The sequence below is a fragment of the Phytoactinopolyspora mesophila genome, assembly GCF_010122465.1.
Lineage (GTDB): Bacteria > Actinomycetota > Actinomycetes > Jiangellales > Jiangellaceae > Phytoactinopolyspora > Phytoactinopolyspora mesophila.
In genome coordinates, this window is the sequence record NZ_WLZY01000011.1 from 114,074 (window position 1) to 171,744 (window position 57,671).

At 66.8% G+C, this 57,671-nt stretch carries 52 protein-coding genes and 1 pseudogene (2 of these 53 running past the window's edge); 31 read left to right on the forward strand and 22 right to left on the reverse strand.

Annotated elements, in window-relative coordinates:
- From F7O44_RS25135 to F7O44_RS25190, 12 genes are all read left to right on the forward strand, one after another.
- On the forward strand, positions 1–631 hold the 3' portion of the coding sequence (locus F7O44_RS25135) for a TRAP transporter substrate-binding protein (RefSeq protein ID WP_162453062.1). The gene continues 464 nt to the left of window position 1, outside the view; 631 of the gene's 1,095 nt are visible here — the last part of the coding sequence; its start codon lies beyond the left edge, outside the window; the stop codon is at positions 629–631.
- A 41-nt stretch (positions 632–672) separates the two neighbouring features.
- A complete protein-coding gene (locus tag F7O44_RS25140; RefSeq protein ID WP_162453063.1) occupies positions 673–1,167 on the forward strand; it encodes a TRAP transporter small permease in 495 nt (164 codons plus the stop codon).
- 28 nt (positions 1,168–1,195) lie between these two features.
- Positions 1,196–2,479, forward strand: a complete 1,284-nt coding sequence (locus F7O44_RS25145; protein WP_162453064.1) for a TRAP transporter large permease subunit — start codon at positions 1,196–1,198, stop codon at positions 2,477–2,479.
- 46 nt (positions 2,480–2,525) lie between these two features.
- A complete protein-coding gene (locus F7O44_RS25150; protein ID WP_162453065.1) occupies positions 2,526–2,972 on the forward strand; it encodes a carboxymuconolactone decarboxylase family protein in 447 nt (148 codons plus the stop codon).
- 111 nt (positions 2,973–3,083) lie between these two features.
- Complete coding sequence (locus F7O44_RS25155; RefSeq protein ID WP_162453066.1) at positions 3,084–3,617, forward strand: (2Fe-2S)-binding protein; 534 nt, start codon at positions 3,084–3,086, stop codon at positions 3,615–3,617.
- Between the two features lie 2 nt (positions 3,618–3,619).
- Positions 3,620–4,498 (forward strand): FAD binding domain-containing protein, encoded by an 879-nt coding sequence (locus tag F7O44_RS25160; RefSeq protein ID WP_162453067.1) that lies wholly within the window; start codon positions 3,620–3,622, stop codon positions 4,496–4,498.
- Positions 4,495–5,349: an enoyl-CoA hydratase/isomerase family protein gene (locus tag F7O44_RS25165; RefSeq protein WP_162453068.1), complete on the forward strand. Its 855-nt coding sequence runs from the start codon at positions 4,495–4,497 to the stop codon at positions 5,347–5,349. The genes F7O44_RS25160 and F7O44_RS25165 overlap by 4 nt, the downstream gene beginning before the upstream one ends.
- Positions 5,346–5,933, forward strand: coding sequence for an amino acid synthesis family protein (locus F7O44_RS25170; protein WP_162453069.1), 588 nt, complete (start codon positions 5,346–5,348; stop codon positions 5,931–5,933). The genes F7O44_RS25165 and F7O44_RS25170 overlap by 4 nt, the downstream gene beginning before the upstream one ends.
- Complete coding sequence (locus F7O44_RS25175) at positions 5,930–7,129, forward strand: amidohydrolase family protein (protein WP_162453070.1); 1,200 nt, start codon at positions 5,930–5,932, stop codon at positions 7,127–7,129. The genes F7O44_RS25170 and F7O44_RS25175 overlap by 4 nt, the downstream gene beginning before the upstream one ends.
- 71 nt (positions 7,130–7,200) lie before the next feature.
- Positions 7,201–7,404 (forward strand): ferredoxin, encoded by a 204-nt coding sequence (locus tag F7O44_RS25180; RefSeq protein ID WP_174255987.1) that lies wholly within the window; start codon positions 7,201–7,203, stop codon positions 7,402–7,404.
- Positions 7,405–7,423: 19 nt separating this feature from the next.
- Complete coding sequence (locus tag F7O44_RS25185; RefSeq protein ID WP_343073919.1) at positions 7,424–8,575, forward strand: NAD(P)/FAD-dependent oxidoreductase; 1,152 nt, start codon at positions 7,424–7,426, stop codon at positions 8,573–8,575.
- A gap of 11 nt (positions 8,576–8,586) precedes the next feature.
- Positions 8,587–11,712, forward strand: a complete 3,126-nt coding sequence (locus F7O44_RS25190; protein ID WP_162453072.1) for a BTAD domain-containing putative transcriptional regulator — start codon at positions 8,587–8,589, stop codon at positions 11,710–11,712.
- Positions 11,713–11,735: 23 nt separating this feature from the next.
- Here the strand turns inward: F7O44_RS25190 and F7O44_RS25195 are convergent, their stop codons facing one another.
- From F7O44_RS25195 to F7O44_RS25210, 4 genes are all read right to left on the reverse strand, one after another.
- Positions 11,736–13,496 carry an HNH endonuclease signature motif containing protein gene (locus F7O44_RS25195; RefSeq protein WP_162453073.1) on the reverse strand — a complete coding sequence of 587 codons (1,761 nt, stop codon included), beginning with the start codon at positions 13,494–13,496 and terminating at the stop codon, positions 11,736–11,738.
- Positions 13,497–13,694: 198 nt separating this feature from the next.
- Positions 13,695–17,108, reverse strand: a complete 3,414-nt coding sequence (locus F7O44_RS25200) for a TM0106 family RecB-like putative nuclease (protein ID WP_162453074.1) — start codon at positions 17,106–17,108, stop codon at positions 13,695–13,697.
- Positions 17,109–17,235: 127 nt separating this feature from the next.
- Positions 17,236–18,126: a DUF1028 domain-containing protein gene (locus tag F7O44_RS25205; protein WP_162453075.1), complete on the reverse strand. Its 891-nt coding sequence runs from the start codon at positions 18,124–18,126 to the stop codon at positions 17,236–17,238.
- Positions 18,127–18,177: 51 nt separating this feature from the next.
- Positions 18,178–19,548, reverse strand: coding sequence for a trypsin-like peptidase domain-containing protein (locus F7O44_RS25210; RefSeq protein ID WP_162453076.1), 1,371 nt, complete (start codon positions 19,546–19,548; stop codon positions 18,178–18,180).
- A 153-nt stretch (positions 19,549–19,701) separates the two neighbouring features.
- Between F7O44_RS25210 and F7O44_RS25215 the strand changes: the two genes are divergently transcribed.
- The 3 genes from F7O44_RS25215 to F7O44_RS25225 are packed head-to-tail and all read left to right on the forward strand — an operon-like array spanning position 19,702 to position 22,855.
- On the forward strand, positions 19,702–21,246 hold the full coding sequence (locus F7O44_RS25215; protein ID WP_162453077.1) for an Hsp70 family protein: 1,545 nt from the start codon (positions 19,702–19,704) through the stop codon (positions 21,244–21,246).
- Positions 21,246–22,400, forward strand: coding sequence for a tetratricopeptide repeat protein (locus F7O44_RS25220; protein ID WP_162453078.1), 1,155 nt, complete (start codon positions 21,246–21,248; stop codon positions 22,398–22,400). The genes F7O44_RS25215 and F7O44_RS25220 overlap by 1 nt, the downstream gene beginning before the upstream one ends.
- Positions 22,388–22,855, forward strand: coding sequence for a nucleotide exchange factor GrpE (locus F7O44_RS25225; RefSeq protein WP_162453079.1), 468 nt, complete (start codon positions 22,388–22,390; stop codon positions 22,853–22,855). The genes F7O44_RS25220 and F7O44_RS25225 overlap by 13 nt, the downstream gene beginning before the upstream one ends.
- On the opposite strand, the gene F7O44_RS25230 is transcribed toward F7O44_RS25225, so the two are convergent.
- Positions 22,801–23,637: a helix-turn-helix domain-containing protein gene (locus tag F7O44_RS25230; protein WP_162453080.1), complete on the reverse strand. Its 837-nt coding sequence runs from the start codon at positions 23,635–23,637 to the stop codon at positions 22,801–22,803. The two genes, F7O44_RS25225 and F7O44_RS25230, sit on opposite strands and share 55 nt — an antisense overlap.
- A 117-nt stretch (positions 23,638–23,754) precedes the next feature.
- On the opposite strand from F7O44_RS25230, the gene F7O44_RS25235 reads away from it, so the two are divergent.
- On the forward strand, positions 23,755–24,111 hold the full coding sequence (locus F7O44_RS25235; RefSeq protein WP_162453081.1) for a DUF1330 domain-containing protein: 357 nt from the start codon (positions 23,755–23,757) through the stop codon (positions 24,109–24,111).
- A gap of 16 nt (positions 24,112–24,127) precedes the next feature.
- On the opposite strand, the gene F7O44_RS25240 is transcribed toward F7O44_RS25235, so the two are convergent.
- The gene (locus F7O44_RS25240) at positions 24,128–24,553 is read right to left on the reverse strand and encodes a DUF6578 domain-containing protein (protein WP_162453082.1); all 426 of its coding nucleotides are present in this window, start codon (positions 24,551–24,553) and stop codon (positions 24,128–24,130) included.
- A 54-nt stretch (positions 24,554–24,607) separates the two neighbouring features.
- Entirely contained in the window at positions 24,608–25,552 is a 945-nt protein-coding gene (locus tag F7O44_RS25245; protein WP_162453083.1) for a beta-ketoacyl-ACP synthase 3, read from the reverse strand.
- Positions 25,553–25,648: 96 nt separating this feature from the next.
- On the opposite strand from F7O44_RS25245, the gene F7O44_RS25250 reads away from it, so the two are divergent.
- Positions 25,649–26,302, forward strand: coding sequence for a TetR family transcriptional regulator C-terminal domain-containing protein (locus F7O44_RS25250; protein WP_174255988.1), 654 nt, complete (start codon positions 25,649–25,651; stop codon positions 26,300–26,302).
- A 12-nt stretch (positions 26,303–26,314) separates the two neighbouring features.
- Entirely contained in the window at positions 26,315–26,746 is a 432-nt protein-coding gene (locus F7O44_RS25255) for a PPOX class F420-dependent oxidoreductase (RefSeq protein WP_162453084.1), read from the forward strand.
- Between the two features lie 31 nt (positions 26,747–26,777).
- On the opposite strand, the gene F7O44_RS25260 is transcribed toward F7O44_RS25255, so the two are convergent.
- Positions 26,778–27,218, reverse strand: a complete 441-nt coding sequence (locus F7O44_RS25260) for a hypothetical protein (RefSeq protein ID WP_162453085.1) — start codon at positions 27,216–27,218, stop codon at positions 26,778–26,780.
- Between the two features lie 65 nt (positions 27,219–27,283).
- On the opposite strand from F7O44_RS25260, the gene F7O44_RS25265 reads away from it, so the two are divergent.
- Entirely contained in the window at positions 27,284–27,496 is a 213-nt protein-coding gene (locus tag F7O44_RS25265) for a helix-turn-helix transcriptional regulator (protein ID WP_222851684.1), read from the forward strand.
- A 69-nt stretch (positions 27,497–27,565) separates the two neighbouring features.
- Here F7O44_RS25265 and F7O44_RS25270 read toward each other — a convergent pair whose 3' ends face one another.
- Positions 27,566–28,381 carry an aminoglycoside 3'-phosphotransferase gene (locus F7O44_RS25270; protein WP_222851685.1) on the reverse strand — a complete coding sequence of 272 codons (816 nt, stop codon included), beginning with the start codon at positions 28,379–28,381 and terminating at the stop codon, positions 27,566–27,568.
- A gap of 120 nt (positions 28,382–28,501) precedes the next feature.
- Between F7O44_RS25270 and F7O44_RS25275 the strand changes: the two genes are divergently transcribed.
- A complete protein-coding gene (locus tag F7O44_RS25275; protein WP_162453087.1) occupies positions 28,502–29,122 on the forward strand; it encodes a nucleotidyltransferase family protein in 621 nt (206 codons plus the stop codon).
- Positions 29,119–29,523 carry a hypothetical protein gene (locus F7O44_RS25280; protein ID WP_162453088.1) on the forward strand — a complete coding sequence of 135 codons (405 nt, stop codon included), beginning with the start codon at positions 29,119–29,121 and terminating at the stop codon, positions 29,521–29,523. The genes F7O44_RS25275 and F7O44_RS25280 overlap by 4 nt, the downstream gene beginning before the upstream one ends.
- Before the next feature lie 147 nt (positions 29,524–29,670).
- Here the strand turns inward: F7O44_RS25280 and F7O44_RS25285 are convergent, their stop codons facing one another.
- Positions 29,671–30,039, reverse strand: coding sequence for an ArsR/SmtB family transcription factor (locus F7O44_RS25285; protein ID WP_162453089.1), 369 nt, complete (start codon positions 30,037–30,039; stop codon positions 29,671–29,673).
- Positions 30,040–30,179: 140 nt separating this feature from the next.
- On the opposite strand from F7O44_RS25285, the gene F7O44_RS25290 reads away from it, so the two are divergent.
- Entirely contained in the window at positions 30,180–30,371 is a 192-nt protein-coding gene (locus F7O44_RS25290) for a hypothetical protein (RefSeq protein ID WP_162453090.1), read from the forward strand.
- Positions 30,372–30,581: 210 nt separating this feature from the next.
- Positions 30,582–30,836, forward strand: a complete 255-nt coding sequence (locus tag F7O44_RS25295) for a sensor histidine kinase (protein WP_222851686.1) — start codon at positions 30,582–30,584, stop codon at positions 30,834–30,836.
- A gap of 185 nt (positions 30,837–31,021) precedes the next feature.
- Here F7O44_RS25295 and F7O44_RS25300 read toward each other — a convergent pair whose 3' ends face one another.
- Complete coding sequence (locus F7O44_RS25300) at positions 31,022–31,777, reverse strand: AAA family ATPase (RefSeq protein WP_162453091.1); 756 nt, start codon at positions 31,775–31,777, stop codon at positions 31,022–31,024.
- Between the two features lie 320 nt (positions 31,778–32,097).
- On the opposite strand from F7O44_RS25300, the gene F7O44_RS29490 reads away from it, so the two are divergent.
- Positions 32,098–32,250, forward strand: coding sequence for a hypothetical protein (locus tag F7O44_RS29490; protein ID WP_187361622.1), 153 nt, complete (start codon positions 32,098–32,100; stop codon positions 32,248–32,250).
- A gap of 103 nt (positions 32,251–32,353) precedes the next feature.
- Positions 32,354–32,980: a DinB family protein gene (locus tag F7O44_RS25310; protein WP_162453092.1), complete on the forward strand. Its 627-nt coding sequence runs from the start codon at positions 32,354–32,356 to the stop codon at positions 32,978–32,980.
- A 23-nt stretch (positions 32,981–33,003) separates the two neighbouring features.
- On the opposite strand, the gene F7O44_RS25315 is transcribed toward F7O44_RS25310, so the two are convergent.
- Positions 33,004–34,332 (reverse strand): ATP-binding protein, encoded by a 1,329-nt coding sequence (locus F7O44_RS25315; protein ID WP_343073920.1) that lies wholly within the window; start codon positions 34,330–34,332, stop codon positions 33,004–33,006.
- Here F7O44_RS25315 and F7O44_RS32105 point away from each other — a divergent pair.
- Together F7O44_RS32105 and F7O44_RS25320 are read left to right on the forward strand one after the other, a co-directional pair.
- The gene (locus tag F7O44_RS32105; RefSeq protein ID WP_343073921.1) at positions 34,216–34,494 is read left to right on the forward strand and encodes a hypothetical protein; all 279 of its coding nucleotides are present in this window, start codon (positions 34,216–34,218) and stop codon (positions 34,492–34,494) included. The genes F7O44_RS25315 and F7O44_RS32105 overlap by 117 nt on opposite strands.
- 218 nt (positions 34,495–34,712) lie before the next feature.
- Positions 34,713–35,453, forward strand: a complete 741-nt coding sequence (locus F7O44_RS25320; protein WP_162453094.1) for an Rnase Y domain-containing protein — start codon at positions 34,713–34,715, stop codon at positions 35,451–35,453.
- 63 nt (positions 35,454–35,516) lie between these two features.
- Here the strand turns inward: F7O44_RS25320 and F7O44_RS25325 are convergent, their stop codons facing one another.
- Entirely contained in the window at positions 35,517–36,446 is a 930-nt protein-coding gene (locus tag F7O44_RS25325) for a cupin domain-containing protein (RefSeq protein ID WP_162453095.1), read from the reverse strand.
- A gap of 109 nt (positions 36,447–36,555) precedes the next feature.
- Between F7O44_RS25325 and F7O44_RS25330 the strand changes: the two genes are divergently transcribed.
- The gene (locus tag F7O44_RS25330) at positions 36,556–38,076 is read left to right on the forward strand and encodes a carboxylesterase/lipase family protein (protein WP_162453096.1); all 1,521 of its coding nucleotides are present in this window, start codon (positions 36,556–36,558) and stop codon (positions 38,074–38,076) included.
- 50 nt (positions 38,077–38,126) lie between these two features.
- Here the strand turns inward: F7O44_RS25330 and F7O44_RS25335 are convergent, their stop codons facing one another.
- Together F7O44_RS25335 and F7O44_RS25340 are read right to left on the reverse strand one after the other, a co-directional pair.
- A complete protein-coding gene (locus F7O44_RS25335) occupies positions 38,127–38,816 on the reverse strand; it encodes a GPP34 family phosphoprotein (RefSeq protein WP_162453097.1) in 690 nt (229 codons plus the stop codon).
- Between the two features lie 231 nt (positions 38,817–39,047).
- On the reverse strand, positions 39,048–42,545 hold the full coding sequence (locus F7O44_RS25340; protein WP_162453098.1) for a BTAD domain-containing putative transcriptional regulator: 3,498 nt from the start codon (positions 42,543–42,545) through the stop codon (positions 39,048–39,050).
- A gap of 74 nt (positions 42,546–42,619) precedes the next feature.
- On the opposite strand from F7O44_RS25340, the gene F7O44_RS25345 reads away from it, so the two are divergent.
- From F7O44_RS25345 to F7O44_RS25355, 3 genes are all read left to right on the forward strand, one after another.
- Positions 42,620–43,009, forward strand: a complete 390-nt coding sequence (locus F7O44_RS25345) for a cupin domain-containing protein (RefSeq protein WP_162453099.1) — start codon at positions 42,620–42,622, stop codon at positions 43,007–43,009.
- Between the two features lie 17 nt (positions 43,010–43,026).
- Positions 43,027–43,449 carry an ester cyclase gene (locus F7O44_RS25350; protein ID WP_162453100.1) on the forward strand — a complete coding sequence of 141 codons (423 nt, stop codon included), beginning with the start codon at positions 43,027–43,029 and terminating at the stop codon, positions 43,447–43,449.
- Between the two features lie 226 nt (positions 43,450–43,675).
- Positions 43,676–44,365: a hypothetical protein gene (locus F7O44_RS25355; RefSeq protein ID WP_162452977.1), complete on the forward strand. Its 690-nt coding sequence runs from the start codon at positions 43,676–43,678 to the stop codon at positions 44,363–44,365.
- On the opposite strand, the gene F7O44_RS25360 is transcribed toward F7O44_RS25355, so the two are convergent.
- The 7 genes and pseudogenes from F7O44_RS25360 to pglX all read right to left on the reverse strand — a co-directional run.
- Positions 44,343–45,539, reverse strand: coding sequence for a hypothetical protein (locus tag F7O44_RS25360; RefSeq protein WP_162453101.1), 1,197 nt, complete (start codon positions 45,537–45,539; stop codon positions 44,343–44,345). The genes F7O44_RS25355 and F7O44_RS25360 overlap by 23 nt on opposite strands.
- A 40-nt stretch (positions 45,540–45,579) precedes the next feature.
- Positions 45,580–45,717 (reverse strand): annotated as a pseudogene (locus F7O44_RS25365) (HNH endonuclease); the annotation flags it as partial.
- 225 nt (positions 45,718–45,942) lie between these two features.
- On the reverse strand, positions 45,943–48,033 hold the full coding sequence (locus tag F7O44_RS25370) for a DEAD/DEAH box helicase (protein WP_162453103.1): 2,091 nt from the start codon (positions 48,031–48,033) through the stop codon (positions 45,943–45,945).
- Positions 48,033–49,331 carry a BREX system ATP-binding protein BrxD gene (gene brxD / locus F7O44_RS25375; RefSeq protein ID WP_162453104.1) on the reverse strand — a complete coding sequence of 433 codons (1,299 nt, stop codon included), beginning with the start codon at positions 49,329–49,331 and terminating at the stop codon, positions 48,033–48,035. The genes F7O44_RS25370 and brxD overlap by 1 nt, the downstream gene beginning before the upstream one ends.
- Positions 49,328–52,177, reverse strand: coding sequence for a BREX-2 system phosphatase PglZ (gene pglZ, locus F7O44_RS25380; protein ID WP_162453105.1), 2,850 nt, complete (start codon positions 52,175–52,177; stop codon positions 49,328–49,330). The genes brxD and pglZ overlap by 4 nt, the downstream gene beginning before the upstream one ends.
- Positions 52,174–55,932, reverse strand: coding sequence for a DUF6079 family protein (locus F7O44_RS25385; protein WP_162453106.1), 3,759 nt, complete (start codon positions 55,930–55,932; stop codon positions 52,174–52,176). Before F7O44_RS25385 ends, pglZ begins: the two co-directional genes overlap by 4 nt.
- Positions 55,933–57,671, reverse strand: partial view of a BREX-2 system adenine-specific DNA-methyltransferase PglX gene (gene pglX, locus F7O44_RS25390; protein WP_222851687.1) — the 3' end only. 1,840 nt of this gene lie beyond the right edge of the window; the window shows 1,739 of its 3,579 coding nt (coding positions 1,841–3,579); its start codon lies beyond the right edge, outside the window; its stop codon occupies positions 55,933–55,935. It abuts the gene before it with no gap.

Below are 57,671 nucleotides of genomic sequence, written 5' to 3' on the forward strand. Positions count from 1 at the left end.
GTTCGCCGGATACGAGATCATCACAGCCTTCACGACGGAGCCGGCCCGGCTGCAGTCGGACCGGCCGGTGTCGAGCCGGGACGACCTCGCGGGGCTGGAAGTGCGCGGATCCGGCGCCGGTGTGCCGGCTTTGCAGGCGCTGGGCGCCTCACCGGTGGGTATGCCGATGCCCGAGGTCGCCGAAGGGCTGCAGACCGGCGTCATCAACGGCTACGTGTCCTCGCGCGAGGTGCTGCAGGACTTCGGCCTGGCCGAGCAGGTCGGCTACGTGAGCGACTACGCCTTCGGCGTGTCCAACACCTTCGTCGCGGTGATGGACGAAGACAAATTCGCCGCCCTGCCCGACGACGTGAAAGCCGAGATCCAGGGCTTACGTCAGGAGATGATGGAGTTCGCCTCCGGCTATCACGACGACGAGAACGTCGGCGGGGCGCTGGAATGGGCCGAAGCCGAGCACGATCTGGAGGTCGTCCAGCTCGATGAAGGTGAGGAAGAGGCCTGGGACGAGATCCTCAGCGAACTCATCACCGCCTGGGCCGACGATGTCGAAGGTAACGGCTTCGACCCGCAAGAGGTCTTCAACCGGATGACCGAGCTGCAGGAGCAGTACACGGCCGAGTTCGGCGACTGAGGCTGCCGCTCGTGACCGGCAACGGGCTCGAAGGAGGGACCATGTCCGGCGGTGTTGACCTGGTGACGAAGTCTCTGGCCAGCGTCGCCGGCGTGGTTCTGCTCGTGATGCTGTCCATCACGGTGGGCAACATCGGGTTGCGCTTGTTCGCCACGCCCTACCACGGCACCTTCGAAGTAGTGGGGCTGCTCGCGGTGCTGGTGAACGGGCTGGCGCTGGCGGAGGCGCAGCGCAGCAGGTCGCATATCGCGATCGACCTGGTGATGCGCCGGACCTCCGTACGCACCCAACTCTACGTCGGCGCGATGGTGACGGTGATCTCGGTTGTCCTGTTCAGCCTGCTGGCCCAGCAGCTCACGGCCTACGGGCTGAACCTGCGTGATCAAGGGGCGGTGACCGATTCGCTGCGGTTGCCGTTCTGGCCAGTCTCGCTGGTGCTGGCCGTGGGGGTGGCCGGACTGGTGCTCGCGTTGTTGGCCGACCTGGCTGCCGTCCGCCGCAATCTGCGCTCGGCCAACCCGGAGACGATCTGGTGAGCCGCTCGGACGTTCCTGGGAGTGCATCGTGAGCTTCACCGTCGTAGCGGTCATCGGGATCGCCATCATGCTCATGATCATGATGTTGCGGATGCCGGTGGCGTTCGCGCTCATGCTGGCCGGCGTCGTCGGCTCCGCCTACATGATCGGCACACCGGCCGCGATCCAGCTGCTGGCGGCGGACACATACCGGCAGTTCACGTCGTATGGGTTGTCGGTTATTCCGCTGTTCGTCTTGATGGGGCAGATCGCGTTCCGGGCCGGGATCAGCGAACGCCTCTACGCGACCGCGTACAAATGGATCGGCTCGCTGCCGGGTGGTGTGGCGGCGACGACGATTCTGGCCAGCATCGGGTTCTCGACGTTCTCCGGGTCCAACTCGGCGACGACGGCCACCATGGGCGCGGTCTCCTTGCCCGAGATGAAGAAGTACCGGTATCAGCCCGCCCTCAGCGGTGGAAGCGTCGCCATCGGTGGCACGCTGGGTGTCTTGATCCCGCCGTCGACGGCTTTGATCATCATCGCGATCCAGTCCGAGCAGTCCATCGCGCGGCTGTTCGTGGCGGCCTTGGTGCCAGGGCTGGTCGTGGGCGCCTTGCTGGTCGCGACGGTGCTGGTGCTGTGCTGGCGCCGTCCCGAGCTTGGGCCGCCTGGTCCCAAGGTGAGCTGGCCGGAGCGGTTCAAGTCGCTCACCGGGGTGCTGGAGGCACTGGCGCTGTTCGCGCTTGTCATCGGCGGGCTGTACCTAGGGTGGTTTACCCCGACCGAGGCCGGTGCCGTAGGGGCGTTCGGGGCGATCGTCATCGCGTTGCTCCGCCGCAGCCTCACCCCCAAGGCGTTGTGGGCCGCGGTGATGGACAGCCTGCGGATCTCGGCCATGGTGGTGCTGCTGGTGACCGGCGCGGTGGTCTTCGGGCGTTTCCTGAGCCTGACGCGGCTCCCGTTCGAGCTGGCGGCATGGGTCGGATCACTGGCTGTGCCCTCGATGGTGGTCCTGCTCATCCTGGTGCTGATCTACCTGGTGGGCGGTGCGTTCATGGACGCGCTGGGCTTTCTGGTCATCAGCATTCCGATCTTCTTCCCGCTGGCGGTGTCGCTCGGGTTCGACCCGGTCTGGTTCACCATCATCGTCACGCTGGTGACCACCATCGGCGCGGTGACGCCGCCCGTGGGTGTGAACCTCTACATCGTGAGTGCGCTGGACAAGGACCTCGACGTGGTGTCGGTGTCCAAAGGGACCGTCGTCTTCTTCATCCCGTACGCCTTGGCCATCGCCTTGTTCATCGCCGTCCCCGGATTGATCATCACCTGATGTGGCCATCACCAAGAAGGACGACGAGTAAGGGAGGACCAGCGGGATGGTTGACGACGATGCCAGGCACGACGACGGGGATCGGGACGAGCAGCAGCGGTATGTGGACGAGATGGTCCGCCGCCGCGGTTACGTCCTCGACTACCACCGGGTGATGGCGGCGCACGACCTACCGGTGCTCAAAGCAGCCAATGAGCTGGTGTCCGCCGCGTACCTGGAGGAACGTTCGCTCGACCGGCGGACCAAGGAGCTGCTGTTCGTCCTCAGTCTGACGGTGGTGCGGGCGGAACGGCACCACATCGCCAGCCACATCAGGGTCGCGCTGCAGCACGGCGCCACTCCGCAGGAGATCTTGGAGGCGATCGAGATCGCACTCCCGCAGGCCGGTGTCGTGGCATTCCAGCACGGCTTCGACGTATGGCGGGAGGTGGTCGGCGCCGAGGGGATCGAGCCCAGTCCGGACGTCCTGCCGCACCCGGAGACCCGGAATTGACCCGTCGGGGGGACGTGGCTGACCTGCCGCGTTCCGTAGCGTGACGAACCACTGGACAGGAACTCTCCGCACCAAGACGCACCACCGGACAACACGAGCATCGGAGCCGCGATGGATCCCGCCGCGAGGAGCACGGACGTTGTTGTTGACCTCGAGGTCAACGGGCGACGCGAGGTGCATACCGTGCCGGCGCGTACCCTGCTGGTCCATTTCCTGCGGGAGAACCTCGGCCTCACCGGCACCCATGTCGGCTGCGACACCACGCAGTGCGGGGCGTGCACCGTGGAGCTGGACGGGGTGGCGGTGAAGTCGTGCACGGTGCTGGCGGCGCAGGCCGCGGGGAGCTCGGTGCGCACCATCGAGGACGTCTCGCTGGGCACCGAAAACGGGCTCGACCCGGTCCAACAGGCGTTCTGGGACGAGCACGGCCTGCAGTGCGGGTTCTGTACGCCCGGCATGGTGCTCGCGGTCCGGCAGTTGCTGCGTGACAACCCCAAGCCGACCGACGACGAGGTACGCCATGGCATCGACGGCAACCTGTGCCGTTGCACCGGCTATCAGAACATCGTTGCCGCGGCGCTCAAGGCGGCGAGTACGCAGGAGCCGGCGACCACGAAGGCGACGTCGACGGCGAAGGCGGACTGACGATGTACCCAGCGGAGTTCGCCTACCAGCGCCCAGCCGATCTCGACGGCGTGTTCACCGCGCTGGAGCAGCATGCCGGTGAAGCCAAGCTGATCGCCGGCGGCCAGAGCCTCCTGCCGATGATGAAGCTGCGCCTCGTCAGCCCGGCCATGCTGATCGACCTGGCCGGCACTGCAGAGCTGCGCGGTCAGTGGCGTACCGAGAACGGCGTCCGGATCGGCGCGCTGACCACGTACCGCGAACTACAGCACAGCTCCAGCACCCTCGGGTTGCTGCCCGGTCTGGCGGACACGCTGGAGGTCATCGCCGACCAGCAAGTCCGTGCCCGCGGCACCGTCGGCGGCGCGCTGGCCCACGGCGACCCTACGGCCGACCTGCCCGCGCTGATGCTGGCCTTGGACGCGGAGGTGCGGATCGGTTCCCGTCGCGGAGAACGGGTGATGGCCCTCAGCGACTTCGTGACCGGCATCTTCTCGACGGATCTCGCCGACGACGATGTGCTGACCGCGGTTGACGTGCCCTTGCCGCCGCCCGGGACCGGAGCGGCCTACGAGAAGTTCGAGCAGCCGGCCAGCCATCTCGCGTTGTGTGGGGTGGCTGCGGCGCTGACCGTCGTCGACGGTGTGGTCCACCGCGCGCGGGTAGCCATGACCGGCGTATCCGGGACACCCCGGCGGCTCCCCGTGGTGGAGGACGCGCTGCTCGGCGCCGCGGCGGATCCAGCGGTGCTGGATGACGTCGCGGCGCTCGCCTCCCAGGGTGTCGAACCGCTCAGTGACCTGCACGCCCCGGCCGAATACCGGCTGCACCTGCTCGAAGTGGCCACCCGGAGAGCCCTGCAGGTCGCGGCGTCACGAGCTGGAATGAGGTGGGCCGCATGAGCGAGCCGAACGAGACGGACGAGATCAACGATGACGCCGTGCTGGTCAGGCGCACGGGCACGGTCACCACGTGCACGCTGAACCGGCCCGGGACCGGCAACAAGCTCGACGCGACGCTGCTGGACCTGCTGGCCGAGCGCGTCCGTGAGGCCAGGGACGCCGGCACCCGGGTGCTGGTGCTCCGTGGTGCCGGAGACGACTTCTGCCTCGGCCGGCAGGGCCCTAGGCTGGACGGCCCGCCGACACCGAGCATCCTCAACGCAGAATTTGCCCGCGTCCAAGGCGTGAACGAACTGGTCGAAGATTTCCCCGGGCTCACCGTCTCGGTGGTGCACGGCCGGGCCTTGGGCGCCGGGGCCAGCCTGGCCGGCCGGTGCGACCTGGTCGTGGCCGCCAGCACCGCGCGGCTCGCCTTTCCCGAAGTCCCGCACGGCATCGCACCCACCGTCGTCGCTTCGTACTTCGTTCACCGGCTGAACCGCACCGCCCTCCTGGACCTTTTACTGACCGGGCGGGTCGTGGACGCGGTGGAGGCGCAGCGACTCGGCCTCGTGTCCCGGATCGTCGACGAGGAGACTCTCGACGGCTCGGTCGACGCGCTGGCCGAGGAGCTCGCGCGGCTGGACCCGGACATCGTGCGGACCATCAAGTCGTTCATCGGCGTCGCGTCGACGGTGCCTCCACGGACCGCCGTCCGGCTCGGCGTCGCCGAATTGGTCAATCAGATGGTTGACCAAGCCGCCACCGACCAAGCCACCACCGACCAAGCCACCACCGACCAAGCCACCACCGACCAAGCCACCACCGACCAAGCCACCACCCCCGACCCGTCCATCGGAGGATCGAGATGAGCAGCACCGAACTCACTGTGCGTAAGACCTTCGCCCAGGTAGAGGAGATCCGGCTGGCAGCCGGCGTATCCGACGACGACGGCCCGCTGCGCAAGGTCGCCGTCTGCGTGGTGTGCACGAACCCGTTCGCCGGCCAAGGGTACGTTGCCGACCTGGCACCCCTGGTGGACGCGTCGGGCGAGATCGGGACCTATCTCGGCACCGAGGCCGCACGGCTGCTGGGTGCGCCGGTCGAGAGCTACGGCAAGGCCGGGCTGGTGGGCACCTCGGGTGAACAGGAGCACGTCAACGCCGCGCTGACGTCGGTGTTCGGCAACGCGTTCCGGGCCGCGATCGGGGGCGGGAAGGCGTGGATCACGTCGGCGACGAAGGTCTCCGCACCCGGTGCCGTCATCGACGTGCCACTGGCCTTCAAGGACGAGATCTGGGTGCGCAGCCACTACGACGCCTTGGAGATGCGTATTCCTGACGCGCCGCTGCCGGACGAACTGGTGATCATCGCCGCAGTGTCTAACCGGGGCCGGATCAACGCCCGGGTGGGCGGGCTCACCGTCGACGAGGCCCGGGCCGGCGGTGCGTCGTGACGGCGCGGCTCGCCGTCGTCGGCGCCGGGACGGTGCTCTCCGGCGACCGGACCGCCCCGGTGATCGGCGACGCGGACACCGTGTACTGCGAAGACGGCGTGATCACCGCTATCGGCACGGAGAGTCAGCTCGGTGCGCAGATCGACGCCGCGGACACGGTGATCGACGCGCGCGGCAGCACCCTGGCGCCGGGTCTGATCGACTCGCACTGCCACGTGGTCCTGGGGGACTACACCCCGCGGCAGAAGACCGTCGACTTCCTGGCCAGCTATGTACACGGCGGCATCACCAGCGTGGTCTCTCCGGGCGAGATCCACGCACCCGGCCGTCCGCACGACGCCACCGGAGTGAAGGCGCTGGCCATCGCCGCCCGGTCCTGCTTCGAGAACTTCCGGCCGGGCGGCATGCGGGTGCACGCGGGGGCCGTCGTCCTGGAACCGACGCTGCGGCGGGAGGACTTCGCCGAGCTGCAGCGCGCCGGTGTGCACCTGGCCAAGTTCGGCTTCGGCCGCTACGAGGACCCCTCCGACGGCGTCGACCAGGTCAGATGGGCCCAGGAGCACGGCATCACGGTGATGTGCCACTCCGGTGGTGCCAGCATCCCCGGCAGCAAACCCATCACGCCGGAGCATCTGCTGGAACTCGCGCCGGACGTCTGTGGGCACATCAACGGCGGTCCGACCTCGCTCAGCGAGCAGGGGGTCGACCTCATCATCGAGCAGACCACGATGGCGCTGCAACTGGTCCAGGCCGGCAACGTGCGCTCCGCGGTGCGGATCCTGCGCAAAGCCCTGGACGACGGTCAGTTCCACCGGGTGGTCATCGGCTCGGACACTCCGACCGGCACCGGCGTGATGCCGCTGGGTGTGCTCAAGACGGTGGCCGAGCTGTCGTCATTGGCCGGTGTCGACCCCGCGTTGATGTGGGCGGCCGCGACCGGCAACAACGCCGCGACGTGGGACCTGCCGTCAGGCTATATCCGCCCCGGAGCGGCCGCGGACCTGGTGGTGATGGACGCGCCCTGGGGGTCGACGGCCGACGACGCACTCGGTGCGCTGCGGATCGGCGACCTACCGGGGATCAGCGCCGTCGTCACCGCCGGGCAGGCCCGGGGACTGCTGAGCCGGAACACACCGCGGGCGGCCCGGCTGGCCACGATCGCCCCGGCGCAGCCGCACCTGGAGCCGGCCCATTGACCCGCACCGTTCACCTGACCACTGAAAACACCGAGGCCGGCACAGGCCGATCGGATAGAGGAGGACACGACATGTCCATGAAGGTGATCGTCGACCTGCAGGCATGTCAGGGATACGCCTGCTGCATGATGGAGGCACCGGCGGTGTTCGACCTGGACGAGTCCGCAGGCAAGGCGATCGTCCTCGAGGAGACGCCGTCGGACGAGCTCCGCACGCAGGTGGAAGCCGCAGCCAGAGTCTGTCCAGCGCGCGCCATCACCGTCGAGAACGGCTGATCCGGTGCGCCGCGTCGTGGTGGTAGGGGCTTCGCTGGCTGCGGTGCACGCAATCGAAGGGCTACGCGAGCACGGCTATGCGGGCGAGATCCTGTTGATCGGGGCCGAGCCGCACCTACCCTACGATCGCCCGCCGCTGTCGAAGGAAGCACTTCATCACGGTCCTGAACTGGACAAGGTCCACTTGCGGGCGCCCGAGTGGTACGTCGAGGCCGGCGTCGAGCTGCGGCTCGGCCGCCGCGCGAAGCACCTGAACCCGGCCCGGCGCGTTGTCGTCCTCGATGACGGTACACAGGAGGAGTACGACGGCCTCGTGCTCGCCACCGGATCCACCCCGAAGACGCTGGGCGGAGTCGGCCCTGTGCACACCCTGCGGACCGTGGACGACGCCATCGCCCTGCACGGGCAGCTGACACCGGGGAGACACCTAGTGGTGTTGGGCGCCGGGTTCATCGGGCTCGAAGTGGCCGCGACGGCCCGCGAGATGGGCCTGGACGTGTCCGTAGTCGAGCTTGCCCCGGTGCCTCTGACACGGGTTCTGGGCGACGAAGTGGGGCAGTGGTTCCGGACGCACCAGGAGGCACACGGCGTTCAGTTGCACTGCGGCAGCGTCCTGGACGGCATCGAAGCGGGCGCCCGTGGCAGCAAGATCCGGCTCCAGAATGGCACGGTGCTCTCCGCCGACCTGGTGGTGGCCGGGGTCGGCGTCACCCCAGCGACCGGATGGCTGGAGGGCAGCGGCGTGCGGCTGGCCGACGGTGTGGTGTGCGACAAAAGCCTGCACACCTCGGTGCCCGGCGTTGTCGCCGCCGGAGACGTCACCCGCTGGTACAACGCGTTGTTCGACGAGGAGATGCGGGTCGAGCAGTGGACGAACGCCGTTGAACAGGGCCGACACGCCGCCGCGTCGCTACTGGGCGCGGTCGAGGCATACACTCCAGTTCCATACTTCTGGTCCGATCAATTCAACGCGAAGATGCGTTTTGTGGGTCGGGCGAACGCAGCCGAGCAGATCCACGTCGAGCGGATGGACGACACGTCGATGGTGGCCCTGTTCGGCAGGGACGGGGTCCTGCGCGGGGCTCTGTGCGTGAATGCCGCTCGTCGATTGGCGCTGTACAGCCGGGCCATTCGCGACCAGGTGCCCTGGGGCGACGTCGTCGAGTCCTGAGGAGGTCGCTGGTGTCGCACCCGGAGCCGGCCGGTGCCGCAGCGGGACTCCGTGTTGCGGTGGACATCAGGGTGCTCGGTGAATTCAGCGTGTCGATCGGAGGCGATGCGGTCCGGCTGACCGGGCGCCGGGGGCGTGGGCTGTTTGCGTTGCTGGCGTCGCGGCCCGGACAACCGGTGAGTACGGCCGAAGTGCTGCGTCAGGTGTGGGACGCCGATGCGCCGGAATCACCCGGCGAGTCGGCACGCAACACGGTGCAGGCCCGGGTGTCCGCGTTGCGCCGGGCCGTGGGACCGGACCTGCTGCGCGCCGTGGAGACCGGCTACGTGCTGGACCTTCCGCCAGATGCGGTCGACGCGGTCCGTTTCGAGCGTGCTGTGCGACGCGCCAGGGAGTTCCGGGCAGCGATGTCGATGGACGATTCCAGCGTCGCCTATGCCGATGCGCTTGGCCAGTGGCGAGGGGAGCGTGCCTACGCCGGCCTTCGGTACGTGCCTGCTCTGGCGAAAGAGGCAGATCGCCTCGCTGAGCTGCGACTTCAGGTGCTGCAGGAGAGCCTGGCGCTGGAAATCGAGCGTGGACGTTATGACGAGGTCGCCGCGACGCTGGTCGACGCCACCAGCCGGCACCCCGGTGTCGAGGAGTTGTGGGCCCTGCGGATGCTCGGCCTTTACGGACAGGGGCGGCAGGCCGAGGCAAGCGAGATCTACGTCGAGGCCCGCCGTCAGTTGCGTGAACAGTTCGGCCTCGACCCAAGCCCGCGGCTGCGGGAGCTCGAATCGATGATCCTGCACCAGAAGGACCCGCGCAGCGCTGGGCTGCGCATCCTCGGACCGGCTCGGATCGCGCGGCCGGCGACCTCGTTCGTGGGCCGGCAGGAGGATCTCGACCAGGTCGCGGCACTCGTGTCGGGCGCTCGGCTGGTCTCCCTCACCGGACCCGGCGGAGTGGGTAAGACCCGGCTGGCCATGGAGGCCGCGCAGGCATTGGTGGACACGTGTGCAGCCGTCGCGGCGCACGGGGTGACCGTCGTCGACCTGATCGAATACCGACGTAGTGATGATCTTGCTGGAGCGGTGCTCGAGGCGCTCGGCCCGGTGGTGCCGTCGTCGAGATCGGTGGCGACCAGTACGCAGGCTCGTCGTTCGCTCGACATGTTGTGTGACGTCCTCGCCGACCGGCGGCTGCTGCTGATCCTGGACAACTGCGAGCACCTGATCGACGACATCGCGGCCTTGACGTCCGCGTTGCTCGCCCGCACCACCGCCACGCATGTGCTGACCACCAGCAGGGAAGCGCTTAATGTGCCGGGCGAGAGTGTCTACGTCGTGGATCCGCTGGACGACGATCCCGCGGTACGGCTGTTCCTGGACCGGGTGCGTGCGACCCAGCCCGATCTCCACGTCGACGACGTCCGGATGCGGACCGTGACCACGATGTGCCGCCAACTGGACCGGCTCCCCCTGGCCATGGAACTGGCCGCGGTACGCATCCGGGCGCTCGGAATCGACGAGGTCGCCCGCCTGCTAGACGACCGGGTCGGCCTGCTCAATCACGGTGCGCGAACCGCTGCCGCCAGGCATCGCACTCTCGAGGCGGTCATCGACTGGAGCTACGACCTGCTCGACGAACGCGACCGGCGGGTGTTCGAGGTGTTGTCGGTGTTCCGCGGCTCGTTCGCCGTACGCCATGCCAGGCAGGTGTGTGTACGGGTGGGTAGCACCGAGGCGCAGGTCATGGACAGTATCGAGCGGCTCGTGTCGCGATCGATGGTGCAGGCCGAAACCGGGCCGGACGGTGGCCCCCGGTTCCGGCTGCTGGAGACGATGCGTGCCTATGCCGCCGAGCGGTTGCGTGCCTCAGGGCGGGAGCAGGGGGCCGTCCTCGCTCACGCGCAGGTATATGTCGAGCTCGTACGGAAGCAGATGCAGGTCTTGAAGACCGAGCGGCAGGCGAGCGCGGTCGCGGCCTTGATGAGTGAGGACCCGAACATCCGCGCCGCCCATAACAACGCGGTCCAGCGGCGGTTCGGCGCGCTGGCGCAGGAGTTCGTCGGCGCCCTCGGCTACGTCGCCTGGATGCGCGAGGGCCGGGCGCCGGACTGGGGCATGGTGGTGCGCTCGTTGGACCTGCCTGCCCGCGACGTCGAGATCCGGCTGCGGGCCCTGGCCTGGGCCACCCACCTGGGCTCGGTGTTCGGGCACGCCGAGGAAGCCGTCCACTACGGCGAGATGGCCGCACGGCTGGCGGCGGCCCACCCGGAGTGTCCCCTGCCGGAAGTCGGCTTCGCGTTGCTGGCCAGGGCACATGCACTGCACCGGCTGGGGCGCTGGGACGAGGGCGACGCGGTGTTGCGAGAGGCCCGGGAGGTCTCGGCCGTGGACGGCGACCAATGGACCCGCGCGGGCTGTGCCATGGTCCGCGGCCTGGGGGCGCTGGTACGTGGCTGGCTGGCCGAGGCCGACGAGCAGTTCATCGAGGCCGCGAACCGTTACCGCGCGTGCCCCGACCGGTGGGGGCAGCAGCGCGCGGCGTTGCGCCGGGCGATCGTCGGAGGTGCCCAGGGTGATCACGCGGGTGCGGCGCAGCTGCTGACAGAGGCGCTGGCCTTTCTCGACGAGCTGGAGCTGCCGGAAGCGGCCGTTCCGGCGCGAGTGGCGCTGGCGCGGGCGACTTTGTTCGCAGGTGACGTCGAGACCGCGCGCGGCATGGTGGAAACGCTGGAGCGTGGTGGGATCATCGGGCGGTTCAGCGAGGTGGGCGGGAGGGTGCTCCAATGTCGGGCTGTTCTCGCCGAACACGACGGAGCGGTCGACGACGCGGTGGAGCTGCACCTGGGGGCCGCGCGGCGGCTGCTGGACGCGGGGCTTTCGGCCGAGGCCATCGAATCTCTGGCGAGGGTCGTCCTGCTGGCCGGGCCTACGAGCTCTGCCGGGAGTTCCGCCGTGCAGGAAGCTGCGGCGGTGGCAGAAGGCAGTGCTGATCCGCGGGTACAGGCCACCGCGTGTGATGTGCGGGGGTTGGTCGACGACGACGCGGACGCGGCCCTGCAGCAGGCGGAGGCTAGGGCCATCCGCGCCCAGCATGGGCTGGCCATGCCGGCTCTGCTGGTTGCTCGCCCATGGGTGCCGGGTTGATGGGGGTAGACTCCGGCGCCGAGTCAGAAGGGTGGCGGATCGTCCCGGCCGGGCTCGGACTGCCCCGATTGTTCAGGTGGGCTGTGCCCACGGGCGGTGGCCGCGGCGCCGGCAGGTGGTGTGTCCGGCGCGATACGCGGGAACTCCACAACGCTGGAGTGGCCAGTAGGGCTGGTCCAACGCTGCCGGCCGCCGCCGAGATGCTCGACCTTCCAACCAGCGCGGTGCTTGTGCACATGGCAGGCTTTGCAGAGTGCCGAGCAGTTACATGCCGAGGTAGGACCGTACGGCCACGGGGCGCGGTGGTCGATCTCGCACCGGTACGCCGGACGATGGCAACCGGGCATGACGCATTCGCGGTCTCGAAGGAGCACGAAGTCCACCAGGTCCTGCGGCGGAACGTAGCGCGTAGTGCCGTAGTCGATCGCCTGCCCACCGGCGGGCGCGGTGCCGACCCATCTCCAGACTCCTGCCGCGGCGAGGCTACGGGCGACGTCGGCGTCGATCGGGCCGTACCCGTCCAGGTAACCAGGGTGTTCGTCCAAGCCCAACAGAGTGGACATCGGTACCGTCACGTTCACCGTGACCGGCCTCCCATGGGCTTGAGCCAACTTCGTGCCTGCCGGCGTGCCGCAGGCAGAACACCCGCGCTGCCCACCCAACCTGCCGGTGGCCAGAGATGACCACCCGAAGGAAGCCAGAGCATCAGCACGCCGCTGCGCTTTAGTGCGAGCCCCACACCGACCGCCAGAACCTGCTCCGGCTCGGCTTTCACGACTCGGGTCGGCGCTGGCATTCTCAGGGTCAGGGTCAGGGTCGTGGTCGCGGCACGTGCAGGTCCGCGAGTCCCGGCATGGGTCGCCTTTGTCGGCATCAGCCGCGGCGTTCAAAGCGGTCATGACCGCGGCGGCCTCCTCAGCCGGTAGGTAGGCGACCAGCCATGCCATGCCGTCCTCATCGGGTTCGGTCCACACATCTCGACGTTGCCGGGCCTCCCGCCGGCGCCGCTTGGCGCCAGCGGCGTCGAGTTCGTGGAGTAGTTCGTTCACGACCCGGGACAACTTCACGTCTGTCCATGTGTGCACGAACGGCAGTACTGCCTTCTTGATCAGGTCCGCGGTGCTCGCGTCGCACTTGCCCAATGCGGTGCTGAGGATCTGGGCCTGTCTCGCGTTCAGGCGCCCCTCGGCCAGTGCCTGGTGTACCGCGGGGTGATCTTCGACCAGGCTCACCGCCTGCGCGACGAGTTTCTCCGCCTGGGGTTTGGTCCACGGCCACACCGCACACAAGGCGCTTGCTGTCACCGCAACGGGATGCAACGACGCGAATCGGCCCGCGTCGTCATCCGGGCGCAACTCCGGGCGGCGGGTCAGCTCGGCGGCAGCCTCGGCTTGTTTGGCTGCAGCCCAGGCGATGATCTTCTCCCATGCGGCGACCGCGTCGGCGAGTTCGTGAACACCGAGCTGGCTCGGCGGAAACGCTTCTAGCGCTTCCGCAAGGGCAGCGCCGGGGAGCATGTCGGCGAACCCTGAATGGTCGACGCCCGGAACATGGCCCCACGGCCCGTTGAGCTCGTCCCTGTCGATCAGTTCTTCCGGATCGATAAGCCCTTCTGTGTCGGCGGTGAGCAATTCCTGCACGTCCGCCCACGGACGGGAGTGGTCCGGCGCGTCGAGCCCACCCAGGTCTTCTTCCACTAGTTGAGCCCAACTCGCATCCGCCGTCATGGCTCTATCGCCGGGAGGCGTATGCCCCGGCGACTGATGACGGCTGCGTTGACTCATAACGACAACGATAATCGAACACAGTTCTTATTTCAATCAGTTAACCAGGAAAAATAGTCGAATCAAACTGGTGAAGCGGGGCGGCAGTAGGCGGTCCATCGGCAGGAGAGCTGCGGATGTTGCCAGACGCTGTCTTATCGGCAGGTGCCGGCTACCGGGTCGTTCCGCCGGCCGCACGTGCTGCCGAACTCTTCGTAGTCACTGCCAATCTCCGCACTGAAGTACATGGCCCGCCACGGGATGGGACTGTGACTGCGCGTGCTCGACGAGCCGGCAGAGCGCGTTGATGCCTTGAAGCTGAACGAGGTTGGTAGCCGGAGCACTGAGCAGAGTGGGACTCCCGACGACGACGGCGAGCGACCGCGCGCGAGATATCGCGACGTTGAGCCGGTTGCGATTGGCCACGAAATCAACACCGCGGGGGGCGTCCTCGGCTGATGACGTGGTCAGCGACACGATGACGACGGGTGCTTCCTGTCCCTGGAACCTGTCCACCGTGCCGACTCGTGCTCGCCCGTTCAGCCTGCTGTGCAACAGGTTGACCTGGGCGTTGTACGGGGCGACGACCAGCAGATGGTCCGGCCCCAGCGGCGTCCGGGTGCCGTCGGCATCGGTCCACAGCCGCCCCGTCAGCTGGTCGATGAGCGAGGCGACGACGTCGGCTTCGGCGTCACTGCGGACGGCACAGCTGACGTGTGGCACCGGGACCCACCTGATGCCCGCGCCGCTCAGGACGTCGTCGCCGGCGACGATCTGCTGTTCAAGGCCTTCGCGTGGCAGGAGCAGGCCGTCGTAGGAGAGTTCGGACACCGGTGCGCACACGGCCGGGTGCATTCGCCACGTGACGTCGAGGAACAGCCCGTGCTCGGGTGGCACGGTGTCGTGATCACCGAGGACGTGCTCGAGAGCGGACACACCCGCGCCTTCCGGATGCATCCCCTGGCCGGGCTGAGGGAGCTGCTGGGGATCGCCGAGCAGAATGAGGGCGCCTGCCCCCGCACCGGCGGCCACGGTGTTGGCCAGCGACAGCTGTCCGGCCTCGTCGACCACCAGCACGTCGACGTGGATCTCCTCGCGGGCGAAGAGCCACGCCGTACCGGCTACGAGGTTCGCCTGGCCGTCGCGCAGCGCGGTCTCCGCGTTGCTGTTGGTGCCGACGACCGTGACGCGGGGATGGGTGCTGCCGCTGCTCTCCCCGGCCTTCTGGACGGCACGCACGACGGGTTCCAAATCGTCGTCGGCCTCCATCACGGCGTCGAGCAGGTTGGTGATGGCGCGGTGGCTCAACGCGGTGATACCGACCGTCTTACCGGCGCGCAGTAGTTCGATGACGGCCCGCGAGCCCGAGTACGTCTTGCCCGCCCCCGGAGGTCCTTGCACAGGCAGGACACCGGTGAGCGACGGTGCCACCCGGCACAACGCCTGAGCACCCGTCTCGGTGCTGAGGCGCAGCGGGACGTCGGCGGCAAACCGCGGCGGGTGACCGAGCAGGAGGTCGCGCACCCCGCGGTACGGGCCGTCGGCCTCAACGCCGTGCTGGGCGACCCAGGATCCGACCCGCCGCAGGGCGGTTTCGAGGGGACCGGAACGGATGGGTCCACCGGGCAGCAAACCCGCCGGGTGGAGATCGCCACGCTGGAGTGAGCGTTTGAGTTCGACCTGGCCCAAGTCGAGATCCAGTGCGACGACGATGCTGGTCTCCGCCTCGGACCCGGCGTGCTGGGCCTGCTCGCCGACGCGGAGCCGGCACTCTTGCGGCGGGGTGGTGTAGCGCCAGACGCCGGAGCGTTTCTCGGTGCGGACCAGGACAGGGCTGTGCAGCTCGCCGAGCGCCGCGGGATCGTCGACGAGTTCGTCGAGGCCGAGCGCCTGGGCGCGGAAGAACTCCCACCAGTCGGCCCGGGCTTCACGCCGGTGCCATTCGAGTAGGCCGTTGAGGAGAGCGTGGGCCTGCTGCGCGGGGGTGCGCTCGTCACGATCCTCCGGCACGTCCGCGAGCAGAGCCGCCTCGATGGCCTCGAGTTCGGGGTCGCGTTCGGCATGGTGTGCGAGCGGCCCTTCGAGAGACGCATCGGGCCGCGGGAGCGGGCCAGTGGTGATGGTGAGCTCGGCCCGGCGCTCTTCGAGCCAGTCGCGCAGGCGGCGGGTGCTGATGCAGTCATCCCGGTTGTACGCCTCGATGTCGTCCAGGATCGATTGGTCGGGCTGCTCCAGCCAACGCTCGTATTCGACGATGCTGGTGCCGGCGTCTTTGACGGACGCGCCGCTGCGGGCTTCGGCGTCGTAGAACTGCTCGAGCGCCTTGATCGAGTAGGACTCGGTGCCGATGCGCAGGCCCTGCCGGACCACCGCGTAGAGATCAACCAGCCGGCCACCACGCAACAGGGCGTCAACGTCGTCGACCCTGGTGGCGTAGCGCTGCGACAGTGACTTGAGCCGGCTGGGCTCGTAAGGAGCGTAGTGATACACGTGCATGCCCGGATGGGCGTGCCAGGTCCGCAGGATGTGGTCGACGACGTCCTCGAACGCGCGTCGTTCTGCCTCGGCGTCGTGCGCCCACCAGGCGGTGAAGTGGTCGCGAGCGTCAGAAATGCCCCACAGGTACTCGAGACCGTGATCTCCCCAGAACGGGTCGCCTTCGAGGTCGAGAAACAGATCACCCGGATCCGGTTCGGGGAGCAGCGCCAAGCCATGGTTCGCCTGGACCGGGGTGATCAGCTGGTACGGCGGCAGATCTTGGGAACGGGCCGCCACCTGCAGGCGGGCCTGCTGCGCCAGTTTGGTCCGGGTGGACGGGGCGACGGAGCGGACCGTGGCCAGTGTCTGCTCGGGCGCGGCGGCGAGCGCCTCGACCGTCGTGATTCCGGCATCGTGGAAGGCCTCGCGCTGGTCGCGGCGCAGGGACGGAACGAGGACGAGGTCGTCCTCGGCGTGCCATTGGCCCGCGCAGCTCTGAGCCCACCGGCACACCGCACAATGCCCGACCCGGACCGGGCTCGTGGTGGGTGGATCGGCCAGCCAGGACTGGTACTGGTGCATGGCCCGGCGGGTGTACGCGGCGACGTCGACGTACGGGACACTCACGCTCTCGCGATTGCCGAGAATGACGGTGAGTGTCTCGGGGGGTGTGCCTTGTAGCTGTTCAAGACGCTGGGCGTAGACAGCCATCTGCAGCAGGGCCGAGGCCTTGACCTGCCGGGCGAGTTTGGTGTCGGCGATGTTGTACGACCAGCTCCCCAAAGCACTGGCTCGGTGGTCATTGCGGATCAGGAAGTCGGCGTGCCCGCGCCAGCGTCCGTCGTAGAACGTGGCTTGAAAGATTCGCGCCGCGCCGGCTTTCATCGCGTGCAGCGTGAGTTGCTCGGCCTCTACAGGGTCGGACGTGGGAGGGATCTCCGCGACGTGGTGTTCACGCGACATGTCGGCGAGCACGGCGACCTCGTGGGCATCACCTCGGGCGCGGATGAGGTCGGCGCTGGCGTCGTCATCCATGGGCTTGGGACGACGGCCCTCGGCAACCTCGCGATTCAGCGTGGTGAGGTGCGGGCAGGCCAGGTGGGCGACGAGGTCGGTGGGGCTCACCACAAGGCCACCGGATCCGTTGAGATACATCCGCGGCCCCCTTCGGCCTGCCTTGCCGGGTCAAGCGCCTGCTTGCTAGGTCAAGCCTGCACCATGCCACCGACACAACCGGTCACCTCAGCGGCACCCGCCCCCACTGTTCTCGATCACCGAATGTTCAGTCGCCGAAAATGTGGCCGAGCAACTCGGGGCCGACGAGATCGACGTCGCTGAAGCGCCGCGCCACCGCGGCGAAGTCGGGGGCCCGCTGGGACAGTTCGTCACCGAGCCTGCGCGCTTCTTCTGTCTGACCGGCGGAGGCGAGCACAATGGCCCGCCAGAGGAGCAGATCGGAATCGAGTTCGGCGACTTCGGAGTACTCCGGCAGCTGGTCGACCGCCGCGTCCGGTTGGCCGTCGAGGGCCAGCTCGAAGGCCATCACCGTGCGGTGATAACGCCAGTTGTGCTCCACCATCCGGCTGAGCTCGCCCAGTGGGTCGGGATGGTCGTCGATCCGAAGATCGGTGATGGTGTCCCGCCACGGCCGCCCGCTTCGTTCCGCGCGGACGACGAGTATCGCCGCCGAGCGCTGGCCACGCTCGTCACCGCCCGCGGCCTGTGCCGCCTTGAGCGCGTTCATCAACCGGCGCGGGAGCCAGCCCGAGGAGTCCTCGTACGCCTCGACCATGCTTTCCCATACCCGCGGACCGCGCACGATGTTGGCGAGCGACGCGCAGGTGTCTCCCTTGAGGTGCCCGGCCGAACCTACGCATGCCTCACCCGTGTACACCTCGATGGTGCCGTAGGTGTCGACCATGCCGACCTGGCGCCGCTCCGGATGGGGGTCGACGCTGCGCAGCGCTGTCAACGCCTCAGCTGCCGTGAGTCCGGCCCGCAGACCGTCGAGGCCCAGTTCGCCGTACATCGGCTCACCCATCGACTGAGTGGCGACGAGGCCGTAGCCGGGGGTGGCCCACGGGACACTGGACCCCACCGCGAAAGCCTGTGACTGGGTGGCCACACCCATGAAGCCGGTCTCGGGGTCGCGGGCGATGATGGAGTACGTCATTCACTCGACCCTAGAGGTTCAGCTCACGCGACGGCAGCACCGGCGCGATGCTCAGCGACAAGGGGTGTGGCCGGACGTGCCGTCGTGCCCGGTCACCCGGTCGATCAGCAGCCAGCCGTCATCCCAGACGAGCTCGTAGATGAGGGACCAGTTGGTGCAGGACTCACCTTCCGGGCCGTGCTCCGGCGCCTGGATGCTGACGAATTCGAGCCAGACCTCGGCGCCGTCGGTCGTCTCCTCGATCGTGTGGATCTCGAAGCCGAAGTCGTAGCTCGTCTCGAGTGCCGCCGCGAACTCGTCCATGGTCATCGAGTCCTGCAGCCTGGGCGAGAGCTGGTCGAACGCGAGCTCGTAGTCGCCGGTGTTAATGCCCGAGAAGTAGGCCGCCAGGGTGGTGACGACCGTCATGTGCAGGTCGGCGGACTCCTCGACGCCGGGCAACTCGACGTCCGGTAACTCGGTGTGGTCCGGACCGAGCGGCAGTTCACATTCGGCCGGTTCCGGGATCTCGAGCCTGTCGGGTTCGGTCAGCCGCTCGGCGATGAGTTCGGCTCGCAGCGCGTAGCTGAGGCCTTCGGTTTCGAGGTCTAGCGCGAGCAGCATGCCGACGACGTTCCCGTCCGCGCGCAGGACGGGGGCGCCCGAACTGCCGGGGCTCACATCCATGTTCAGCTGGATGTGTGGCCAGCGTGCCTCGCCGGCGCGCGCCGCGGTGCCGGTCGTCATGGTCAGGGGGCCGCCCCGGGGATGGCCGAGCACGGCGAGTGACTCGCCGGCTTCGACGTCGCGTTCAGCGAGGTCGAAGTGGTGGCCGCCGATTTCCGCGTGAGTGTCGATGACGGCGATGTCCATCTCCTCGTCCATCCCGACCAAGCTCGCCTGGTGGGCCTGGCCGTCGTTCAAGACGGCCACGGAGGCCGCCCCATCGACGACGTGCGCGGCGGTGACGATCCGGTTCCCGGAGACGAGGAACGCCGACCCGAGCCCGGTGCCGTCACACGTGGTTGCGTGCACCATGACAACTCCGGAGTGCACGTCGTCGTAGAGAGCGGTGAAGTCGGCGTCCGGACCGGTGGGTTCGGTCGCGGGCGAACCGGGATCCGGGCTGGCATGTTGTCCGCTCGGGGACGTCGGTTCCTCCGGCGTCCCCGGCGGCGAAGGGGCTGGGGTGGTCTGCGCGGGAGCGGTGGCCTCGTGCGGGTCGCCGTCGTGGTTGATGAGGTACGTACCCAGCGCGCCGCCACCGAGGACGGCCGCCAGCACCACGGACACAGCGACGACGGACGCCCGGGAACGCCACTTGGGCCGCGGAATCCGCGCACCGGCGCGCGGCGTCGCCGCCCCGCATCCGGGGCAATTTTTCTCGGCGCTGGAGAACTTCGCGCCACACCGCGTGCAGAACATCGCGGACCCCGCTTCCACCTTTCCTCATGGTGGCACAAGGAGCCGACCCTGGCGCCAGAGTTGCCCCGCGCGAACTCGCGGCGCTACCACCCAACAGCGAGGTCTACCGGTGGAAATGATCTGTGGTTAAGATCACCAGCACTGAGGGTCACGTCGAATGCGGGTGAGCCTATGGCTGTACATCCTGTCGGTATCGATCTAGGAACCACGTACTCGGCCATTGCCTATATCAATGACCTGGGCAAACCTGAGATCCTTCCGAACCGCGAGGGGGAGGCGATCACGCCGTCCGTGGTGCTCTTTCAGGGTGGTATGCCTCTGGTGGGTTCCATGGCCAAGCGGTCCGCGGCCGTCGCGCCGGACGACGTCGTCCAGTTCGTCAAACGTCAGATGGGCAACCGAAGCTGGAGTTTCGAGGCTAGTGACGGCTCGGCGTATTCCCCGGAGGAGGTCTCGGCGCTGATCATCAAGCGGCTCAAGGAGGACGCCGAGCTCATTCTCGGCGAGGGGACAGTGAGCGATGCCGTCATCACGGTTCCCGCGTACTTCGACGACGCCCGGCGTCGCGCCACGATGGACGCGGGCCGGATCGCCGGCGTGAATGTGCTCCGGGTAATCAACGAGCCCACGGCGGCGGCGCTCGCATACGGCATCGAGAACGATGAGGACGGAACCATCCTCGTCTTCGATCTCGGCGGCGGCACGTTCGATGTCACAGTGCTCCGGGTCTCGGGCGGTGAGTTCGACATTCTCGGTACCGAAGGCGACCGCAACCTGGGCGGCTTCGACTGGGACAACAAGCTCATCGAGCACGTGAATCAGCGCTTCCAGGCGGTCGGCCGGACGAGTCTGGTCGACGACGACACCGCGCTTGCCGACCTGCGGGACAAGGCCGAGCTGGCGAAACGGAGTCTTACGAGCGTTCCGAAGACACAGATCGCGGTCACCCACGGTGGAGTCAGCCAGGCAGTGCCCGTCACTCGAGAAGGATTCGAGGAGCTGACGGCGGGTCTACTGAGTCGGACCAGGCACATCCTCGAGAATGTGTTGCACGACGCGCGCTTGTCCTGGCCGGACATCGACCGGATCTTGCTGGTCGGCGGCTCCACCAGGATGCCGATGGTCCGCTCGATGGTGGAGGAGCTCGCGGGGAAACCGGCTGAGCGCTCGATCAATCCGGACGAGGTCGTGGCGCTGGGAGCGGCCGTCCAGGCGCGTCTGAGTGTCGTCGACGCTGGTAGTGGTGACACCAACCTCCCCGCCTTGGCCACCGGCGATCCGGTCGTCATCAGAGACGTTACGTCCCAGACTCTGGGTCTGATCTTGCTGGATGGCGACGACCCGCAGCGCGACGACCTTCGCAACTTCCCGATCATCGAACGGAACACGAGAGTCCCGGCCCAGGAGAAACGCCAGGTCGGCACCGTCTACGAGGATCAGCGTGCCTTGCTCATAGAAATCACCGAGGGTGAAGACGCGGATCCGGAGTACGTGACGAAGATAGGTGAGCAGTCGGTACCGATACCCAGTTACCCGCGGGGCGCACCGTTCACCATTGTCTACTCGTACGACATCGACCAGATCATCCACGTACAGGTCATCGACGAGACGACGAAGGAGACCGTCGCCGATTTCGAAGTGGATAACAGCGCCAATCTCGGTCGCGGGGCGGTCGGTGTCGCTGCCGCCCGTATGAGCGGGATCGAGGTCGCCTGATGACCGATGTCGACTTCTACGCGATGCTCGAAGTCGAGCCGACGGCTGCGCCGACCGCGATCCGTGACGCGATCCGGCGGGAAAGAAGAGTGTGGATCAAGCGGCAGAACGCGCCTGATCCTCAGCGGCGAGCCGAGGCCGAACTGCGGGTCACCCAGCTGGACCAGGCGGAGCAGGTTTTGCTCGATCCGGCCAAGCGCCGTACCTACGACACCCAACGGGCCAGGCGGGAGCGCGAGGCGCAGAAATCCGACGGCGCCAAAGGCCGTCGCGATCAGCGCCGGCAGGCTGTCGATGAGGTCGATGAACTCATCGCGCGAGCCGCTGAATACCTCAGGTCCGGTAATCCTCGGCTGGCCCACGAAGCCGCCAGCGACGCGACCCGGGCAGCACCCCACAACGCACGGGCCTGGGCATTACGCGGCTCTGCCGCTATGGACCTCAACGACTATGCGCAAGCCGAGTCGGAATTGCGTGAAGCGCTGCGGTTGGATCCCGAAGCCAACGACTATGCGGTCGCGCTGGCCTATTGTCAGCTCAATCTCGGCTTCTATCCGCAAGCCAACGCCACGCTCATACAAGCCGAGCGGATCGATCCGAGCGACCGGGACACAAAATACGCCCGCGCTCAGTACTACCTGGCCCTCGAACGGCCGGACGATGCGCTCAGAACCGTGAATGTCCTGTGGGCCGCTTACCCTGGTGATCGCGACGCCAATGCGCTGGCTGCTGAAGCTCTGCGCGATATGACGCTCGCCCGGATGTCCATGCCGCGTGCGGACCGTTTCGTGTTCACCAGCTCGGCTCAGATCGCATTTGCCCGCGAACATCTGCAGCGGGCGGCCGCCATGACGTTCGACGACGACGAACTTCGTCGTGACATTGCCAGGTGGCTGAAGATAGCCGACGAGGCGGATCGAAGGGTATGGGTCCGCGGTTCGGGGTCGGACGACGAGGACCGCCTCAGCTCAGCCGTGGTCGTCATCGCCGTGGTCTCCACCGCCGTGTTTTTCGGGGTTGTACTTCACTTCTGGATCGCGCTGGTCTTCCTCGTGGCCATGCTGGGTGTATGGCTGAACGGGCGGTGGAAACCCCGATGGCGGGTGAATCGCGACATCTTGCAGAGAGAGGGCGGGCTACGGTGGGGGATCTGAGCCCGGAGCCGGACGAGGATCCACTCGCTGAGCTGACGCGTGAAGTCGCGGCGCTGCGGGATTTGTTCCAGCGCCGCTTGCTGGAAGACCGGGAGCGCCGACGCCTGTACGACGAGTTGCATGAACAGTTGCAGTGGGCCCGCGACGGATTGTCCCGCCAGGTACTGGCGCCGTTGCTGCAGGAGTTGTGCCTGATCGTGGACCGGCTCGATTCAGCCCCGGAAGATGAGTTCACGGATTCGATCCGGGCCGAACTGGTGGAGGTCCTGGAACGTCGCGGCGTGACAGCCATCCTCCCGCATGGCAAGCCGTTCGACCCAGCGCACCATGAGGCCACCGGCACCGAGCCGACCGGTGATGGCCAGCTTCCGGGTGTGGTGGTGGCCGTGCAGCGGCCCGGCTATCTGCTGGGTGACACCCTCCTTCGGCCGGCCCGCGTGGTCGTCTCGGCCTGAACCTGGCGCCGGAAGTAGTCGGCGGAGAATTCGTCGTCGGGGTAGAACGTCTCGATCGCCAGCTCGGCGACGGTGATGTCGGCGGGGGTCCCGAACACCGTTGTCATGCTGAACATGGAGATGACGCCGTCGTCGGTGCGCAGCCGGCAGGGAACCACCAGGGAGGGCGTCGCGGCACCCCCGCTTGGCCGTGGCGCCGGGTAGGCGCGAAGCACCCGGAGGAGCTCGCCCAGCTGAGGATCAGCCGTCTTCTCGTGATCGAGTTCGAGCCGGGCGAAGATGTGGTTCCGCCATTCCGGCAGGTTCACGATTCGCGGTGCCAGCCCGTCCGGGTGGAAGGTCAGGTGCATCACGTTGACCGGTGGCTCGAGGAGGAAAGGCGCGGCACCGGCGATCAGTATGTCGATGGCATCGTTGGCAGCGACGAGGTTCCAGCCGCGGTCCACCACCAGGGCGGGGAACGGCGTGTGAGCATCGAGAACACGGTTGATGGCGTCGTTGACCATCGACAGCGGTGGGTCACTGAGCCGGCGTTGCGAATAGGCGGGTGCGTAGCCGCTGCTGAGCAGCATCGCGTTGCGGTCGCGCAGAGGCACGTCGAGGCATTCCGCCAACCTCAGGATCATCGCCGCCGTGGGGGTCGACCGGCCGTTCTCGATGAAGCTGATGTGCCGGGAGGAGACCTCGGCCTGCAGCGACAACTCCAGCTGAGTGAGGCGTCGTCGCTCGCGCCACCAGCGCAGCGACTCACCGACGGAAGACACGGTCTCGGTCAGGGTCATGGCTTCAATGTAGGCGGTCTCCGGCGCTGTCCCATTACCTCTGACGTAATCGACCAGCGTGCTTCCCGGCCGAATGATTGATCTCATCCACACCGGAGCTGATGAGAGGGACCAGACATGACTGAGTACGTGAACCCGGGCAGCGAGAAGAAGACGCCTGCCTACGGGATAGCGCATCTGCACGACGTACAACTCGGCGACGGCATTGTCGAGTACTTGCGCGGGATAGACGCCACGCTGCAGCCGTTCGGCGGACGTTTCGTGATTCACGGCGGCGTCCCGACCGTGCTGGAAGGAGACTGGACCGGCGACCTCATCGTCATCGAGTTCCCGGATCGGGAGAATGCGCTGGCCTGGTACCGGTCCGAGGCGTATCAGAAGATCCTGCCGCTACGCCTCGCGAACTCCACGGGTACGGCGGTGATCATCGACGGTGTTGACGCGGATCACGTTGCCACCGACGTCCTCGGCTGAACCAAGGGTGCTGCCGTCAGTATTGAGGGTCTCGGAGGGTGTGCGGCGGACGCTCATCGACCTCCAAGTCGACGACATAGCCCATGAACTCGCGATCGCCAGCGCCGTCCGCCCATCCGTCGGCATAGCGGACCTCAGTCACCTCGGCTGAACCCGGCACGGGCACGAGCATCGTCCCGGTGCCATCGGGCTGTTCGGTGTACGCGCAGCGGACGTGGAAGATCCCGGTAACGTCGCCGCGGGTGATGGGGGCGTCGTCCGGTAGACCGCCATGGTGCTCTTCGTGGTAATCGATCGAGTTCGCGAGTTTTTCACCTGCGACGCTGGTCAACCAGCCGATGTCGGGCTCGGCCTCGAGTGTCCACGCCACGGTGTCGCCGCTGCGGATCGGGTCGCCGCAGCACTGCATCTGCCACGAGTCCACCCACACCCTGATCCGCATCCGGCTAGTTTGCCAGCCGTCGTCGGGCGAGTTCACCAGGTTTTGCCGTGCAGGTCAGGGGCTGGTGACTACCTGGCCGGCCCAGGAGAGACCACCACCGAAGCCGAACAGCAGCGTGGGTGTTCCACTGGTGATCTCGCCGCGCTCGACCAGCTTGGCCAGCGCGAGCGGAATGGAGGCCGCCGATGTGTTGCCGGAGTCGATGACGTCGCGGGCGATGACCGCATTCTCCGCATCCAACTGACGGACGAGCGCGTCGATGATCCGGAGGTTGGCCTGATGGGTGACGATGGCGCCGAGCTGGTCAGGGGTGATGCCGGCGCGCTCGCAGGCGGCGCGAGCCAGCGGAGCGACCTCGGTGGTGGCCCACCTGAAGACCGACTGGCCGTCCTGGCGGAACTGTGGCTTCCACCCGCCCTCGATGCGGACGGTGTGCCCGCGGCTGGGGTCGGTGCCCCAGACGACCGGACCGATGTGCCGGCTGGCGTCTGAGGTGGCTGACAGAACCGCCGCGCCTGCGCCGTCGCCGAGGAGGATGCAGGTGGAGCGGTCTGTCCAGTCGGTGACGTCGCTCATCTTCTCGGCGCCGATGACGAGCGCGTGCTGGGCGGCGGCGGCCCGGATGGCGTGATCAGCCGTGGCGAGGGCTGCCGAGAAGCCCGCGCAACCGTTGTTGATCTCGAACGCGGCGGCATCCGGGATGCCCAGCCGGCCGGCGACCTGGGCGGCGGTGTTCGGGCAGCGCTGCATCGCCGTACAGGTCGCCACGGTGACCAGACCGATGTCTTCGGGCTGCAGGCCGGCGGTGGCCACAGCTGCCCGGGCTGCGGCCGTCGCCAGGTCGGCCGCCGTCTCGTCTTTGGCGATATGCCTGGTGGCGATGCCGGTGCGACGGCGGATCCACTCATCACTGGTGTCGACCATGGCGGCGAGGTCGGCATTGGTGAGGACGTGTTCAGGCTGGTAATGGCCGAGGGCGACGATGTGAGAGTGGGGCACGGGGCCCTCCTTGTCCGTGGTCGCACTGTGGTGCAGGCAATCTTAGCGTCCGACCGATCGGACGTTAAGCGGCCTCGAACCGGCTATAGTGGCGATGTGAGCCCACGCAGGTCGGTAGCCGATGCCCGGCAGACCCGGGCGGTGATTCTCGATCGGGCGATGGAGAAGGCGTCGATCGAGGGACTTGATGGGCTGACCATCGGCCGGCTCGCCGCCGACCTGGGCATGAGCAAGTCGGGACTGTTGGGGCATTTCGGCTCGAAGGAAAGCCTGCAGCTCGCCGTGCTGGACGCCGCTTCTGCCGTGTTCGCGCGAGAGGTGGTCGCGCGGGCTGGGGGAACGCCCGCGGGAATGTCGCGTTTGGTCGCACTGTGCGACGCGTGGGTGTCATTTCTGGAACGTGGCGTGTTCCCTGGCGGCTGCCTTTTCACAGCGGCGGCGGCGGAGTTCGACGACCGTCCGGGGCCGGTGCGTGACGCCGTCGCCGGGATCCATGCCCGATGGCAGGAGCATCTGCGCCGCCACGTTCGACAGGCTGTGACGGATGGGGACCTGCCTGCGGATACGGATTCCGAACAAGTGGTGTTCGAATTGGTGGGCATTGTCCTCGCGCTCAATCACGCCTTGCAGCTGAACAACGACCGGAGGGCGCCGGAGCGCGCCCGCGACGCGATCGCCCGGCTCCTCTGCGGGCGGCTGCTGAGCGAGTACTCCGGTCTGCCGCCAGGAATACCGGGCATCCGGGCATGAGTTGGCCACGACATGACTGACACGCCTTTCAATCCGCGCGCCCTACTCGCGCAGAGCCGGCTCGGTGTCCTCGCGACGATCAAGGCCGACGGCCGTCCGCAACTGTCTCCGGTCACGCCCTATTACGACCAAGAGGCCGACGTCATCTACGTCTCTATCACCGAAGGGCGGGCCAAGACGGCGAATCTGCGCCGGGACCCGCGAGCCGCACTAGAGGTCACCAGCCCCGACGGGTGGGAATGGGCCACCGCCGAGGGCACAGTCTCTTTGACCGGTCCGGGCACCGATCCGCATGGCCCCGAGGTGGAGGCGCTGGTGGACTACTACCGCCGTGCGGCCGGCGAGCACCCGGATTGGGACGAGTACCGGGAGGTCATGGTGTCCGACCGGCGGGTGCTGATGGCGATGACGGTCGAGCACGTCTACGGCGAGAAGATTCGCTGACGGCGCACCGGACGCTGCGACCAGGAGCGCGTTATGCCCGCCGGGCGGAGTCGTCGTCGGCGGTATCGGCTTCTTCGTTGAGCGCGTCCGCCAGGTCACGCGCCATCTCGGTGTCGAGCTCGGCGACCTCCGAGCCGAGCAGCACCGAAACGCCGCCGCTGAGCGGATTCGCCGCGACGCCGACAGCGTCGACGAAGACGGGCTGCCACAGCGGTTGCACACGGACGACGGTGCCGTCGCTTGCTTGCTGCCAGGGGCCAATCGGTCGCGCGCCGATCCGTGCCAGGGCTTCGCGCGCGTCCTCGTCATTATTCATGCCGGCGTGGGTCACCTGCTGTCCGCGCACGTCGCGAATGATGATGTCGCCCGCGTTGGGCCGGACCGTCGCGGTCCACCCCTCCGGGATGACGGCCGGGGGCTCGTGAGCGTGGTCAGGGAAGGGGTTTGCCGTGCGGGCGGGAGGCTTTACCATGCCAGGCAACGTTACGCTGCCTCATCCCACCAGGCAACTTCGACGCTGCCTGCCATGCTCGTCCTGTGCCTATCGTGATCGACGGCGAGGAGTACATGGACCGGGCTGAGCTCGCTCGGTACCTCGACGTTGCTCCGAGCACCATCAGCGCCTGGGTGAGCCGGGAGAAAATGCCGCAGCCGGCCAGGCACGTCGGCCGTTCTCCGCTCTGGCGGGTGCGCGAGATCGACGCATGGGAAGCCAGCAGGCCGGGCAAGGGCTGGCGCAGTCAGCTCTGAGGATTGGCCCTCGGTTAGTCGATGACTCGGCGAGCACGCGGCTTGCGTCGTCGTAACCGCGATGCTGGGTCAGGTCATGTCCCAGAGCAGGCGGTAGTAGGCGATGCGCTCCGGGTCCGGGTCGATGCCGTAGGCCTCGTATACGACGGTGTCGTAGCCCGGGCCGTAGTTCCACTCCGTGCTCCACGCCGCGATGGCGAGATCTGCCCACCGGTCGGCGACGCCGAGTGCGCCGAGATCGACGTGGGCGGCGAAGGCGCCGTCGTCGTGGAGCAACGTGTTCGGTGCGCAGGCGTCGCCGTGGCAGACAACGAGGCGGTCGATGGGTGGTGGTTGGTCGATCCGGGTCTCGGCGTCGGTGATGCCGCCCGGGTGGCGATGCGGCTGAAGCCGGTCGGACAGTCGTGCACCGGGGTGCAGGCGTTGCCTGGCGGCATCGAGACGATGCTGGACGCTCCAGTCGAACGGGCAGCGGTGCACGGGCAGCGTGTCGTGAAGTAGGCGTAGACCCTGGCCGATAGCGGTCGCGGCGGTCTTGGGGTCGGCGACCCATCGGGGGTCGACGGCCGAGCGGCCCGGGACGCCGGTGGTGACCAGCCAGGAGCCGTCGGTGTCCGCGCCCTGTTCGATGATGTGTGGGACGCGGACCCACTGCTGGGCCCAGGCCAAGCGCTCGGCTTCGGCGGCGAGGTCGATCTCCGGGGTGCCCGCGGCGATCCATTTGATGTAGCGGATGCCGCCCCGGCCGTCGTCAAGACGGAACGTCAGGCCGCCGAGCTCGTTCTGCCAGACCGGGGTGATGGCGTCGTCGGCGGCGAAGGATCTGACGACGTCGGGGACGGTCACGGGCTCGGTTGGGCGCCCGGAGAACGGGAGGCGGCTCACGGGCACTGATTTTCCCAGACCCCGCCGTCACTTCGCGAATGGTTTAATTGGAACTTAAAAGGTGCCACATGGAACTTATTGTGTTACGTTCGGACCTTATTAGGTTCCTGAGGAGTGAATATGGATGTGTCCCGCCCGGAACTGCTGGCCCTGCAGCCCGGGACGGCCGGCGTGCTGCGGGTACTCAGCGGAGCGGACGCCGCGTTCACGATGCGTAGCATCGCCCGACTCGCGGGTGTGTCGCACACGCACGTCGGGAGGATCATCGGCTCGCTCGTTGAACAAGGTGTTGTGTACGACGAGGTTCAAGGTGCCTCGCGATTGTGCAGGCTCAACTGGAGTCACCTCGCAACCGGCCCGCTGGTCGAGTTGATTCGCCTCCATAGCCGAATGATCGACCTCCTGAGGGCCGAGCTGACGAGTTGGGAGCTACGGCCCGAGCATGCTTCGCTGTTCGGCTCGGCCGCCAGGGGGGACGGTGACACGTCGAGCGATCTGGACATCTTGCTCGTTCGCACTGATGGCGTGGAAGGAGATCATCCAACCTGGCGTACTCAGTTGTACGAGGCAGCTGAACGTATCCGCACCGCAACTGGAAACCATGTTGCATGGTTCGACATCTCCCGCCCGGAGCTTCAACTAGCGGTCGATCAAGGTGAGGCGGTAATCGAAGAGTGGCGTCGCGACGCCGTCCCCTTGGCGGGTGTGGAACTCGATGAAGTCCTTGGGAGTCTGGAATGACTCGGCAGTCGATCTGTGGCAAGTCGGAGGCGCAGAATCGCGTTCGGACGGCCCGGATGTACCTCGATGTCGCCAGTGTCGCTGGGACAGAAGAGAAGGTCGAGGCCCGAGGGGTGGCGGCAGGAAATGCAGTCCTGGCGGCGATTGCTGCGGCGGATTCGATCTGCTGTGCGCGGCTCGGCAAACGGCATCGCGGCCAAGATCACTCGGGCGCGATTGGCCTGCTGAAGACTGTGCAGCCGGAGGGCGCGGCGCTGGCCAGGGACCTCCAGGTGGCTCTCAGTGTCAAAGACCCGGCTCACTATGGCGAGACGTTTCTGGCCGAGAACAAGCTCAAGATCACCATGAGGGCTGCGAGTCGACTAGTACATGCAGCAGAGGTGATCGTTCCACGTGCGTAGGAAGGTTTAGTGAGGTGTTGACCGGTCGCTTGGGATGCTTCGCAGGGACCGGTTCAGGGACCCTCGACCGACGATGCGGGAGGGACCGAGCAGGGCCTCTCTTGCGGCGTTGGTACGCGCCGATGCTGAACGGGTGCTCGAATACCTCTAGCTGGGGCCCAGGGTAAGGGCGTCGCGGATGGCCGCGAGACGTTGCGGCACGACGCGGTAATGGATCCAGGTGCCGCGGCGCTCGCCGGTGATCAAGCCGGCCTCTTTGAGCAGCTTCAGATGGTGGCTGGTGGTGGCGGCGGTCTTGCCGATTGCTTCGGCCATGTCGCACGCGCAGACTTCGTCGGCGTTGAGCAGCAACGACAGGATCTTCACCCGCGCGGGATCGGCCAGCGCCTTGAACATCCGCGCCAGTGAGACGGCGTCGTCGTCGCCGACGGTGGACGCGGGCACGCAGCAGGTGTCGATCACGGGCAGCTCGTGGGTGTCCGGCGACGCTTCGGGGGCGATCGTTGCGGTGCTCATCGCTCCTATCATACCTGGCCAAGTGTCTGTTTCGAGGCCGGTCGAAATTTTACTTTGAAATTCTTCGAATCAATGATTAGATAGGCATCGAAACAAGCGCCAGGGAAGCCCTGGTTGACCTAGCTCATGGAGGAGACGGCATGCACCCGTTCACATCTGAGGTCTGGGCGGCGGAGCGCCGGCGAGAGCTGACTGCCGAAGCGGCAGAGCACCGGCTGGCGGCGTCTGGCACCCGCCGCACTGGTGTCTTGGCACGCGCGGCTGAACGGCTGCGCAGCGCCTGGGCCGCGCCCACGCCGAGCCGCGACACGATCTGCTGCTCGCCGGCCTGAGCTGGTGCCGTCGTCTGGCCTTGCCGATAACGGCCGACGAGAGGAGGTGGCGACGATGGACTGCTGCGACGAGCTGACCACGGAGTGCTGCGGCACCGGCTGCTGCTGAGTGTTGCGCCCGGGTGGTGGTGCTGACGGCTCCACCACCCGACAGCCACTATTGGCGCCCGGTCTCGGACACCATCGAGACAAGCCCCGCGGCCGGTTGGCGTGGTTGAGATCGACGTCGAGGTCACCGAGGTGGCGGTGAGTGTGATGGTGACCGACCACGGGCCAGGCATTCCCGAGGACGAGAGGGAGCGCGTCTTCCAGCGCTTCTGGCGTGGCGCCGACGACGGCGAAGGTGCTGGTCTGGGGTTGCCGATCGCCCACCAGATCGGCGTCGCACACGGCGGCGGCATCACCGTGGTCTCGCCCGGCCCGACCGGGGACGGCAGCGTGTTCCGCCTTACCCTGCCGCGGTGAGGGGCGACGGGGGAAGTTACGTGGCTGGCTCCCGCTGCGACAGTCAAGCACGCGAGCGTTAGCACGCCAACAATGGTTGGGCTTCCCGAACAATTGTGGTCATTCCGCGACGCGGCAGCGTGGGCCCCGGCGCGTTGTCTGCCTTCCCGCTGGACCGACGATCCCGGCGAGCGAGCAGGACGGACTCACTGGTCAGTTGGTGGTTCCACAACGTGGCGCAGATATGCATGGGGGTTGTTGAGGTAGCGCCTCCAGTGGTCGACGACGTCGAGGTCTTCCCAGTCCACGCGGCGTATGCCGTGTTCGCCTACCTCGACGATGTCGGCCCCGGGCGTGGACGCGAGAAGTGGTGAGTGCGTGGCGAAGATGATCTGTGCACCGGACTCGGCGAGCTCGTGCATCAGCCCGATCAGCCGGAGGCATGACGTGAAGGATAACGGTGCTTCTGGTTCGTCCATGATGTAGAGCCCGGGGGAGCTGAACATCGAGTCGAACACGGTGAGGAAGCCTTCGCCGTGGCTGAGTATTGTCGTGTCCTCGTCCCAGTAGCCGGGCATTCCGCTGACGACCGACATCAGCCCGAACGCGGTCTCGGCGCGGAGGAAGAAGCCCTTCTGCTTGCTCCGCCTGGCGCGCTTCATGCGTGCGCCGGCGGCTGTCAGCTCGATTTCGAGTACGTCGCCCAGTGGTGTCTTCGGGCGGTTGTTGCCGTACTTGCGCCCTGCGCGCCCGCCGTGAGAGTCGAGTCCGAAGGCCTCGGCCAGGGCCTCGACGACGGTGGACTTCCCGGAGCCGTTCTCGCCGACCAGGACGGTGATCGGGCTGGTGAACTCCAGTCCACGCCCGATCAGCCCATCGACGCACGGAACGGTGAATGGCCATTCTTTCCGCTCGGCGTCGCTGATCTTCTCTTCCCTGACGAACGCGCGACGAACCAACACGCGCACATCCTCTCAGCAACGCCACGCGACCTTGGCTACATGACAGTGATCAGGGGAATCGCTGGACGGCGACGAGGCGTGACTTCGACAGGGCGGAGGCGCTGTTCTTTGCGCTCGAGTGGGGCCGCGGGAGCGGCGGCCGTCCGTGTCGTCCCGACCAACGGGGCGTCGTGGGATGACGTCGAGGCGATCTTCGATATGAAGGATTATGCGGGATTGTCCGCAAGGGCTACCGCGGCCTCGGCCTCACCTACTTACGGGCGCGCGCGACGGTCGACTACGCCCGCGAGCGCGGCGCCAGGGCACTGGAGGCGTATCCGATGATCACCAAGCCCGGCAAAGAGATCACCTGGGGCGCACTACACGTCGGCGCTCGTCAGGTGTTCGAAGAGGCCGGATTCACGCAGGTCCACCATCCGACTCCGAGACGGGTGGTCATGCGCATCGACTTCGGTACTGAAGTCGTGGCGTAGCGTCGCGGTGTCACCTTCAAGCTGACACTCCGTCGAATATCAACGCCAGGCCGCGGGTAAGTAAACGGTTGACGCCACCTGGGGCGCCGACGACGCTATGGCCATGATGACTCCGCCGCGTCTCGTTCCGCTGCTCGCACAGTACGATCACGCCTCGCAGCGACTCCTCGCCCGGCTACGAGGGCCCACGATGAACAGCGGCGATGACGTCGATGTCGCGGTGCCTCCGTTCACGGACGGCGAGTACCTCTGGGATCCAGTTCCTGGCAGCTGGTCGGTGCGGCGGAAGGAAGACGGGCCGGGGCCGGGCGCCACGGTGCTTGTCGGTGCCGGCGAGTGGGGACGGGACGGAGGCCGGCCACATCCTTACCCGCCTCCCATCACGACGATCGCCTGGCGGATGCACCACCTGACTGAGATGCTGCTCGGGCGCGCCGACTGGACGGTCGGAGATCACTCGTTCACCGAGTCGGAGATGATCGTCAGCGGGGATGCGGCGTCTGCGATCACTTCCTTGGAGGAGGCGATCGTTTCCTGGCGAGCTGCCCTTACGGCGGTGGATGACGACGCTCTGGATGCCGTCGGGCATAGCACCTATCCGGATGGAGGCGACGCCGAGGAACCGTTCCTCGAGATCGTGTGGTGGGTCAACCAGGAGGTGCTCCACCACGGAGCGGAGATCGCCCTGCTACGCGATCTGTACCGCGCCTCCGCGGCTGTTGAGACCTGATCCGGACTGCGGGGATGGTCCCGCTAGGCCATGATGTCGGCCGCCGTACTGACCAAAGTGCCGGGTGGCGCGTCGATGACCTTCTCGCGCGCGCAGATGCTGAATTTTAGCTCCGACACGTTCGTTGTGAGTCTGCCTGCCTTGGCAGCAAGTTGTGCGGCGATCCGGTCGCCGCTCACCTCCTTGCCCCACTTCGCCTCGCCCACCAGTACTGGGCGGCGGGATCGGCCTGCTAACGCGACAGCGTCGATCTCGTCCTGGTGCCCGGCCTGCCACCATGGGCCGATCGCGACAGTTTCGGGGTGGATTTCGGCTGCATGCAAGCGGAGGTAGGTGCGGTAGGCATCTTCCCAGCAGTCACCCATGTGATCATCGATACTGCCCCGGATTGCCGCGAGGACGGTCTTGCCCAACCCACGGTTGATTTCGTCGCGGTACCGTCCGAGTACACCCAGATAGAACTTGATCATGTTATCCGTGATGCGGTAGATGCGGCGTTTTGACCGCCCGGTCTCTGTCACCGGCTGTATACGCTCAACCAGCCGTAGTTCCTGAAGATCTCGTAGCGTCCGGCTCGGGTCCGTGCCTATTGCATCAGCGATCTCATGGTGTCGGGTTCGGCCTTCTGCGATAGCTCGGAGGACATCGGCCACCTGCTCGCCATGGCGGCTCTCGGTAGCAAGAACGAGGTCACCTTCGAGCACAAGCGGCGACGTCGGCTTTGTTGCGAGCTCGATGAGGTTGTCATCGACCGATCGGTTCTGATCCCACCAGGACAAGTAAAGGGGCATTCCGCCAAGGAGCCCATAGACCAGCGCACGATTCGATGGATCGAGGTCGACGAGCATCTCCGCCGCCTCGTGCGGTTGAAATGGGTGGACCTGCAGTGCGAGGTCGAACCGACCGTACAGTGGTGCGCGTTCCTCTTGGATCGACCGCATGGTGCGCACTGCCGATCCACACAGAAGGATGCGTAACTGTGTATGTCCGGCTGACAGATCGAGGAACGCGCGGAGTATCCCAGGAAGCTCAGGTGACTTCGTCATCATCTCGGGGAACTCATCAAGCACCAGCAGCAACGGTTCGTCTCGCGCGGCCTGCGCGAGGTGCTCGAACGCCTCGTCCCAGCTCTGATACGGCCGACTGGACAGGTCGCGGAAGCCTCCAGGAAGCGAGTCGGCAGCCTTGCGTGAGAGTTGTGCCAACTCGCCTGGCTCTGTTCGCCCGCTCCCAAGGTGAAAGATCGTGCGCCGATCGGCTGCAAACCGTTGGAGGAGTGCGGTCTTGCCTACGCGTCGTCGGCCCCACACCATCGCCGGCCGACCGTTGGGGCGCGCCCACCACCGTTCCAGCTCGGCAAGCTCTATGGTTCGGTTGACGAAGCCCATGACAAGATCCTAACCAACAGCTATGTCACCGACAACCTTGAAACCGACAGATCTGTCAGTTTCACGATTGTCGGTTACGCATTCGTTGGTTTCTGCTCAGGCGACGATGGCAAAGCCTCTCCGTGAGCCGGAAGGCGGCGGCTCCGTCACCGCGAGCTCAGCCAACAGTGCACCGGCCTGGTCATAGATGCCGTAGTGATCGGCAGGCCCGACGCCTTATCCTCGGGGGACGCTGGCCAGCCACCAATAGATGACCTTCGGCTCTACGTTCTGTCCGACGTCGCTCCTACCCTCGTCAAGCACACGTTCGGTGCAAAGAAGTCCTGGGCTGACGAGGGGGAATCATGACAGAAGAAGGGGAGCACCGCAGCACCTTGCCGCCAGCGCCTCCGCCGCCACCACCGCCACACGTGGATGAGACCACGCCGGCGAGACGACGGTGGATTTGGCCAGTAGCCGCTGCCGTGGCTGCTGTGGCGGGTGTCGGCGCCGGCTATGGAATCGGTGTTTCCACGGAGCCGGACTACACCGGCACCGACGAATACGCTGCAGCACAGGCCGCCTTCGATGACCGCGAATCGGCGTTGGATGAGCGATCCGAGGAGATCGACAAGGCCGTATCAGAGCTCGAGGAGTTCCGGGACGAGGTCGAGGCGCTCAGGGACCGCGCGACCGAACTCGACGAACGCGAAACGTCGCTCGACGAGCGTTCCGCGGAGCTAGATGACCGGGCTGACGACCTCGAGACCGAGGCCGGTGAACTCGAGGCGCGGGCGAGTGAACTCGACGACCGTGTGGCAGCTCTCGATGAGCGTGAGGAAGACATCACGGCGACGGAAGTCGAGATCCAGGACAACACCATTCCCGGCAGCGGGCTCTTTCTCGTGGGCGAGGACATCGCGCCTGGTCAATACCGAGGAGGTGGCGGCGACATGTGCTACTGGGCGAGGTTGTCCGGCACCGGCGGGGAGCTCGGGGACATCATCGCCAACGACCTCCCATCCGGGCCGACGGTGGTGACGATCGCCGCATCCGACGTCGCGTTCGAGACCAAGGGCTGCGGGGAGTGGACCCGCCTCGAATAGTCCGCGTTCCGACCGAGCAGGCGTCGCCGGCTGGAACAGACGTCGGACTCTCCGAACGTTCCCCTACCCGGTGCGTAAGGCGCTGGGGCTTACCCCGCGCACGCGCTTGAAGGCGGTGCTGAAGCTGAACTCGTCCGCGTAGCCCACCTGACGGGCGACGGCGGCGACAGTTGAGCCGGGGTCGGACAGCAGGTCGGCGGCGAGTTCCATGCGCCATTGCGTGAGGTAGGCCAGCGGTGATTCGCCGAGCAAGTCACGCAAACGGGTCACCAGTGTCGTACGCGAAGTGTTCGCCGCGGCGGCCAGGGACGCCAGCGTCCATGACCGGTCGGGTTGAGTGTGGATGAAGCGTAGCGCGGCCCCGGCGATGCCGTCGCTCAGCGCGAGGTACCAACCCGGGGGTTGCGTCCCTGGCTGATCAAACCAATCGCGCAGCAGACGCACCAGCAGCCAGTCAAGCAACCGGTCTAGCTCGGTCTGGATGCCAGGCCGAGCCATACCTTTCGCGAACTCTGTCTCAAGATAGCTCCGCATAGGAGGAAGGTGGGGGCTCTCGGTGACGACGGCCACCGGTGGCAGGGCCGCCAGCAGGCGCGTGGAGGGCGCTCCGGAGGGCCGGTAGAAGCCGACCCCGAGCAGGGCGGACGGCGTGGATTCACTCAGCTCGGGCAGCGGCCAAGGCTGCCCCTGACCGGGACCGATCTCGTGCACCGGGGTGACGCGTCCGGTACGCCCGTCGTGCCCGTCCGGGCGAGGCTGGTCGGTGCAGAAGAACGGCTCCGGGCCGCGGACGAGAGCCACCTGCCGAGGCTCGACGGGGACCGGGCCGGCGGAGTCGGAATGCTGGATCCATATCTGTTCGTGTGCCGGTGCGATCAACGTGATCGCGGCTTCGCCGGCCACCCGCAGCGTCCACGGTGCAGACAGCGCCGAAAGCCCGGCGACAGTGCCGTGCGCCCGCAGTTGGCGCAACATAAGGTCGAGAGGGTCCACGGCAGCTATTGTCCAGCCCGCTGGGCTGGTTCGGCCCGTCCGATCGGACATGCCTGCCGTCCGCTCGCCCATGTTCGGCTGCCGCAGCCGCCGTGTTGAATCACTTGGCATGAGGCAAAGCTCGACGAGAGCCGACGGGACGGCGGACGGTACCGGCGCCGTGGTCAAGACTCGGTATGGACTGGTGCGCGGGCGCGCCACCGCCGGTGTGCACGCATTCCTGGGTCTGCCCTACGCGGCGCCGCCGTTCGGAGCGAATAGATTCCGGCCGCCGCAACCGGTGGAGCCGTGGAACGGGATCCGCGAAGCTGTCGATTTCGGTGCGACGCCACCTCAGTCCGCGATACCGCCTCCGCACGACGTCTTCTACCCGCTCGTCCCGGGCGAGGACTGTCTGAATCTGAACATCTGGTCGGCAGATCTGGGGCGAGCGGGACAACCGGTCATGGTCTGGATCCCTGGTGGCGGCTTCGACGGCGGAGCGAGCGGGTTGTACGACGGGAGCCGGTTCGCCCGGGACGGGGTCGTCTGCGTGACCATCAACACCCGGCGCGGCGCCGACGGCTTCCTCGACCTGGGCGACGGCGTGACCAACATGGGCCTACTCGATCCCGTGGCCGCGCTGATCTGGGTGCAAGAAAACATCGCCGCCTTCGGGGGCGATCCCGGCAACGTCACCATCTTCGGGGAGTCGGCAGGTGCGATGCTCGTCGGCACGTTGCTGGGCATGCCTGCCGCACGTGGGCTCTTCCAGCGCGCCATCATGCAGAGTGGGGCCGGGAACATGGTCTTCACCTCTGACACGGCGCAGGACGTCAGCCATCGTCTGGCCACGGCGTTGGGGGTGGCGCCGGAGCGTCGGGCGATCGCGGACGTGCCGGTGAAGCGGCTGCTCGACGCTCAACCACAGGTGGCGGCCGAGCTGGCCGCACACCCTGATGCGACCCGGTGGGGCGGTGAGCCGGGCGCGCGGGTGAATCTGTGGCAGCCCGTCGTCGACGGAGTTGTCTTGCCTGACCGCCCGATCGAGACGATCAAGGCCGGAGCCAGCGCAGAGGTTGACGTGCTGATCGGCCAGAATGCCGAAGAAGGGCGGCTGTCATTGGTGCCGTTCGGGTTGCTTGACCAGATCACCGACGAGCAGTTGGCCGCGGCGATGGCCGCCTACGGACTGCCTATCGACCGGGCATTGGGTGGCTATCGCGAGGCTTATCCTGGCGCCGGGCCGGGCGACCTGCTGAGCATCCTGCAAGGCGATTGGTACTACCGCATCCCCGCGATCCGGCTGGCCGAAGCCCGCGGCGGGGTCGCGCCGACGTACATGTACGAGTTCACGTGGCGCTCCCCGCAGTTCGACGGGTTGCTCGGCGCGTGCCATTTCCTGGAAGTCCCGTTCGTCTTCGACGTGCTCGACGACGAGAGGATGCAGTTGCTGACGGGGGCCGAGCCGCCACAGCCTCTCGCGGACACCATGCACGAGGCGTGGGTGTCCTTCGCCGCCACGGGAGATCCAGGCTGGCCGTCATACCGTCCGGCACGCAGAACCGTGATCCGCTTCGCCGACGTGTCTGGCCTCGTGGACGACCCGCACCCCATCCGTCCGCTCTGGGATGGCTTGCGCTCCGGCTAGCGGTGTCCAATGGAGCGGCCCAGGTGGGCGCGATGGGGTTATTGGCCCACTCAGGATCCGCCCACAGTGGTTGCGGCGGTTGCACCGGCCGCGGCTGCCATCGCGATCATGACGGCGTCGTTCGTATGGCGGATCGCCTTGGCGACCTCGGCGTTGACCGCTTCACCCTTGGACAGCTCTTTGGCGCGCTTGCGCGCTACCCCACGATGTTCTCTGGGCACCAGCCGGCGAATCAGCGACCCACCCGTCGAATGCACCAGGCCGCCGATGGCCGCGTCCCTGACGTCGTCGATGGGTTCTGGCCGGGTGAGGACGTCGGCGACGTGTGTACGCAGGGCCGTGACGCGTGCGTCGTCGGCGACGGGATGACGTGACCACGGGAACACCCCGAGGACGCGACTCGACTCGTCGCGCACGATCGACTGCTCGACCAGCTCCTCGAGGACGGCCGTGCGCAGCCAGCGATGCTGGCCGAGACGCTGGATCCAGGTCTTGATGGTGCGCCGCTTGGAGTCCCGGATCTCGCTGAGCACGCGGTCGAGGGCGCGGTGATCCAGCCTGGTCTGCGTGGCTTGCAGGTGCTGACCTTCGACCGTGACGGCCTCACGAATGACCAGTTCCACGATGCTGGCCGCCCCGAGCAACACGGGCAGGTTGTAGTGGGATTTGTTGCGCCCCCGCTCGTCGTCCCAGCCCAGGAGCAACAGCTCATCGGGCAGCGTGAGTCGTGCGTCGTTCACTTTTGCTCCCATCGCGTGTCTCTGTCGATGCTAACCAGCTGGCTGGGCTTAAGCCCGAGAACGTCGACGCGTTGCTGGTCAGCTTCATTAAGGTCTTCGGATGTTCTAGAAATTGGTAAGTTCCGCTGACAGCGGAGAACATGACTTTCGCGTAAGTCGGCACGTGTAGCCTGGGCCGATCAGGCAGCCGAAGTGGCATGTTCCAGTAGTGGCACATTGCCAGAAGCGGGTTCACTGTCGGTGATGCCACCGGTTGTGGGCGCTGAGCTGGTCGTAGATCGCGCGGGCAGCACGCCGTTTGGCGTAGGCGTCGGCGGGCCGGTCAGCTCCGTCTAGGCATCGTGCCCATCCGAGCAGCGTCTCGGCCCGCCACCACGGAAGCTCGAAGGTGCTGAAGACATCGAGTGCTTCGCGATAAGCAGCGTCGGCGCGATCGTGTTCACCTTGCGCAGCCGCCACGGCGCCGCGGGCCAACTCGACATGTCCGGCGCGGCCGCGCCAGTCCTCGCCTGCGGCGCAGATCTCGTCGCACCGCGCCAGGTGCGTAAGGGCGTCGTCGACGTCTCCGCGTGCGGCGACATAGCGCGTCATCTCGCCACGAACCATGAGTTCGGCCGGTAGGTATGGGCCCGGGACGCACAGCTCGAGCGCCTGGCTCAGCGCGTCCACGGCGGAAGGGTGGCCAAGTAGCCATCGCGCCTGCCCCGCCCAGTAGGCGTTGAAGACTGCGTTGAGCATGTCACCGTGGCTAAGGTCGTGATCAAGCGCCGCCGACCATGACTGCTCCGCAGCCTCCCAGTCACCGTCAATCAGCAGCAGGTGGCGCCGGCTCACCGCGTCCCCCGGCAAGACTGCTGCCCGCTGCCGTGCCGCCTCCAGATCACCCTGGATTGCCAGGGCGTAGACGAGTTGATCGGTCATCCCTTGCCGCGGAAGCACCAGGCTGTCGAACCGCGGCTGGGAGAAGGCCCGGTGACACCAGGTGCGGCTGGATTCAGGATCGAGGAGGAAGATACTGGCGAGCATCGCGCCCGCAGTGGCGACGTCCCATGCTAGCCAGGGGTCGCCGACGTCACGGATCACTTCCCAGGCCTCGTCGATGAGCGTGTACGCGTGGGCGATCCCGCCGGCGCTGAACACGTGGCAGGCCTCAGTGGCGCGGACCCGGGCGGCGAGGTCACGCCGTTCCAAGTTCCGCGCGATCTCCATCGCCCGCGCCGAGGCCACGAGGCCAGATTGGGTCTGAAGGCCGAATAGGGATGCCAGCGCGGTCCCGTACTGTACGTCGAAGGCGGCCTCCCCGTTGGTGACGACGTCCGCGGCAGCAGCGAAGTTCTCAAGAGCCGTGGGAACATCCATGACGCTGTGATGGAGCGACAGGACGTACCCCAACCGGCTCCGGATCGCCGCCACCGCTGCCTGGTCGCCAACCTCCTGGTAAAGCGAGAGCGCCGACTCGAAATAGCGGACGGCGCGGGATAGGTCGATCGTCGACGTTGTGAGCAACTCCGCCGCGCGCTGAGCGGCGTCGGCCCGTACCGCAGGCGGCGCGTCAATGCCGTCGAGAATGGACACCGCGGCTTCGGCATGGGCGACCGCCTCGTCCCACGCGTACAGCCGCGCGGTAGCATCCGCCGCCTGGAGACTCAGGGCGGCGGCGCGCTCGCGGTCGCCGAGTGATCCGGCCGAGCGCAGATGGACCGCTGCGGCAGCGACGTCAGCCGGTCGCCTGAACCCAGCCCGTTCGAGGGCCTGGGCGGCTCGAAGGTGCAGGCGCTGTCGGTAGGGGGCCGGAAGATCGACGTGGATGGCTTCGCGCATCAGTGCATGCCGGAACGCGTAGCCGACGTCCCAGGCCCGGACGCTTTCCACGAGCCAGCCAGCTCCGGCGGTCTCCTGCAGTGCGGCGTCGAACTCAGATCCGGATCGATTTGCCACCGCCGCGAGCAGGCCAACCTCCACCTCCCCTCCGAGCACTGCGGCACTGGCGACGACATCCTGCGCGACGGGTGAGAGCCTGCCTAGCCGATCTCGGAGCACGTCTCGCACACTCGTCGGCACGTGCCAGACGAACTCGGTCGCGTCGTCGATGTCGCCTTTGGCCATGACGTCGTCGACGACTGCGCGGGCATAGAACGGGTTGCCCCCGGTGGACGACCACAACGCATGGACGACGTCTGGGGACGGAGACGTGCCCGTCCAGGTGCCGACGACCGCAGCGAGCTCCCGTTCGGTGAGCGGGCTGAGCATGGCACGCGTCGCGACACCGGTGCGTTCCGTATCGGCCAGCAGCTCACGAAGCGGGGCGTGACGGCTGCCGGGCGGGTCGCGGAAGCAAAGCAGCAGCAGGAGGCGTGCCGGGAGATGGCGGACTAGGTGACGCAGCAGCCGGGCACTGGAGCCGTCGAGAGCCTCGCCGTCCTCGATGACGAACAGCGTTGGTGCTCGTGTGGTCACTGACCTCAGCAGGTCAGCCACGGCGGCGAAGATGGCGGCCTGCCCCTCGTGCTGTTCATCCGGGTCTTGCTCGCCGCCGTCGTGGGACTCCACGGGCCGTCGCACGAGCCCAGCGAGCACGCGCTGGAGGCGTGCTGGTGCTTGCGCTAACGCGTCGCCAACCTCGGTGTTGGCGTGGAAGGCGTCGGTGAGCGGCGCGTACGGGATCGGTGCCGCTTGGTCGCAGTGGCCCAGGAGCACGATCGCCCCGTCCGAGGCAGCCTCCGCGGCCATTTCGGCAGCAAGGCGGGTCTTGCCGACGCCCGCTTCCCCTGACAGCAGAACGAGCTGGCTCGCGTTAGCGCGGGTGGCACGCCAGAGTGCCCGCAGTTGAGCCATCTCGTCGGTGCGTCCGATCATCGGCTGGCGCCGTGCCACGTCGAGCAACGTGATGGGCGTGTACGGCCGGCTCGTGAGCAGGGCGGGGTCATGGCGGAGGATCGCAGCCTCTAGCTCTGCCAAGCTTGACGCGGGCTCCAGGCCGAGCTCGTCGATGAGGCGTTGGCGGACCTGGCGATAGACCGCTAGGGCTTCGGTCTGCCGGTCTGAACGGTAGAGCGCGAGCATGAGCTGGCTGGAGAGCTGCTCACGGAACGGGTAGGCGTCGACGAGTGTCTCGAGTTCGCCGACGACGTCTCGGTGCCGCCCCAACGCCAGGTCGGCGTCGACACGTGCCTCGACCGCGCTTAGCCACAGCTCCTGGAGGCGGGCGGCCTCCGCCTCGGCGAAACGAAGGGCACCGAGATCCTGGAGAAGCGGACCCCGCCACAGCCCCAGCGCCACCCTGAGTATGTTTGCCGCTGCTTCGGCCTCGCCCCGTTCGAGTGCAGCCTTACCGGCGGTGACTCCCCGCTCAAAGTGGTGTGCGTCAATCGGTTCGGGGCCGGTCTGGAGGACGTAGCCGGGCGGACGGTTAACGATCGAGGCTTCGACACCGCTGGCCCGAATCGTCCGGCGAAGACTGGCGACGTGACTGCGCAGCGTTACCTCGGCGCTGGCGGGCGGGTACTCGTCCCACACCGCATCGATGAGGCTGCCGACGGAGACGACCTGGCCTGGAGTGAGGAGGAGCTTGGCGAGTAGACGGCGTGGTCGCTCACCTCGAAGGTCTAGGGTCGCGTCGCTGACTCTGATCTCGAGTGGACCGAGGACGCGGAACTGCGGCGCCGCGGTCTGTTCTGCGGCGGGAGGTACTGCGCCGGTGCTGATGCCCGGCTGCCACGCCGGTTCCACAGCTTTTCCACGCCCTCGAGGGAAATTGGTGGTGGCAGAAGGCTAGCAAACCTGGACGAAGGGGGCGGATCGATATGAAGGCCGCACTGGATGAATTGAGAGTCGAGTACGAGGGCGACGGCTTCGAGCTCCGCGCCGGCCGGTGGGGAGACATGGCTGTCGCGCGCATGACGCTGTCTCCGGGATTTGACCTGGCCCCGGGCTTTGCGGTTCTGCCGGATGGGCTGTGCTCGGGAGACCATTACGGCGTCGTTCTTGATGGCGACATCACGCTGCGCTACACGGACGGATCCCAAGAGACCACTCGGGCTGGCGAGTGCTTCTACTGGCCTGCCGGGCACACCGCCTTCACCGACAGGGGTGTGGTCGTTGTCATGGTCACCCCGCTGGCTCAGATCGAGCACATGGAGAAGCTGATGGCCGAGGCGGCCGGGAAAGCCGGCAACGGCTCGGCCGACGGGTAGAGCGGGAGACGAGCGACATGTCTGGAGAAGCGCTGGCCAACGCGTACGTGGAGACGTTCAACCGTCGTGACCGCGCCGGTTACGACGCGCTCTTCGCCGAGGACGTGGTGTTCCACGATCCCTTCTTCCCCGAACCCATCAAAGGCGGCAGCGCCGCCGAAGACGTGGCGGCGTCGGTGTGGCGAGCCTTTCCCGACATTCAGTGGCGGCTGCTCCGGCCTGTGATCGACGCCGGTGATCGTGTTGCATTCGAACTCGCGGTGAACGGCGTCAACGACGGTCCTCTGGCGATGCCCGACGGCGAGCTGCCCGCGACCGGGCGGCCCGTCTCCTTCGAGACAGCCGTGTTCTGGACGCTCGGCGTGCATGGGCTGATCATCGAGGAGCGGGCCTACTTCGACGCGAGCGGTGTCGCCGCCCAGCTCGGACTCATTTCCTGATGGCCCACGGCTACGGCGATGGAGCGTCCTAATACTCGACCACCCGCCCGAGAATCCTTCCCGATCGGAACGCCCGTTGGCAACGATGAGAGAGCCGCTTCGACTAGATCTGGACTCACCACACAACTCGACAGCCGCGGCATAACGTCGTCACCATGGATCTCTCGCGCGCTACTAGCGCTCGCGAGCACGCTGTTGTGTCTGCTTCGTCTGAGAGAGTGTGCCTGTGGGTGCATTGGCGGAGGGGGTCTACGAGGCACTGCGTACCGTTGCGCTCGACCGGGAACTTGAGTCCGCTGACGGCGTCGTACCTGATCTTCAGCCTGTGGACCGAGAAGCGGCCGCGGATGTCCTCGCGCGGCACATCGCCACACTGGTCCGCCGGGCGGTCGAAGCGGAGCCAGACACCGGGCGTCGTGTCGCCCTTGTCAACAAGATCACCGAACACCTAAATGCCGACGACGACGCCCTGCCCGGCACCATCGAGCAGTTGCTGGAACTCTCGTCGGCGGATCCGGTGGCTGGTCGCACCTGGCCGCGGCCGGTGACGCCGCTGTCGGATGCCGCGTTGCTTACCAACTCGCCGGGCGAGCCCGCTCTGTCAGCCGAGTTGCGGGCGGAGCTGGCCAGCGCAGACCGCGTGGACCTGCTCTGCGCGTTCATCCGCTGGCATGGGCTGGGCGTCCTGGTAGTCTCCCCGATTCCCGGCATCCGGAGCCTTGCCTCGACTGCAATCATCCTGCGCAGGCTCTGTGAACGTGTAAGCAGGAACGCGGTGGGCCGCAGCCCTATATTTTCGCGATGGGGAGTCCCGCCAGACTACAGCCGACGTACGCGCACACGTTCTTCACCGAGGTCGGCACCTACCTCTGACGACCAACTGCCGGCCAGAGTCAGGACTGGCCGCCGCCCTTGAGCGCTCTAGTTGCGTCTTTGACGAGTCCCGGCAGATCGGACGTGTTGACCTCCGTGGCGTGCTTGGCCGCGTCCCGGTGCGCGAACCGCGAGAGCACGTTCTTGACGAGCACGGCGTTCCCGACCTGCTTCCGGGCGTCGAGCCGGACGTCGTCAGCGGAGCCTGCATAGAACGGCGCGAGGGCCTGGAGCGAGAGAGCCACATCCTCGGCGGTGTCGGCCTCCCGGAAGTGGCGGCTGGACTCGCGAAGGAGCAGCGCGCCGAACGCGCCGATGACCAGAGCAACGGTCGAACGGAGAACTCCGTCGCCCAACGTGAGGTCGAAGTCGTTGCGGACTGCCTCGCTGACGATGAACCAACCGACCGCGCCCGCGAACACGAACGCGGCCACAGCACCGGCGCGTATCCATTGGGCGGCACGGCGCTCCCGCGTCGCCCGGCCATTCCAGTCGGCCGCGCTGAGGTCGCCGGCAGCGTGCTCAGCGAGGGCCTCGCCCGCCTTCGCCGTCGCCGCGAGCGTCGCGATGTGTTGCACGGCCTCGGCATCGTGCTTCTCGTCAGTCGACGTGCGCTCCTTCTTCCAATCGCCGAGCGTCTCACTCCACTCTGTGTTGATCTTGCTCTCGGCGGCAGAACTGACCTCGGCGATCGCCGCGCGTTGAGCGGCAATCTCGGAACGCAGAGTGTCGAGGTCCTTTTCGAGACGGTCCAATTTGCTGAGCCGATCCTGCAGCCCTTCCTCGGTCTCCGTGACCTTTGCCGCCAAATCATCGAGCCTGGCTGTGCGGAACTCGATCTCCTCGTCGAGAAGCTTGACGTAAGTATTCTTTAGATCCTTCGGCGGCGGCAGGGGCAACGAGCGCAGCGCAGCCTCCAGCTTCCCGATGGCCTGCGGGTTCTGCGGCTGGCGCTGGACGGCTACGTAGCGCTTGAACTCGGCGTCACCGGTCGGCAGTTCGTTGAGCGCCTTCCCGAGCTCGTCGAGGGCGCTGAGGTACAGGGCTGGCTGCCGTGCCAACTTCGTCTTGGCCGCCTCGGACAGCCACTCGACGATGTCCTCGCGCCTCTGCTCCACCTTGGCGTCGTCGTACCTGGCCGCCTTGAGCGCGTCGAGCTTGAGGTTCAAAGTCTCCCAGACCTTGTGCTTGCGGTAGCGCTCACTGCCTGTCGGCATGCCTGTCCCTTCTAGACGCACCGCGGGTCGCGGTGATGACTTACTTGTTGTCCTCGGTGCGGTTGTGCGTCAGGCAGAGCATCGTCAGGTTCGAGGGGTCCGTCACCCCGCCCTTCGACCAGCCCGTCACGTGGTCAGCGTCCATCTCGTTCTGCTTGTAGATCCGCATCCTGTTGTTGCGACCTGATGGGCGCTCTGTGCCTCCGCCACCGCAATGCTCCCTCTTTTGGCTCCGACAGCTTCCGCAGAGCTAGATGATCAGGCCGTTGACGGCTCGGGCGTCATGACGTGACCCAAGCCAGGACCCACCGGCATGCCCCTCGCCTTCGTGTGTTACCCAACCCCCTACTTGCCAGAGATCGTGCCATGAACCCCGGACAAAGTCGATGAACAGGACGCGCCGTTATTCGTTGAGGAACACGATCGGTTCTGAGAGGACGTCCTTGGCGTGTGGCTGGTCTTCCAACCGCTGCGCAATTGTTGCCGTCGCCAGGTCTGGTGGCAAGGCGTCGGCGAACTTCAAGCCGGCCACGCTGGCCCCATTGACTGAGGGCTGGGTGATCATCGCATTCGCTATGGCGTCGATGATCTCGTCTCGGGATGCGTCGGGGCGCAACCGCAAGGATCGATCGTCCGCTCGTTGCTGTTCCGCCACGGCACCGGGAAGGGACGCTTGAAGGGTGCGGTTCGCCGCGCTGCCTGCCCATGTCCACCAGCGAAGCTCGTCCCGACCGGTTCGACTGATCGCGGTGCCGTCGCGGTGAACATGGTGGGCATGGACTTCGCGGAGACGTGATAAGACATCCCGAGCTCGGTTGGTCAACCTGACACCCAAGGGATCGACGCCCAGTACTACGTCCCGCATCGCCCGAGTGATGTCGAATGAAAGACCTCCGCGGGAAAACCCCCACCGTGCCTTCCCTGACAGAGCGGTCGGCTCCACCTGGCAGCGGCGTCGTGCCCAATCGATATGGGTGACCTGCCAGCTACGGCCACCGAGCAGGATGATCCGCGGGCCCGCGGATTCCTCAGTGAGAACCGCGTCCTCTATGGTCCCGACTTCCTCACGCCCCGAAAGCACGGTGAATTCTGGTGCGGCGCTGAATACCGCAGTCAAGTCTGAAAAGTACCGACGACCGAACTTGCGCTCGGCTTGTGGGCCAATGAACATGAAGTCACCGTCGGACTCGAGGTAACCCTCACGGCGTAGGAACGCCAGGATCTCGTCCGCGTGCTCATCGAGTAGCGGAAGCTCGCCCCACCAATCGCGCCAGGTGTTGACACCCACGCGGTTCTCCTGGAGGCACAGTGCCATGATCTGTTGTGCGGCGATGTGCCGTGGCGACGGGGGCGCCGTCACCGGTTCGACCCAACCAGAGGACCACCGCTCCAACAGGCCGGCAGCCTGCAGCACCGAGTTCTCGTCCGTGCACAGAAACAAGCAGTTGCGGGTCGACCCCATGCGTCGGCCACTACGACCGATGCGTTGGAGGAAAGACGAGACACGAGCGGGGGAATCGATCTGGATGACCCGATCCAGGTCACCGACGTCGATTCCCAGTTCGAGGGTCGATGTCGCGACGATCACGGTGTCTGTGGAGTCGGCGAACGCCGCTTCGGATCGACGGCGCTCCGACGCCGAGAGCGACGAGTGGGAAAGGAACGTATTAATGCCACGTTCCCGCAACGCAGCTCCGAGTTCCTCGGCCCGACGTCGGCTCTCGACGAACACGAGCCGTTTCTCTCCCTCGTGCAATGCGGCGATGACCTTGGCGGCGTTGACGACCGATCCAACATAGTCGAGGGTGACATCGACGTCGGCGCTAGCCGATGCGGCTGCTGGCGCAATCACCCGTCGCGGCCGGGCTGTAGCCCCACCTTGCAGCCAGGCAAGCAGATCTTCCGGATTTCCGACAGTGGCCGACAAGCCGATGCGTTGGACCGGGTGGCCAACTAGCCTCGTCAGCCGTTCAAGAACAGCGAGTAGATGCCACCCGCGATCGTCGCCGGCGAACGCATGGATCTCGTCGACGACGATAGCCCGCAGCCCGGAGAACATCACTCGTGGATCGACCTTGGTAGACACCAGCATCGCTTCGATGGATTCCGGTGTGGTCAGCAGGATGTCCGGCCGCTCACGCAGGATGCGCTGACGTGCAGGCTGGTCGACGTCTCCATGCCATACCTCGGCCGAGCGTCCGAGCCAGGCGGCGTACGAATTCAGTCGCGGCTGCAAGTTGTTCAGGAGAGCCCGCAGCGGGCACACATATAGCACGGATGTGTCCTGCCAGCCTTCCTCGGCCATCCGGCTGAGCAGGGGGACAACGGCGGCTTCGGTTTTGCCGCCCGCGGTCGGGGCCAGAAGCAAGCAGTCCTCACCGGCCAAGATCGGAGCGATCGCGGCCTCCTGCAACGGTCGCAGCGCATCCCAGCGCAGGGTGTTTGCCAGGTGGTAGCGGACTGCGGGATGCAGCGCGTCGATCGCCTCGGTCATCACACGTCGAGTTCGATGTCGTCAGCCGAGCGAGTCGCGGCTGCCTCTCGTTCGGCGTCGTTCAACTCGGTCGGACGAATGGCCACTTCGTAATCGGTCCGCGGGTCGAAGTCCGTGTGCAGCTCGATCGTGTCGAGGACGTCGACGAGCTTGCGCAAGAACAGCCGTGGAGCGGTGCCTACTCTTCCGCCTAGTTTGCCGGCGACGGATGAGGCGAAGTCGCGAAGGAAATCGTCATCTGCGGTGCGCTCTACTCGTTCGGCGTCGCTGACGTCGGAAATGAACAGCGACCGGACACGCGTGCCGAGTTCCACGAGCTTGTCGAGATCGAAGCCGGTGAGCCGCAGCTGCGGCGCTCGTGGGTTGTCGAAGCGAGGGTCTCGGGAAAAGTCCGTATGCAACCGGTCGGCCAATGGCGGAAGTAACTGCATGCCCTGACGTCCGTCAAAAAACGCTGGCGTGCCGGTGATCAACAGATACAGGCCGGGAAAGTTGCCATCGTGCACTTCGTCCATGAACTGCCGTAACGCGTTGAGTGCCTTGGCGCGAGCGTCGCTGCGTACCCGCTGCAGCGTCTCCACCTCGTCCAGCACGAGCAACAGGCCGGCGTGACCGGAGTCGCGAAGGATAGCTAGCAGCCCGCGCAGAAACCCGAGTGCCAGAAAGTGGTCGAGATCGCCTTTGATCCCAGCCTGGCGTTTCACCCGAGCAGCGACGTGCGGTTGCCCCCCAAGCCACGCGACGAGGCCGTCGGCGGCATCGTTGTCTCCTTCGGCGACGAACCGGCGGTAGGCACGCACAGCGAGCGGGAACACGGGAGCCCGCGCGGCGACTTCGGTGAGCCGCTGCTCCAGCAAGTTCTCCACCGACTCGTCGGAAATCTCGCCGTCCGCGCCGCTGGCGTCCGTTTCGACGGTGAACAGCCACGAGTCGAGGATCGGCCGCAAGGCGCTCGGCGGTACCGTGTCGGTGCGCAAGGACTCGATGGTGCGCCGGTAGACGGTCTCCAACCGGTGCAGCGGCGTGTCGATCTCGTTGATCTGCACCTCGGCGGTGGCGAAGCCCTTCTTGCGTGCGTTGTCTGCCAGCCAGCGCGCGAAGAACGTCTTCCCGGCCCCGTACTCTCCTCGCACGGCTTTGAAAATCGCCCCACCGGACCGCACGGTCTCGAGCTCGGCATCCATCTCTCCGCCAAACCTGTCCAGCCCGACGGCCAGCTGGTCGAGGCCGTGCGCTGGCACGGTCCCGCGCCGCAAGGCAGCGAGCACTTCGCGGCGGCGCCGGGGGGAGATGCTCATCCCTGCACCCCGAACTGTTCGCGCAGGAGCGACTCGTCGAGGACGATGTCGCCGGAGGCCTCCTCGTACCGGATCACCACGTACCCCTCGACGTCGAGAACCCGCTTGAGCACGTGTAGCGCACCCCGCAGGCGAGGTGCGGCGACGCTGAGCGTAGCCGCGGCGTTGTGTGCTGGGACCCTTCGGTCCGGGGCGTCCAGAAGTACGGCGAGCAGGTTGGTGATCCTCTCGGTAGCGACCGGGACGCGCCCAGCGATGGCGAGTTGTTGCTTGAACGTGCGCGACGACACGACGGACTGGGCCACCTTGGCCGCTTCTTCACCAGGGCCGTCCGGCCGGGGCTGCGGAGTGGATGTGGTCTGAGGCAGCCTTCCGGGAAGCTCGAACAGCGTGGCGGCGTCGTCGTCGGAGCGCGACACCGCACGGGTAGCGCCCCTCGGTCCTGATCCCGCCCCACGCGGCGGTTCCGACGCACCGGCCGCATGAGCGCGGGGCCTGGTTGTAGGCTCCCACCAGGCCGGTTGGCCGCCGTCGATACTGGTGAGGCCAAGTTCTGCGGGAGCGTCGCCGGGGTGCAGGACCACCACGGGCACGACGACCTCCGCGGGTGAGCCGCCGCCGTGGTATCCGGCATTGAGCGGGCCGTACCGGATCCGTTCATCGACGGCAAGGATTGCGGAGTTGCCGGTGGTGAGCACCCGCGGACCGCTGACCATGACCTCGTCGCCTGCGGCGGGTTCGGACTCGACAGCGGGTCGGGCTCTCGCCCCGTACGTGGAAGAGTGCTGACGCAGCGTTCCCTGGCGACGCTCGATCACGTGCCCGTGGTCGGAGGTCAGGACGACGATTCGTCCGGCACCACGGGCGGCGTCGAGGAGCGGCTTGAGATGGCGTACAGCATCGAGCGTCCAGTCGATACCGGCCGGGTCGGTGTGGTGCAGTGCGTCGTCGACGGCATTCAGCACGGCCGCGACCAGCGGTAGCCCTTCCGTGTCGGCGACGGCGGTGTGGATCGCGGGCGAGAGAGTCAGCCCGGGTCGCGAGGTATCGAGATCTTTCTTGTGAAACAGCGGCGCCCCGCCGCCGTCCACGTCGTGTTTCAAGCTGGCACCCTTGAGCACCGCCTGAAACCCCTGGCGCTCGGCATCGTCGCGGCCGTGGCACAGCATTCCGGACAGCAGCGAACATCTGCTGAACTCTGTCAGCGTGGGCAGTACCGCAAGCGCCGCCGTCCGCCGCTCGTGGCCGGGAACCGCATGTTCGACCCACCCCAGCTGGCCGGCATCGCGGACGAGCTGGTTGGCCACCGACGCGCTCATCCCGTCGAGTACCAGCAACAACGCCGGCCGCCGTTGGGCCAGCGGGACAACGACATCCGGCAGCACCCGCTCTACAGTGAGCTGCTCCGGCTCCGGCGAGGCCGCCAGGGCCGCGGCGAACGCCACGTCATGCCGGTCGCGCCGGTGGCGAACCAGCCGCAAGACCGTCCCGAGTACGTCAGCGAGGCCGGAGTCGGCGGATCCCTGGGCGGCTGTGTTGACCGCGGCGTCCACCCACGAGTCAGTCGTGAGGTGCTGGTCGAGCGCCAGGGCCAAGTCGCTGCCGACCGGGGTGGTGGCGTCGGTCGCAAGCCAGCGCACGAGCCGCAAGGCTGCTTCGAATGCGCGCACCGACGCGTCTTTCTCGGCGAGGACATGCTCCCGGATCCGGGAGAAGGCGGACTCGGCAGCCGAGAGGTCGGCGGCCACCAACGGCTCATCGATCCCGGCCCCGGCCGTGGCCACGGTGGCAGCGTCCGGCAGCACGCTCGAGAGTTCGCGGGCGAGTTCGGCCAGACGCGACTGCAGTCCTGCGGGCAGCATGTCGGAGACCTGCGCAAGTTCGTCGAGGCCGAGGTCGGCGACGTGGCGCGACGCACCCGTGAGCACCTTGCTGGCGAGCTCGGGGCCGTAGCCGTCGGTGAGTGCGTGGGTCACCAGCCAGCGGGCGTCGGCGTGCCACGCATCCAGCACCTCTGGAGTGAGCTTGCCCAGCCCGAACGCACCCTGGAAGTGCCCGGCAGCGCGGGTGTCCGCCACGTCGGGCGCGCTGAGCAAGCCAGCGAGGACACCCAGCGGGACGATCTCGGAGATCTTGCCAGCGGCCAGCAACGTTCGTACTGGTCCGGCGGCCAAGCCACACCGTCCGGCCAGCCAGTCGATGACCTCGTCGGTGAGCGCGTCGCCTGCGGCTGCGCGCAGGTCGGCCAGGAGCGAGGTAGCGTCCGGCCGGGCGCTCCAGGCCATGACCGCGGTCACATCGACTTCCACCCCTGCGTCAACTACGCGCAGCCCGTTGTGGACGACGGATCCAAGCGCATGGTCGCGGGTGAGCACACCAGCAGGGGCAGGCGTCCAGCCGTCATGAGGCAGAACGGCTAACAAGCCAGCAGCGATTTCGCGAGAGCGCGCCCCAGACGAGTAGAGCCTCGGGTCGAGCCGCTCGGCGGTGAACCTGTGCCGGACGGCTTCCCACGGGTCCGGGGTCCGCAGGCGGTTGCCCACGAAATGAGCCATGACACCCGCGCCCAGGTCGTCCTGATCGCACGGCGTGAGGATGACAAGCCAGTCGGAGGAGTCACGTAGCCGAAGCGCTTCCCAGACGGCCAGGGTTGAACGACACGGCAAGACTCGGATGCTGCGCCCGTTATGCATGAACTGCTCGGGCCCCTCCCAGGTTGCGGCCGCTTGTACGCCGAGGATGCCGGCGTCGTGCCGCTTACCGGCCAGCCCGTCCAACAGGGATCGCACCACCGCGGGGCTCGCCACGGTGAGTGCGTGGCCGTTGGCCGTCACCGCTGTGCTCATTCGACCCACCATTGCACGTGAATCCTGCGACCGTGGTGCTCAGCCAACAACCGCTTGAGCTCCACCTCGACGACGGGAACATCCTTCGCGGATGTGAGGGCAATCCTGTCGCGGATCTGGCCAGTTTGCGGCTCGTCGGTTGAGACGTCGAGCTCCACGTCTTCGGGGCCGTGCTGTTCTGGCGCGGGTGGGGGCGCAGGCACCGACGGCGTTTGGTCGGCGAGCCACTGGAAGGTCTCCTCTTCCGCCCGTCTCAACGCGTCGGCAAGCCGCACCGTGAGTTCGTCGGCTGAAGTTGCCTCCCGCAGCTGACGCATGATGTCGCGGGCTTGCTGCGCTCGCTCGTCGGCGCCTGTCTCCGCCTGCACCACCGGAGAGAGACGATGCCACTGGAACGCCTGGAGCGCACGCACAACGGTCGCAGCATCGGCGAGCGTACGTCCCACCACGTCGAGCGGAACGGGGAACTCGGCTCTGGCTACCTTCTCGATGAGTGCGACCCGGTTGGAGGTCCGTGACAGGTCGATGACGAAGCTGGCGGCCGCAGCCGCCACAGTCAGCCGGTCGCCATCATGCTGGTCGACCGTCAGCCGGCTGTAGAGCTGACGGAGTTCGCCGACGAGCGCGTCGGCGGGACCAGCGTGTTCGGCGGCTCGGGCGCTGACAGTTCCGGCAAACTCGGCGACGTTCGCACCGGTCAGGTACTGGTTCCCGGCAAGGCCGAAGAGGTGGCCGGCGTTGGTGTGCGCAGTCGTCCAATCCTCCTTGGTGGGTAGCGGCTCCGGCCGCAGCTCCAGGTGATCGCGGATCTTGCCCAGCGCAGGGGCAGCGACAGGAGTGTTGGCCTCGAACCATGCCCGCTTTTGCAGGAGTGCCCACGCGCTGATGAGCAGGTCGGCCACGTCGGTGCGCAGTCCCCACGCCGGGGTCAGCCCGTCGATCCAGTCGCGCAGCTGCCGGACGGTCACCGGGGCATGGGCGTTCCCGCCGTGATGAGCAACGGCGCGGTCGAACTCGCCTGCCCAGAAGGCAAACGTATCGCTACCGAACAGGAAGTGTGTCTCGGTGGCCTTGCCGAGCCGGAGCGGTCCGCAGATACGGCGCAGCACCTGGCGGTCACTCGGATGCGTGGGGGTGCGGCCGTCCTCCTGGATCGATGCCTGCTCGACGTAGCCGCGGACGGTCTCCAGCTGGCGGACGGTGATCTCTTCGCGGGCCGGCTCGAACTCTGGGTGCGCCGGATAGCTACTGCGAAATGCCTGGTCGATGAGGTTCTCGAAGGCAGTGCCGAGGTCGGCGCCCACCGGCTCGGCCGGGCTGAACGAGCGGTCCAGCGACATCAGCACCTGGGTATGTGCGGCGTCGTCGGCAAGGTTGCCAGCGTCGGGGGTGGCTGCCCCGTAAGCCTGCTGCAGCACCCGGGTGATGCGTTCCTTGTAGGCGGCATGCTGGTTCTCCAGAATGGCGCGGGCCTGGGCGCGGGCAGCCTCGGGCAGGTGGTCGGAGCTGTTCTGCCAGCGTTCGCCCGAGCCGGAGAACAGCCAATGCAGCTTGACCAGGCGCACCAGTTCGCGCTGCACCTCGGGCGTGAGATAGCGAGGCAGCCACACGACGGTCTGCCAGTACTTGCCTGCCTGCTGCATCCGCTCAACGCGGGCGATGTCCTGGGAGACGGACTGCTCCTCCTCGTCGAACGGGTAGTCGACGACGAAGCGCCAGGTGCCGGGGCGGTTCTGAAAGTGTTCGTCGGACAGCCAGGCGGTGTCTCGGACGTTGCCGAAGACAACGTCCACCTCGCGCCGTGATCCCTTCCACGTCACCTGACGGGTGGCAGCGGAGTCGAGGTCGCTGGTGTGTGGGTCGATGCCGAGCGCCTGGTGCACGATCTCCTTGACCAGCTGCCGGCGCCGTCCCGGGTTGTCCTCGCCTTTGACCCGTTCGACGACCGACTCGTAGTCGACATCGGCCAGCTGGACGCGGATGACCGGGTCGCTGCCGCTGGACGTCTGGATCTCGGGGACTTCCTTCTTCCACGTGTTGATGGCGGCCATCACCAGCCGGGCTTCGTTGCCGGGCAGCGGCGAGACGATGGAGCCGTGATTGAGCGAGGCCAGCCGGGAGGCCGTCAGCTCTTTCAACGCGGGGACGTTGGGTGCTACCGCGGACAGCAGCAGCGTCTTGGCCAGCCGCTCTTGGCTGCGGAATCCTCGTGGGACCGAGGTGGGGTCGTCGGCGAGCTGGCGTTCGGTGACGTTGTGCTCACGCAGCAGGATCGGCTTGAGCTTGTCCTCATACAGAGCAGTTGCGGCACGAAACAGGTTGGCTGCGTGTGAGTCGAGCGCCTGACGGCCATTAACCACGTAGTCGAACGCATCGCCCACCGGAATGAGATCGTCAACGGTAAATGACTCGCGGCGGTTCACCAGCATCTGCTGCATGACTTTTAATGCTGTGCGTTCTCGCTGCATGACACTGGCCAGGGAGCGCAGCGTGGAGACAAGGGCGGGCGAGAACGGGTAGGTAAGCCGGAACTCGGCCTCGGAAGCGCCGTGGTGGCTCTCGCCGGTGTTGATGCTGTCCAGGAGGACGTCCCACACGGCGGGGCGGCGTTCGAGCTGACCGAATGCGTCCTCTAAGGTCCGGCGGGCCTCGTCGTCCACCGGCCAGAGCAGCCTGCGATGAGCCACCTCGGCGAGGTTGTCGTCCCCAAGCTGGATGGACGCGAAACGGCCCTCCTGATGGCGGAAGGCACGATCCAGCGCCTCTTGCTCGTTGCCGGTGGCGCCAGCGTCGGCGAACCACTTACGCAGGTCCATCTGCCGGGAGATGAACGAGATTAGGGGGATCGGCCGCGGGGAGCCGGACGACTCCACCAACTTGGTGATCTTCTGGGTTTCCCGGCGGAAGAACTCGGTGTCGCGGACAGAGAACGCCAACCACAACACGAGTTCGTCGAGGAACAGCACGACGCCGTTGTAGCCGAGCGCCTGTGCGTGCCGGGAGATCGCGTGCAGCCCGCTTTCCAGATCAACGTAGTCGGCGAATCGGGTGTAGGAGGTGAAGTAGCTCTGGGTGAGCGCAGTGACCAGCCGCTGGCGTTCCTCAGTTTCTGGTCCGGCGGCACGCGCGGTGTGGTAGGTCTCGGCGTCCCAGGTTCCGGTGCCGAGGAGTCCCGCCCACACATCGCCGCTGTCGTCATCGTCGTCGCCGTTGAGCCCGGCGAAGAATCGCTCGTCGCCGAGCGTCCGGCGCTGGTTCTCCGCGTCGGTGAGGAGATCGTCACTCGTGTGCACCGCTGGAAGGGGCGCGTCGGGGTGCAGCCGCTGGATCTGCTCGACGTAGCCGCCGAGCACAGCCTGTTCCAGCGACGGCGCGCCAAGCAGGTGGTAACTGAGCCGTAGCAGCTTCGCCTCGCGTAGCGCAGCGTCGTGTTTGGCGACCACTGGCTGCAGCTCGGCGATCTTGCGGGCGGCCGGCTCATGGCCGAGGACGGCATGTAGGACGGCCATGAAGTGGCTCTTACCGGAACCGAACGAGCCGGTGAGGAACGCACCCCGGCTGGTCTTGTTGCGAACCGCGTCCGAGACGAGCGCCAGCGCGGAGTCGAAGTTCTGCGCCAGCGAGTCGGTGACAACGTACTGGGCGAGCGTCTGCTCCAGGTGCGCGGTGTCCGTGCTCTCAGCGAGGCGAAGCACGTAGTCTTCGCTCCCGGCCCGCTCCGGGATCTCGATGACGTCGCGCAGCAACCTACTCATCTAAGGCTCCCTGGTCAGTGCGGGTGCCGCCGCCTGACGCCTAGACCGTCGGCCACGGGCTCTTTTCTCCGGCCGCCATGCGACCAGATCCTCGACTGTGACCCCGGCGCGCTGCCTCCGCGATTCGAGCTCCTCGTCGACGATAGCGGCCAGGCTCAAACCGTACGTGGGGTCGATCTCGCCGTGCCACTGGCGGACCCATGGTTGGAGTTCGGCCAGCCCGGCGATGAGCGGGATCATCTGCTTGTCGTCCCAACCGTCCTGCTCGCGCTCGTTCATGATCCTGGCCAGCGCGAGCGCCTGCTCAGCGTGGTCCCAGCCGGCCCAACCCAGAAACGGCGTCGGGTCGGTCTCCCGTCCGGCATCCGGGTAGAGGATGAACCGTTCCTTCGGTATATCGAAGTCGCCCCGGTGCTGCCAGTACTCGGTGCGAGTGAAATCGGCGGGCTTGTACTTGGGCGGGACCGGGATCGGAGCGTCGAGTGTTTCGCCCGCGTCCTCCTTGCGTTGGAGCCGCCAGATCTCTTCCCATGCGGCGCGTTTCTCCAGACCGGAGTCCTTGTAACGGTAGGCGGCGAGGTACGGCACGGCCGAATTACCGAGCAGGTCTTGCAGGCAAACGGCGACGGGTAGGTCTGGCCGGCCGGCCCACAGCTCCAGCACGCCGCGGAACTCGTCGTCCCGGGCGACGATGTCAGCCAGCCGGGCGACGCTGCGCGGCCGGGGCCGTCCCTGATTGTCGAACCAGAGCGCGCGGTCTTCGAGCCGGTCCAGCAGCCAACCTCGTAGTGCCTCCTCAACGCGCTTCTCCCACGGGTCGATGGCCCAGCGGCGCTTGTATTCGGGCTTCTCCAGCTGCCGGATGTTCTTGTTGCTGGCGATCACGTCCAGGCGGCGTTGCACCAGGTCGCGATAGTCGGCAGGCCAGTGCTCGGGAATCTCGGTGATGGGAGTCGACCGGTGACGCTCGAACCACGTCGTCTCTTCGCCCTCATTCATTGCGCGGGCCATGACGATCTCGAAGGCTCGCTCACCGAGCGCGAGCTCGGGCAGCTCACCACCAAACGTCAGCTCTTCGTCAATGAGACCGTAAATCCGGTAACACTCCCAATCGAGTTCCTCCTGCTCCGCGATCAGTTGCGCTTTTATTCGCCCATTCTCGATCCCAAGGATGTCGAGTTCGCCTCTCGTAGGTGCGTGCAATTTCACAACTTCCTGGGGCTCCGTATCGGAAAGGCGTTGGGCCAGCTTGTCGAGCCTCCTTGCCCGTCCCGCTGGCGCATTCGCCGGTATCGGAAATTGTTTCACCCTGCTTGCATTAAATTGATAGGTGCGCAACCAGATTTGATCTGCTGCACCACCTTTTGGTTTGCATTTCTGTCGAAGCCAAAAGCATGCCGTGGAGGAATTTAGAAGGGCCAGTAGTGAGAAGAGATCCGTATCGGACGCTGTCGAACCGAGTTTTACGACAGGCGCCGACTGATTTAGAACCCTCCCACCTCTGTCGAGTATGAAATGGTTATGTGTAGCCACTTCAGAGAATGCAATGGAATGCGTACAGGCGCCGCGATCGGCTGGAACCTGATGCCATGCGTACCAAGGCTTTCCTGCCGCGGAATAGGTGAGTCCATTGAAGCTCGCCCGGTTTCCTAGGTGAGTCCGTAGGGGCCACAAATGCCTCGCTGATCGTGGCAAGATCTCAAGTGCAGGAAGTTCGCTCGTTCCGTACGGAAACCAAA

Excerpts from the sequence above, each read along its gene's own strand:
- F7O44_RS25140 (WP_162453063.1), top strand. The coding sequence starts at position 673 with ATGTCCGGCGGTGTTGACCTGGTGACGAAGTCTCTGGCCAGCGTCGCC.
- F7O44_RS25150 (WP_162453065.1), top strand. The coding sequence starts at position 2,526 with ATGGTTGACGACGATGCCAGGCACGACGACGGGGATCGGGACGAGCAG.
- F7O44_RS25155 (WP_162453066.1), top strand. The coding sequence starts at position 3,084 with ATGGATCCCGCCGCGAGGAGCACGGACGTTGTTGTTGACCTCGAGGTC.
- F7O44_RS25160 (WP_162453067.1), top strand. The coding sequence starts at position 3,620 with ATGTACCCAGCGGAGTTCGCCTACCAGCGCCCAGCCGATCTCGACGGC.
- F7O44_RS25165 (WP_162453068.1), top strand. The coding sequence starts at position 4,495 with ATGAGCGAGCCGAACGAGACGGACGAGATCAACGATGACGCCGTGCTG.
- F7O44_RS25170 (WP_162453069.1), top strand. The coding sequence starts at position 5,346 with ATGAGCAGCACCGAACTCACTGTGCGTAAGACCTTCGCCCAGGTAGAG.
- F7O44_RS25180 (WP_174255987.1), top strand. The coding sequence starts at position 7,201 with ATGTCCATGAAGGTGATCGTCGACCTGCAGGCATGTCAGGGATACGCC.
- F7O44_RS25195 (WP_162453073.1), bottom strand. The coding sequence starts at position 13,496 with ATGAGTCAACGCAGCCGTCATCAGTCGCCGGGGCATACGCCTCCCGGC.
- F7O44_RS25200 (WP_162453074.1), bottom strand. The coding sequence starts at position 17,108 with ATGTATCTCAACGGATCCGGTGGCCTTGTGGTGAGCCCCACCGACCTC.
- F7O44_RS25205 (WP_162453075.1), bottom strand. The coding sequence starts at position 18,126 with ATGACGTACTCCATCATCGCCCGCGACCCCGAGACCGGCTTCATGGGT.
- F7O44_RS25215 (WP_162453077.1), top strand. The coding sequence starts at position 19,702 with ATGGCTGTACATCCTGTCGGTATCGATCTAGGAACCACGTACTCGGCC.
- F7O44_RS25220 (WP_162453078.1), top strand. The coding sequence starts at position 21,246 with ATGACCGATGTCGACTTCTACGCGATGCTCGAAGTCGAGCCGACGGCT.
- F7O44_RS25230 (WP_162453080.1), bottom strand. The coding sequence starts at position 23,637 with ATGACCCTGACCGAGACCGTGTCTTCCGTCGGTGAGTCGCTGCGCTGG.
- F7O44_RS25235 (WP_162453081.1), top strand. The coding sequence starts at position 23,755 with ATGACTGAGTACGTGAACCCGGGCAGCGAGAAGAAGACGCCTGCCTAC.
- F7O44_RS25240 (WP_162453082.1), bottom strand. The coding sequence starts at position 24,553 with ATGCGGATCAGGGTGTGGGTGGACTCGTGGCAGATGCAGTGCTGCGGC.
- F7O44_RS25255 (WP_162453084.1), top strand. The coding sequence starts at position 26,315 with ATGACTGACACGCCTTTCAATCCGCGCGCCCTACTCGCGCAGAGCCGG.
- F7O44_RS25260 (WP_162453085.1), bottom strand. The coding sequence starts at position 27,218 with ATGGTAAAGCCTCCCGCCCGCACGGCAAACCCCTTCCCTGACCACGCT.
- F7O44_RS25275 (WP_162453087.1), top strand. The coding sequence starts at position 28,502 with ATGGATGTGTCCCGCCCGGAACTGCTGGCCCTGCAGCCCGGGACGGCC.
- F7O44_RS25280 (WP_162453088.1), top strand. The coding sequence starts at position 29,119 with ATGACTCGGCAGTCGATCTGTGGCAAGTCGGAGGCGCAGAATCGCGTT.
- F7O44_RS25285 (WP_162453089.1), bottom strand. The coding sequence starts at position 30,039 with ATGAGCACCGCAACGATCGCCCCCGAAGCGTCGCCGGACACCCACGAG.
- F7O44_RS25290 (WP_162453090.1), top strand. The coding sequence starts at position 30,180 with ATGCACCCGTTCACATCTGAGGTCTGGGCGGCGGAGCGCCGGCGAGAG.
- F7O44_RS29490 (WP_187361622.1), top strand. The coding sequence starts at position 32,098 with ATGATCACCAAGCCCGGCAAAGAGATCACCTGGGGCGCACTACACGTC.
- F7O44_RS25310 (WP_162453092.1), top strand. The coding sequence starts at position 32,354 with ATGATGACTCCGCCGCGTCTCGTTCCGCTGCTCGCACAGTACGATCAC.
- F7O44_RS25320 (WP_162453094.1), top strand. The coding sequence starts at position 34,713 with ATGACAGAAGAAGGGGAGCACCGCAGCACCTTGCCGCCAGCGCCTCCG.
- F7O44_RS25330 (WP_162453096.1), top strand. The coding sequence starts at position 36,556 with ATGAGGCAAAGCTCGACGAGAGCCGACGGGACGGCGGACGGTACCGGC.
- F7O44_RS25345 (WP_162453099.1), top strand. The coding sequence starts at position 42,620 with ATGAAGGCCGCACTGGATGAATTGAGAGTCGAGTACGAGGGCGACGGC.
- F7O44_RS25350 (WP_162453100.1), top strand. The coding sequence starts at position 43,027 with ATGTCTGGAGAAGCGCTGGCCAACGCGTACGTGGAGACGTTCAACCGT.
- F7O44_RS25360 (WP_162453101.1), bottom strand. The coding sequence starts at position 45,539 with ATGCCGACAGGCAGTGAGCGCTACCGCAAGCACAAGGTCTGGGAGACT.
- F7O44_RS25370 (WP_162453103.1), bottom strand. The coding sequence starts at position 48,033 with ATGACCGAGGCGATCGACGCGCTGCATCCCGCAGTCCGCTACCACCTG.
- brxD (WP_162453104.1), bottom strand. The coding sequence starts at position 49,331 with ATGAGCATCTCCCCCCGGCGCCGCCGCGAAGTGCTCGCTGCCTTGCGG.
- pglZ (WP_162453105.1), bottom strand. The coding sequence starts at position 52,177 with ATGAGCACAGCGGTGACGGCCAACGGCCACGCACTCACCGTGGCGAGC.
- F7O44_RS25385 (WP_162453106.1), bottom strand. The coding sequence starts at position 55,932 with ATGAGTAGGTTGCTGCGCGACGTCATCGAGATCCCGGAGCGGGCCGGG.